At 47.1% G+C, this 57,671-nt stretch carries 48 protein-coding genes and 5 tRNA genes; 31 read left to right on the top strand and 22 right to left on the bottom strand.

Going from position 1 to position 57,671, the window contains the following annotated elements:
• Positions 1 to 121: 121 nt before the first annotated feature.
• Positions 122 to 1,012 carry an HTH-type transcriptional activator IlvY gene (gene ilvY, locus BIW15_RS00005; protein ID WP_005455228.1) on the bottom strand — a complete coding sequence of 297 codons (891 nt, stop codon included), beginning with the start codon at positions 1,010 to 1,012 and terminating at the stop codon, positions 122 to 124.
• A 143-nt stretch (positions 1,013 to 1,155) separates the two neighbouring features.
• Here ilvY and ilvC point away from each other — a divergent pair, with 143 nt between their 5' ends.
• Entirely contained in the window at positions 1,156 to 2,640 is a 1,485-nt protein-coding gene (ilvC, locus tag BIW15_RS00010) for a ketol-acid reductoisomerase (protein WP_020904410.1), read from the top strand.
• A gap of 183 nt (positions 2,641 to 2,823) precedes the next feature.
• Here the strand turns inward: ilvC and BIW15_RS00015 are convergent, their stop codons facing one another.
• The 4 genes from BIW15_RS00015 to BIW15_RS00035 all read right to left on the bottom strand — a co-directional run bounded on the left by BIW15_RS00015 (position 2,824) and on the right by BIW15_RS00035 (position 8,047).
• The gene (locus BIW15_RS00015; protein ID WP_005487540.1) at positions 2,824 to 3,075 is read right to left on the bottom strand and encodes an accessory factor UbiK family protein; all 252 of its coding nucleotides are present in this window, start codon (positions 3,073 to 3,075) and stop codon (positions 2,824 to 2,826) included.
• Positions 3,076 to 3,206: 131 nt separating this feature from the next.
• Positions 3,207 to 6,329 (bottom strand): multidrug efflux RND transporter permease subunit VmeD, encoded by a 3,123-nt coding sequence (gene vmeD / locus BIW15_RS00025; RefSeq protein ID WP_077280391.1) that lies wholly within the window; start codon positions 6,327 to 6,329, stop codon positions 3,207 to 3,209.
• 11 nt (positions 6,330 to 6,340) lie between these two features.
• Entirely contained in the window at positions 6,341 to 7,447 is a 1,107-nt protein-coding gene (gene vmeC / locus BIW15_RS00030; protein ID WP_005487557.1) for a multidrug efflux RND transporter periplasmic adaptor subunit VmeC, read from the bottom strand.
• An 18-nt stretch (positions 7,448 to 7,465) separates the two neighbouring features.
• The gene (locus tag BIW15_RS00035; protein ID WP_005487525.1) at positions 7,466 to 8,047 is read right to left on the bottom strand and encodes a TetR/AcrR family transcriptional regulator; all 582 of its coding nucleotides are present in this window, start codon (positions 8,045 to 8,047) and stop codon (positions 7,466 to 7,468) included.
• Positions 8,048 to 8,216: 169 nt separating this feature from the next.
• Here BIW15_RS00035 and rep point away from each other — a divergent pair, with 169 nt between their 5' ends.
• Positions 8,217 to 10,232 carry a DNA helicase Rep gene (rep, locus tag BIW15_RS00040; protein WP_025572050.1) on the top strand — a complete coding sequence of 672 codons (2,016 nt, stop codon included), beginning with the start codon at positions 8,217 to 8,219 and terminating at the stop codon, positions 10,230 to 10,232.
• 72 nt (positions 10,233 to 10,304) lie between these two features.
• Here rep and BIW15_RS00045 read toward each other — a convergent pair whose 3' ends face one another.
• The gene (locus tag BIW15_RS00045; protein ID WP_025572048.1) at positions 10,305 to 10,718 is read right to left on the bottom strand and encodes a cytochrome c5 family protein; all 414 of its coding nucleotides are present in this window, start codon (positions 10,716 to 10,718) and stop codon (positions 10,305 to 10,307) included.
• Between the two features lie 337 nt (positions 10,719 to 11,055).
• Between BIW15_RS00045 and BIW15_RS00050 the strand changes: the two genes are divergently transcribed.
• The 5 genes from BIW15_RS00050 (at position 11,056) to BIW15_RS00070 (ending at position 11,614) form a co-directional block, all read left to right on the top strand.
• Positions 11,056 to 11,132, top strand: a tRNA-Arg gene (locus BIW15_RS00050).
• A 31-nt stretch (positions 11,133 to 11,163) separates the two neighbouring features.
• Positions 11,164 to 11,239: transfer RNA gene (locus BIW15_RS00055), tRNA-His, on the top strand.
• A 72-nt stretch (positions 11,240 to 11,311) separates the two neighbouring features.
• Positions 11,312 to 11,388, top strand: a tRNA-Pro gene (locus BIW15_RS00060).
• A 49-nt stretch (positions 11,389 to 11,437) separates the two neighbouring features.
• Positions 11,438 to 11,513 (top strand) — tRNA-His (locus tag BIW15_RS00065).
• Positions 11,514 to 11,537: 24 nt separating this feature from the next.
• Positions 11,538 to 11,614 (top strand) — tRNA-Pro (locus BIW15_RS00070).
• A gap of 376 nt (positions 11,615 to 11,990) precedes the next feature.
• Here BIW15_RS00070 and BIW15_RS00080 read toward each other — a convergent pair.
• Positions 11,991 to 12,716, bottom strand: coding sequence for an HAD family hydrolase (locus BIW15_RS00080; RefSeq protein WP_023583857.1), 726 nt, complete (start codon positions 12,714 to 12,716; stop codon positions 11,991 to 11,993).
• Between the two features lie 669 nt (positions 12,717 to 13,385).
• Between BIW15_RS00080 and BIW15_RS00095 the strand changes: the two genes are divergently transcribed.
• From BIW15_RS00095 to BIW15_RS00115, 5 genes are all read left to right on the top strand, one after another.
• Positions 13,386 to 15,101, top strand: coding sequence for an ABC transporter ATP-binding protein (locus tag BIW15_RS00095; RefSeq protein ID WP_005455179.1), 1,716 nt, complete (start codon positions 13,386 to 13,388; stop codon positions 15,099 to 15,101).
• Between the two features lie 92 nt (positions 15,102 to 15,193).
• A complete protein-coding gene (locus BIW15_RS00100) occupies positions 15,194 to 16,747 on the top strand; it encodes an ABC transporter substrate-binding protein (protein WP_005478744.1) in 1,554 nt (517 codons plus the stop codon).
• A 175-nt stretch (positions 16,748 to 16,922) separates the two neighbouring features.
• On the top strand, positions 16,923 to 17,900 hold the full coding sequence (locus tag BIW15_RS00105; RefSeq protein WP_005455219.1) for an ABC transporter permease: 978 nt from the start codon (positions 16,923 to 16,925) through the stop codon (positions 17,898 to 17,900).
• Between the two features lie 2 nt (positions 17,901 to 17,902).
• Positions 17,903 to 18,859, top strand: a complete 957-nt coding sequence (locus BIW15_RS00110; RefSeq protein WP_005455202.1) for an ABC transporter permease — start codon at positions 17,903 to 17,905, stop codon at positions 18,857 to 18,859.
• A gap of 156 nt (positions 18,860 to 19,015) precedes the next feature.
• Entirely contained in the window at positions 19,016 to 20,020 is a 1,005-nt protein-coding gene (locus BIW15_RS00115; protein ID WP_077280392.1) for an SPOR domain-containing protein, read from the top strand.
• A 237-nt stretch (positions 20,021 to 20,257) separates the two neighbouring features.
• On the opposite strand, the gene BIW15_RS00120 is transcribed toward BIW15_RS00115, so the two are convergent.
• The 5 genes from BIW15_RS00120 to BIW15_RS00140 all read right to left on the bottom strand — a co-directional run bounded on the left by BIW15_RS00120 (position 20,258) and on the right by BIW15_RS00140 (position 27,834).
• The gene (locus BIW15_RS00120; protein WP_077280393.1) at positions 20,258 to 22,579 is read right to left on the bottom strand and encodes an acid phosphatase; all 2,322 of its coding nucleotides are present in this window, start codon (positions 22,577 to 22,579) and stop codon (positions 20,258 to 20,260) included.
• A 263-nt stretch (positions 22,580 to 22,842) separates the two neighbouring features.
• On the bottom strand, positions 22,843 to 24,417 hold the full coding sequence (locus BIW15_RS00125) for a hypothetical protein (protein ID WP_077280394.1): 1,575 nt from the start codon (positions 24,415 to 24,417) through the stop codon (positions 22,843 to 22,845).
• A gap of 3 nt (positions 24,418 to 24,420) precedes the next feature.
• Positions 24,421 to 24,993 (bottom strand): sigma-70 family RNA polymerase sigma factor, encoded by a 573-nt coding sequence (locus tag BIW15_RS00130; RefSeq protein WP_005455178.1) that lies wholly within the window; start codon positions 24,991 to 24,993, stop codon positions 24,421 to 24,423.
• A 2-nt stretch (positions 24,994 to 24,995) separates the two neighbouring features.
• Entirely contained in the window at positions 24,996 to 26,468 is a 1,473-nt protein-coding gene (locus BIW15_RS00135; RefSeq protein ID WP_005487539.1) for a hypothetical protein, read from the bottom strand.
• 13 nt (positions 26,469 to 26,481) lie between these two features.
• The gene (locus BIW15_RS00140) at positions 26,482 to 27,834 is read right to left on the bottom strand and encodes a serine/threonine-protein kinase (protein ID WP_025816790.1); all 1,353 of its coding nucleotides are present in this window, start codon (positions 27,832 to 27,834) and stop codon (positions 26,482 to 26,484) included.
• A 219-nt stretch (positions 27,835 to 28,053) separates the two neighbouring features.
• Between BIW15_RS00140 and BIW15_RS00145 the strand changes: the two genes are divergently transcribed.
• From BIW15_RS00145 to BIW15_RS00160, 4 genes are all read left to right on the top strand, one after another.
• Complete coding sequence (locus BIW15_RS00145) at positions 28,054 to 29,061, top strand: substrate-binding domain-containing protein (protein WP_005496635.1); 1,008 nt, start codon at positions 28,054 to 28,056, stop codon at positions 29,059 to 29,061.
• Positions 29,062 to 29,116: 55 nt separating this feature from the next.
• On the top strand, positions 29,117 to 30,052 hold the full coding sequence (locus BIW15_RS00150; protein WP_005455215.1) for a LysR family transcriptional regulator: 936 nt from the start codon (positions 29,117 to 29,119) through the stop codon (positions 30,050 to 30,052).
• Between the two features lie 269 nt (positions 30,053 to 30,321).
• The gene (locus BIW15_RS00155; protein WP_005455212.1) at positions 30,322 to 30,726 is read left to right on the top strand and encodes an SMR family transporter; all 405 of its coding nucleotides are present in this window, start codon (positions 30,322 to 30,324) and stop codon (positions 30,724 to 30,726) included.
• Positions 30,723 to 31,052: an SMR family transporter gene (locus BIW15_RS00160; protein WP_005478614.1), complete on the top strand. Its 330-nt coding sequence runs from the start codon at positions 30,723 to 30,725 to the stop codon at positions 31,050 to 31,052. Before BIW15_RS00155 ends, BIW15_RS00160 begins: the two co-directional genes overlap by 4 nt.
• Positions 31,053 to 31,123: 71 nt before the next feature.
• Here BIW15_RS00160 and edd read toward each other — a convergent pair whose 3' ends face one another.
• Both edd and BIW15_RS00170 read right to left on the bottom strand, forming a co-directional pair.
• On the bottom strand, positions 31,124 to 32,920 hold the full coding sequence (gene edd / locus BIW15_RS00165; protein WP_025501098.1) for a phosphogluconate dehydratase: 1,797 nt from the start codon (positions 32,918 to 32,920) through the stop codon (positions 31,124 to 31,126).
• The gene (locus tag BIW15_RS00170; RefSeq protein WP_005467756.1) at positions 32,920 to 33,444 is read right to left on the bottom strand and encodes a gluconokinase; all 525 of its coding nucleotides are present in this window, start codon (positions 33,442 to 33,444) and stop codon (positions 32,920 to 32,922) included. Before BIW15_RS00170 ends, edd begins: the two co-directional genes overlap by 1 nt.
• Before the next feature lie 153 nt (positions 33,445 to 33,597).
• On the opposite strand from BIW15_RS00170, the gene BIW15_RS00175 reads away from it, so the two are divergent.
• A complete protein-coding gene (locus BIW15_RS00175) occupies positions 33,598 to 34,974 on the top strand; it encodes a GntP family permease (RefSeq protein ID WP_005478622.1) in 1,377 nt (458 codons plus the stop codon).
• A gap of 9 nt (positions 34,975 to 34,983) precedes the next feature.
• Complete coding sequence (locus BIW15_RS00180; RefSeq protein ID WP_005394384.1) at positions 34,984 to 35,595, top strand: bifunctional 4-hydroxy-2-oxoglutarate aldolase/2-dehydro-3-deoxy-phosphogluconate aldolase; 612 nt, start codon at positions 34,984 to 34,986, stop codon at positions 35,593 to 35,595.
• A gap of 106 nt (positions 35,596 to 35,701) precedes the next feature.
• Here BIW15_RS00180 and xapA read toward each other — a convergent pair whose 3' ends face one another.
• A complete protein-coding gene (xapA, locus tag BIW15_RS00185) occupies positions 35,702 to 36,526 on the bottom strand; it encodes a xanthosine phosphorylase (RefSeq protein WP_015296049.1) in 825 nt (274 codons plus the stop codon).
• A 121-nt stretch (positions 36,527 to 36,647) separates the two neighbouring features.
• Between xapA and BIW15_RS00190 the strand changes: the two genes are divergently transcribed.
• Complete coding sequence (locus tag BIW15_RS00190; RefSeq protein ID WP_179115204.1) at positions 36,648 to 37,553, top strand: LysR family transcriptional regulator; 906 nt, start codon at positions 36,648 to 36,650, stop codon at positions 37,551 to 37,553.
• A gap of 80 nt (positions 37,554 to 37,633) precedes the next feature.
• Here BIW15_RS00190 and gorA read toward each other — a convergent pair whose 3' ends face one another.
• Both gorA and BIW15_RS00200 read right to left on the bottom strand, forming a co-directional pair.
• Positions 37,634 to 38,989, bottom strand: a complete 1,356-nt coding sequence (gene gorA / locus BIW15_RS00195) for a glutathione-disulfide reductase (RefSeq protein ID WP_005478739.1) — start codon at positions 38,987 to 38,989, stop codon at positions 37,634 to 37,636.
• A 259-nt stretch (positions 38,990 to 39,248) separates the two neighbouring features.
• Positions 39,249 to 40,088, bottom strand: a complete 840-nt coding sequence (locus tag BIW15_RS00200; RefSeq protein ID WP_020904400.1) for a 23S rRNA (adenine(2030)-N(6))-methyltransferase RlmJ — start codon at positions 40,086 to 40,088, stop codon at positions 39,249 to 39,251.
• Between the two features lie 399 nt (positions 40,089 to 40,487).
• On the opposite strand from BIW15_RS00200, the gene prlC reads away from it, so the two are divergent.
• The gene (gene prlC, locus BIW15_RS00205) at positions 40,488 to 42,530 is read left to right on the top strand and encodes an oligopeptidase A (protein ID WP_005478727.1); all 2,043 of its coding nucleotides are present in this window, start codon (positions 40,488 to 40,490) and stop codon (positions 42,528 to 42,530) included.
• A 66-nt stretch (positions 42,531 to 42,596) separates the two neighbouring features.
• On the opposite strand, the gene asnC is transcribed toward prlC, so the two are convergent.
• On the bottom strand, positions 42,597 to 43,061 hold the full coding sequence (gene asnC, locus BIW15_RS00210) for a transcriptional regulator AsnC (protein WP_005465258.1): 465 nt from the start codon (positions 43,059 to 43,061) through the stop codon (positions 42,597 to 42,599).
• Positions 43,062 to 43,174: 113 nt separating this feature from the next.
• Here asnC and BIW15_RS00215 point away from each other — a divergent pair, with 113 nt between their 5' ends.
• From BIW15_RS00215 to BIW15_RS00225, 3 genes are all read left to right on the top strand, one after another.
• Positions 43,175 to 46,315 carry an EAL domain-containing protein gene (locus BIW15_RS00215; RefSeq protein WP_005496646.1) on the top strand — a complete coding sequence of 1,047 codons (3,141 nt, stop codon included), beginning with the start codon at positions 43,175 to 43,177 and terminating at the stop codon, positions 46,313 to 46,315.
• Positions 46,316 to 46,404: 89 nt separating this feature from the next.
• On the top strand, positions 46,405 to 47,184 hold the full coding sequence (locus BIW15_RS00220; RefSeq protein ID WP_029816686.1) for a class I SAM-dependent methyltransferase: 780 nt from the start codon (positions 46,405 to 46,407) through the stop codon (positions 47,182 to 47,184).
• Positions 47,185 to 47,370: 186 nt separating this feature from the next.
• Positions 47,371 to 47,943, top strand: coding sequence for a hypothetical protein (locus BIW15_RS00225; RefSeq protein WP_077280396.1), 573 nt, complete (start codon positions 47,371 to 47,373; stop codon positions 47,941 to 47,943).
• Positions 47,944 to 48,013: 70 nt separating this feature from the next.
• On the opposite strand, the gene BIW15_RS00230 is transcribed toward BIW15_RS00225, so the two are convergent.
• The gene (locus tag BIW15_RS00230) at positions 48,014 to 48,892 is read right to left on the bottom strand and encodes a carboxylate/amino acid/amine transporter (protein ID WP_005467602.1); all 879 of its coding nucleotides are present in this window, start codon (positions 48,890 to 48,892) and stop codon (positions 48,014 to 48,016) included.
• Between the two features lie 64 nt (positions 48,893 to 48,956).
• Positions 48,957 to 49,382 (bottom strand): universal stress protein UspA, encoded by a 426-nt coding sequence (gene uspA / locus BIW15_RS00235; protein WP_005467601.1) that lies wholly within the window; start codon positions 49,380 to 49,382, stop codon positions 48,957 to 48,959.
• Positions 49,383 to 49,609: 227 nt separating this feature from the next.
• Between uspA and ftnA the strand changes: the two genes are divergently transcribed.
• The 3 genes from ftnA (at position 49,610) to BIW15_RS00250 (ending at position 51,902) form a co-directional block, all read left to right on the top strand.
• A complete protein-coding gene (ftnA, locus tag BIW15_RS00240) occupies positions 49,610 to 50,137 on the top strand; it encodes a non-heme ferritin (RefSeq protein WP_005467599.1) in 528 nt (175 codons plus the stop codon).
• A gap of 90 nt (positions 50,138 to 50,227) precedes the next feature.
• Entirely contained in the window at positions 50,228 to 50,551 is a 324-nt protein-coding gene (gene uspB / locus BIW15_RS00245; RefSeq protein WP_005394407.1) for a universal stress protein UspB, read from the top strand.
• Positions 50,552 to 50,708: 157 nt separating this feature from the next.
• A complete protein-coding gene (locus BIW15_RS00250) occupies positions 50,709 to 51,902 on the top strand; it encodes an NAD(P)/FAD-dependent oxidoreductase (RefSeq protein ID WP_029844798.1) in 1,194 nt (397 codons plus the stop codon).
• A gap of 85 nt (positions 51,903 to 51,987) precedes the next feature.
• On the opposite strand, the gene BIW15_RS00255 is transcribed toward BIW15_RS00250, so the two are convergent.
• Positions 51,988 to 53,331, bottom strand: a complete 1,344-nt coding sequence (locus BIW15_RS00255) for a sigma-54-dependent Fis family transcriptional regulator (RefSeq protein ID WP_031856615.1) — start codon at positions 53,329 to 53,331, stop codon at positions 51,988 to 51,990.
• A 433-nt stretch (positions 53,332 to 53,764) separates the two neighbouring features.
• On the opposite strand from BIW15_RS00255, the gene BIW15_RS00260 reads away from it, so the two are divergent.
• The 5 genes from BIW15_RS00260 (at position 53,765) to BIW15_RS00280 (ending at position 56,938) form a co-directional block, all read left to right on the top strand.
• Positions 53,765 to 54,316: a BON domain-containing protein gene (locus BIW15_RS00260; protein WP_024703517.1), complete on the top strand. Its 552-nt coding sequence runs from the start codon at positions 53,765 to 53,767 to the stop codon at positions 54,314 to 54,316.
• A 44-nt stretch (positions 54,317 to 54,360) separates the two neighbouring features.
• A complete protein-coding gene (locus BIW15_RS00265) occupies positions 54,361 to 54,537 on the top strand; it encodes a DUF1328 family protein (protein WP_005478615.1) in 177 nt (58 codons plus the stop codon).
• A gap of 8 nt (positions 54,538 to 54,545) precedes the next feature.
• The gene (locus BIW15_RS00270; RefSeq protein ID WP_005466987.1) at positions 54,546 to 54,743 is read left to right on the top strand and encodes a hypothetical protein; all 198 of its coding nucleotides are present in this window, start codon (positions 54,546 to 54,548) and stop codon (positions 54,741 to 54,743) included.
• Positions 54,744 to 54,834: 91 nt separating this feature from the next.
• On the top strand, positions 54,835 to 55,266 hold the full coding sequence (locus BIW15_RS00275; RefSeq protein ID WP_060658487.1) for a hemerythrin domain-containing protein: 432 nt from the start codon (positions 54,835 to 54,837) through the stop codon (positions 55,264 to 55,266).
• A gap of 34 nt (positions 55,267 to 55,300) precedes the next feature.
• On the top strand, positions 55,301 to 56,938 hold the full coding sequence (locus tag BIW15_RS00280) for a diacylglycerol kinase family protein (protein ID WP_077280397.1): 1,638 nt from the start codon (positions 55,301 to 55,303) through the stop codon (positions 56,936 to 56,938).
• A 226-nt stretch (positions 56,939 to 57,164) separates the two neighbouring features.
• On the opposite strand, the gene BIW15_RS00285 is transcribed toward BIW15_RS00280, so the two are convergent.
• Positions 57,165 to 57,563, bottom strand: a complete 399-nt coding sequence (locus BIW15_RS00285) for a hypothetical protein (RefSeq protein ID WP_025534085.1) — start codon at positions 57,561 to 57,563, stop codon at positions 57,165 to 57,167.
• Positions 57,564 to 57,671: the final 108 nt, after the last annotated feature.

The following is a 57,671-nucleotide window of genomic DNA, read 5'->3' on the forward strand; positions in this document are numbered from 1 at the left end:
CATCGCCAGGCTTTTAATTTGAAGAAGCCCACTCGAAAGAGTGGGCTTTTTTGCATTTCAGAGTTCTGAAAATTAGGGTTATAAAAAATAACCCAAGTAATTCGAATCCAAATGCCCATTATTAAGGTGCAATGTATTTACTCTCCGCTACCTTCCAAAAAGCTTTCACTAATGGGTTTTCTAACTGATTTTTGGTGCAACAGACGCCAAGTTCAAATGGCTTAATTGGTAATACTTTTAAGCGATTAATCTTTTCCCTTACTGGACTGTTGTTAATTACGACATCCGGTGCGATACCCACCCCACATCCCAATGCAACCATACTTACGATGGCCTCATGTCCTGACGTTTGCGCGTAGATATTCGGCTTTATTTTCATTTTTTTGAGCCAAGTATTAGCCCTGTCCCTTGCTGTGCCTGCTTCCGGAAGAATGAATGGAATGATTGACCAATCTGGCTGCTCCTTTTGCAATTCCTCAGCAAATGAACTGACACCGACAGGAGCGATGACAGACAGAGGGATTTCACTGATCGTTTCAAACGCGATTTTGTTTGGCATCTGCTCCGATTTGGCTGAGATGGCAATATCGGCTTCATCTGCTAGTATTTTGTCGATTGCTTGAGCTGGGTCACCGGTTGATAGCTTAAATTCAATAAAAGGATGCTGAAGACGAAAATCGGAAATTAACTCTGGTAAATGGCTGTAGCTGGCGGTCACCGAACAAAAGAGACGGATTTCCCCCTTTAGCTCGCCTTCGGTTCCTTTTATATGGTTTTGATACTGTTGCCATTCACTAAGAATTTTTAACGCGACAGGCATTAATTTTTTGCCTTGGGTTGTCAGCTCTACACTGCGGTTATCGCGAACAAACAGCTGTTGATTTGTTTCTTCTTCCAACTTTTGTATTTGCCGACTGAGGGCAGAAGGACTGATGTGCATGGCTGCAGCGGTTTTGGCAAAACTTTTACTCTCACAGAGATGAATGAAAAGTTGCAGGCTTTTGATATTCATTAAATCTTCATTTCCACGTTGCATAAATTGCAATAAGTAATTGTGAATATATCACTTTAAGCAACGTTATGTCTGTTTTAGTATGAAGTTATTCGGTAAGACGGTTACCGACCTTTATGGAAGAATGTTTAAGGAGCACCCAGATGGCTAACTATTTCAATACCCTAAACTTGCGCGAGCAATTGGATCAACTTGGTCGTTGTCGCTTTATGGACCGTGAAGAATTTGTATCTGAAGCGGATTACCTGAAAGGTAAAAAAGTGGTCATTGTGGGCTGTGGTGCTCAAGGTCTAAACCAAGGCCTAAACATGCGCGATTCTGGTCTTGATGTGTCTTACGCACTACGTCAAGCTGCGATCGATGAACAGCGTCAATCGTTTAAAAACGCCAAAGATAATGGCTTTGAAGTTGGTAGCTACGAAACGCTAATTCCTCAAGCAGATCTGGTTGTTAACTTAACGCCAGACAAACAGCACACTAACGTTGTTGAGACGGTGATGCCACTAATGAAAGAAGGCGCTGCACTAGGTTACTCTCATGGTTTCAACGTTGTGGAAGAAGGCATGCAGATTCGTAAAGATCTGACCGTTGTCATGGTTGCTCCTAAGTGTCCTGGTACAGAGGTTCGTGAAGAATACAAACGTGGTTTTGGTGTTCCTACCCTAATCGCGGTTCATCCAGAGAATGATCCGAAAGGTGACGGTTGGGATATCGCGAAAGCTTGGGCTGCAGCTACAGGTGGTCACCGTGCGGGTTGTCTTGAGTCTTCTTTTGTCGCTGAGGTGAAATCAGACCTAATGGGTGAGCAAACCATTCTATGTGGCATGCTACAAGCGGGGTCTATAGTATGTTACGAGAAGATGATTGCTGAAGGCATTGATCCGGGTTATGCAGGTAAGCTACTGCAGTACGGTTGGGAAACCATTACGGAAGCTCTGAAGTTCGGTGGCATCACTCACATGATGGACCGTCTATCTAATCCTGCGAAAATCAAGGCGTTCGAACTTTCTGAAGAATTAAAAGACCTAATGCGTCCACTGTATAACAAGCACATGGACGACATTATCTCTGGTCATTTCTCTAGCACCATGATGGCTGACTGGGCAAATGATGATAAAAATCTTCTAGGATGGCGTGCAGAAACTGGTGAAACTGCATTTGAAAATTACCCAGAAACGGACGTTGAGATCTCTGAGCAAGAGTATTTCGACAACGGCATTCTAATGATTGCAATGGTTCGTGCTGGGGTTGAACTGGCATTTGAAGCGATGACAGCTTCTGGAATCATCGATGAATCAGCGTACTACGAGTCTCTACATGAACTTCCGTTGATTGCTAATACTATCGCACGTAAGCGTCTATATGAGATGAACGTGGTTATCTCTGATACGGCTGAATACGGTAACTACCTATTTGCTAACGTAGCAACGCCTTTGTTACGTGAGAAATTCATGCCTTCTGTTGGTACAGATGTTATTGGTAAAGGCCTAGGTGAAACGTCTAACCAAGTGGATAACGCGACTCTTATCGCAGTGAACGAGACTATCCGTAACCACCCAGTGGAATACATTGGCGAAGAACTACGTGGCTACATGACGGATATGAAGCGCATCGCGGTTGGTGGCTAATTCTCTGCGCTGCACAGCATTGAAGATATTAAATGAACTCCAGACAGATTGGAGTCGATAAATACAAAAAACACGACATCTAATTAAAAGGCTTGGTCTCCGTTGACCAAGCCTTTTCGTTTTTAGTCGATTTGTCCATGTGCTGATAAGAAAAACGCTCCTGTCGAAGGAGCGTTTAGGGGCTTATTTATCAGCTAGCTTTTCTTCAAGCTCGGCTAATTTCTTTTCCATTTCCGTCAGCTTTTGACGCGTGCGTAGTAAAACTTGAGTTTGAACATCAAATTCTTCGCGGCTTACTACATCTAGCTTATTTAGTTGGCCTTGGATTACTTGGCGAACTTTTTGATCAACGTCTGCGCCTAGCTCTTTTACTGGTGCTGGCATTGAGTCATGAATTTGTTTAGCAATTTGCTCTAATTTCTTTGGGTCAAACATAGTGGCTAAAACTCCTTTTGATTTGCCGACATTCTAAGTAAATGATACGGGAAAGTCGCCATTTAGATGGTAAAAAAGAGAGCAGCAATAAAAAAGGCCACCGAAGTGACCTTTTTCTTAGCTTCTTGAGCTTATTTGTTTTCTGCTAGTTCGCGGTGCGCTGCTTTCGCTTCATCAACTCGAGCTAACTTTTCCAAGTCTTTATCTTCAACAAAAACTGGCAGTGGTTTGTGTTTTTCAGCTAAGTAGCTGTAAATCACAGGTAGTACGAATAGTGTGAACAACGTACCAATTGCCAAACCAGCCACGATTACGATACCGATACTAAAGCGCTGTGCTGCGCCTGCACCCGTTGCGTACATGAGTGGGATAAGACCCGCAATCATCGCCGCAGTGGTCATAAGAATTGGACGTAGACGAACTTTCGCCGCTTCCATTACCGCATCAATTCGAGACAGTTTGTTGTGCAATTGCTCTTCTTTTGCTACTTCACAGATCAAGATACCGTGTTTGGTGATCAGACCGACCAACGTGATCAGACCGACCTGCGAGTAGATGTTCATCGAGGCTGTGCCCCAAGCCAAGGCGATCAACGCACCACACACCGCTAGCGGTACCGATACCATGATAACGATAGGGTCACGAAGTGATTCAAATTGAATCGCAAGAACCAAGAAGATGATGGCTAACGCAAGACCAAATGTTGCGTATAGCGCGCTACCTTCCGTCACGAACTGACGTGCTTCACCCATGTAGTCGTGGTTGTAACCGGCAGGCAGTTTGTTCTGCGCTACGTCCTCGAACCAGTTAATTGCATCACCCATTGCGACGCCAGGCGATGGTACAGCACCAACGGTTGCTGAGTTCAGCTGGTTGAAGTGAGGCAGTGAGCGAGGCTCGGCGACAACATCAATAGTGATCAGGCTACCAAGTGGTACTGCTTTTCCATCCACAGAACGAACGTAGTAGTTCTTCATTGATTCTGGATTTAAACGCCATTTACGTTCAACTTGAGGAATTACCTCGTATGAACGGCCATTTAGGTCGATACGGTTTACGTAGCCATCAGCCATCATGGTGCTTAGCGTGATACCGATGTCTTGCATCGTCACACCGTATGCGCCCGCCTTGTCTTTATCGATCTTGATCTTCATGGTTGCAGAGTCGTAGTTCAGATCTAAGTCCGAGTAGACGAACATTGGACTGCTGGCTACGTCTGTCAGAACGTCACTTGCGATCGTAAACAAGCTTTCGAAGCTGTTTGGTGTCGTGATAACGAACTGAATTGGTAGACCTGAACCCGCACCAGGCAGTTCTGGCATCTGGAATGCCGTGATTGACATGCCTGGGACGCTTGCAACTAATCCACCAACACGTTTGGTGATCTCAGATTGGCTGGCTTCACGCTCACTCCAAGGTTTAAGTGTTGCTAGACCAAACGCTTGGTTCGAGTTAGGAACACCGTTAAATACCTGCGCGTATTCTACCTCTGGTTGATCCGACAGAATCTTGTTTACATCGTTCATGGTGTTTTGGATGTAATCCAAGTTCGCGTTCGAAGGCGCCGTACCCATTAGTACAACCACACCTTTATCTTCCGAAGGTGCAAGTTCACTAGGAATGAACTTGAACAAGACTGGTAAGCTTGCAAATACAATGATTGCAAACGCAATAACAACCGGACGATGAGCCATTACTGCTTTCAACATGCCTTCGTAGCGAGTGGTCATGACATCAAGGATATGGTGAACTTTTTGCTCAAACTTGCTTGGCTTCTCGTTCGCTTTCAGCATCTTTGAACACATCATTGGTGATAGTGTCAAAGCGATGATGCCGGATACGAATACTGAACCTGCCAGTGTCAAAGCGAACTCTTTGAACAATGAACCGGTGATACCACCCATCAATGCGATCGGTGCGTACACTGCACCTAGCGTCAATGTCATCGCGATAACTGGAACCGCAATTTCACGCGTACCAATAATTGCAGCTCGGAATGGCGACTCCCCTTCTTTGATGTGACGGTCAACGTTTTCTAGTACAACGATCGCGTCATCCACCACTAGACCGATGGCAAGAACCATTGCCAGTAGCGTCATCAAGTTCCAAGAGAAACCCATTGCCTGCATCACCATTGCCACACCAATCAATGAAAGTGGAATGGTTACGATAGGAATGATTACCGCACGGAATGAGCCCAGGAACAGTGTGATAACCACAAGTACGATGACCGCTGCTTCCAGGATGGTTTTCACCACTTCGTGAATCGATTCGTTGATCGCAATCGTAGAGTCGTACATCACGTTCATTTTGATGTTGCTTGGTAGGTTGCGCTCAAGTTGAGGCAACAGATCAAGCACGTCTGCCGCGATGTTGATCGGGTTAGCACTTGGCGCTGCGTTGATCGCCGCAACCACGGCTTCTTGACCGTTTGCACTTGCGCGGTAAACGTCGTGACTCTTCTCTAGCGTTACTTTAGCGATATCACCTAGGCGAATCACATCCCCTTCACCAGTTTTCACAACTAAAGCTTCAAGTTCAGCAACGTTTGATACCTGAGTATCTGCGCTACCGTTGTAAAGCACGAACTCACCCGTTGCTTGACCCGTTGCAGATTGGTAGTTGTTGGCGTTAAGAACGCTCATCACATCCGTTGCAGTCAGCTTCAAAGCGCCCATTTTGGCAGGATCTAGCCATACGCGTAGTGCGTATTTCATACCACCATAGAGATCAACTTTGGACACACCGTTTACGGTGAACAACTGCGGGTTGATTACACGCTCAAGGTAGTCAGTGATCTGGCTTGAAGATAACTCGTCACTCGTAAAGCCGATGTACAGTACTGCCGTTGTCGAACCAGTCGACATGGTTACGGTTGGGTCTTCGGCTTCTTTTGGAAGCTGTGAACGTACCGAGTTGGTTTTCGCCAGAATGTCAGACAACGCCGCATTCGGGTCAGTATTCAACTTCATGTTTACAGTAATGGTCGATTTACCCAGTACCGATTGAGAAGTCATGTAATCAATGTTGTCGGCTTGTGCTACTGCTTGCTCCAAAGGCTGAGTAATAAAGCCTTGGATTAAGTTGGCACTTGCACCGTAGTAACTAGTGGTTACGGTAACCACCGTATTTGTCATTTCAGGGTATTCACGAACCTGCATTTTGAACACTGCTTGCAAACCAAGTAGTGCAATCAAAAAGCTGATCGATACCGCTAAAACTGGACGTTTTATAAAAACATCAGTAAAGCGCATGATGCCTCCAATTAAAGCATTGGTGTTTCAGCAGGTGGAGTAATGGCATTGCTTTCAACAATGCTAACTTTCGCGTGGTTACTTAAACGGACTTGGCCCGACGTCACCACAACATCACCTGGCTTCACGCCTTCCAAGATGTGTGCGATGTCTTTAGTACGTTCGCCCACTTTAACAACGTGTTGCTTCACGCGCTTTTCACCATCTTCTTCTGTCACGATGTAGACGTTATCGCCGTACAAAGTGAAGGTGATTGCTGTTTGAGGTAGCGTCACTTGGTTTGCCAATTTCGGCATGATGATGTTTGCACGTGCGAACATACCGCTGCGAAGTTTGCCATCGCTGTTTGGAATGTCAGCTTGTACTTGGATCAGACCACTTTGTACATTTACCGCAGGTTCAATGGCAGAAATTGAGCCTTTGAATGGCTGATCTGGGTAGGCATCTACAAAAATATCCACTTCTTGGTCAAGTTTGATACGCGAGATGTCTGTTTGAGGCACGGTAAAGCGCAGACGCATTACGCTGCTATCTTCTAGGCGAACAATATCGCTACCAGCTTGGATGTATTGACCAAGATAAACGTTACGGATACCAACTACACCTGCAAATGGCGCTTTGATTTCTCGACGATCGATGGTTGCTTTTAAACTCTCGATATCTGCTTTAAGCGAGTAGTAGTTTGCTTCAGCTTCATCGTAAGCTTCTTTAGAAATAGAACCTTTCTTAAACAGACCTTGGTAACGTTTGTATTTCGCTTCTGCTGCAGGAAGTTTCGCTTGTGAACTCTTCAAGTTCGCTTTTTCTACTTCAGAATCAAGCAAAACGAGGGGTTGGCCAGCTTCAACTTGAGTACCTGATTCAAAAGCGATCTTGTCGATAACACCGCTCGTTTCGTTCGCTACCGTCACACCTTGGTTTGGCTCGATAAAACCGATAGCCTCGATTACTGGTACCCAATCCACCGCTTTTACTTCCGTAACGGTTACTGGGAACTCAGGTTCAGGACGGTTTGCCATGTATTCAGCGATCTTTTGTTGCTTAAATAAATTGAAACCTATCACGCTGCCGAACAAGAGAACGGCGATAAGTAACATAAAGAAAGTCCACTTTTTCATTCTATTAAGAACTCCAAGTTAGTGTTTGATAATTGCATCCCAACTGGCTTCAATGGCTGCTTCCAGCGCATCGTCGTCCAATTGATAAAATCCCAAAGCATGTTTTCTCGCAAGCGCGACGCTTGCTTCAAAGCTTAATCCAGAGAGCACTTCGTTATCGAGAGGCTTAAAAACCCCTTCTTCTTTGCCCTGGTTGAAAAGGCGATCTACTTGGGCAAACATTTTTCGCTCAAGTTCCCACGTCTTGTTTCTTGTTGTGCAAGGTAACGAATCATATTGAACTCGATTACTGATGGCGTTTAAGTTGGAACCCGCCAAATTCCAGATGTTGAGCCACATGGTTCGATAGCGTTCCTTCAATGGCATGTCGTCATTAACACCCGCTTGCACTGCAGAGGCAATGCGTTTGGCTACGTTAAGACGCACTTCTTCCAATAGATGTTCTTTGTCTGAGAAATAGCGATAAATCGTCCCGGCGGCGACACCAGCTTCGTTGGCCAGCTTTTGCATAGAAAGCCCTTGAAAGCCAGACTCTGCAATTAACTGCTCCGCAGCGGCAAGTATTTGATCGCGTTTATCTACAGCAGGGTTGTCCGTCATAATCCTACTACCAGTGAATGAACGTTCATTCATTATAGCTTAAAGTCTGGTCTACTATGCAACAGAATGTTGCACCAATCGGGGTAAAATTTACGAGAAAATCACCGTAGCATTCAAAGAGCCACCCCTTTATCATAGGCGCCACATTTGTCACCCGCAGAGAATTTGTATGAAGCTGAACCCTAGACAAGATGAAGCCGTAAAATACGTGTCTGGTCCATGCCTAGTGCTTGCCGGCGCAGGCTCAGGTAAAACGCGCGTAATTACTAATAAAATTGCTTACTTGGTTCAGCAATGTGGCTACAAAGCAAGAAACATCGCGGCCGTGACCTTTACCAACAAAGCCGCGCGCGAAATGAAAGAGCGTGTTGGTCAAACCTTAGGTAAAGCCGAGTCGAAAGGTTTGATGGTTTCTACTTTCCATACCTTGGGTTTGAATATCATCAAACGTGAGTACAAGCAGCTTGGATTAAAAGCGGGCTTTTCGTTGTTTGATGATCAAGACCAGATGGCGCTGTTGAAAGAGTTGACGGAAAAGCAACTCGACGGTGATAAAGACCTACTCAAACAACTATTGAGTACGATCTCAAACTGGAAAAACGACATGTTAACGCCAGAGCAAGCCAAAGCGATGGCGAAAGGCGAGCAACAACAGCTGTTCGCTTTTTGTTTTGAGATGTACCAGAAACAGATGAAGGCGTACAACGCGCTCGATTTTGATGACCTGATCCTGCTGCCAGTATTGCTGCTGCGTAATAATGAAGACGTGCGTCAGCGTTGGCAAAATCGCATCCGCTATCTATTGGTTGATGAATACCAAGATACCAACACCAGTCAGTATGAACTGGTCAAATTGATTGTGGGCGAGCGCGGTCGCTTAACCGTCGTTGGTGATGATGACCAATCGATTTACTCGTGGCGTGGTGCCAAACCGCAAAACTTGGTGCTGCTCGGGCAAGATTACCCGAACCTGCGCCTGATCAAGCTGGAACAGAACTATCGCTCGACCAGTCGAATTCTCCGTGCTGCAAACATTTTGATTGCCAACAACCCGCACGTGTATGAAAAATCACTGTTCTCAGAGATTCCTGACGGCGAAAAACTGAAAGTGTTGCTAGCCAAGAACGAAGAGCACGAAGCAGAACGGGTCACGGGTGAGTTGATTGCGCACAAGTTCTTAAATCGCACGGAATATCGAGATTATGCGATTTTGTATCGTGGTAACCATCAATCGCGTTTGATTGAAAAATCACTGATGCAAAACCGCGTACCCTACAAACTGTCTGGCGGTACGTCGTTTTTCGCGCGTGCCGAAATCAAAGACATCATGGCGTATCTTCGAGTGTTGGTGAACCCTGACGATGACAACGCATTTCTGCGCATTGTGAACACGCCGCGACGCGAAATTGGCCCGGTAACGTTAGAAAAATTGGGCAGTTACGCCAATATGCGCGGCAAAAGCCTATTTGAAGCAAGCTTTGAAATGGGATTAGAACAACACCTATCGGGGCGTGGTCTCGAAAATCTGCGTCGCTTTACACAATGGTTGGTGGCGATAGCCGATCAAGCTGAGCGAGGTAACACAGTAGAAGCTGTTCGCTCCTTGGTTCGTGACATTCATTACGAAGATTGGCTGTACGAAACCTCAGCCAGCCCGAAAGCCGCTGAAATGCGCATGAAGAACGTTTCGGATCTCTACTCTTGGATTGTGGCTGACTTAGAAGGTGACAATTACGACCAAGAAGAGAAAACGCTGAAAGAAGTGGTTCAACGTTTGACCTTGCGTGACATGATGGAACGCGGTGAAGAAGACGAAGACAGTGATGCGGTGCAATTGATGACACTACATGCGTCGAAAGGCCTCGAGTTCCCATTTGTTTACTTGATTGGTTCGGAAGAGGGTATTTTGCCACACCAAACCAGTATTGATGAAGACAACGTCGAAGAAGAACGTCGATTGATGTACGTAGGTATTACGCGTGCACAGCGCGAGCTGACTTTTACCATGTGTAAAGAGCGCCGACAGTTTGGTGAATTGATCAAGCCGACTCAAAGTCGTTTTCTCGATGAGCTGCCATTTGATGACGTTGAATGGGAAGCAAACAAAAAGCCAGTATCAGCAGAAGAGCGTATGGCGAAAGGTCAGGCACATATTGCCAATATCCGTGCAATGTTTAAAAAGTAGTCACGGACGGTTCTAATTTGTCAAAAATAAAAAGGCTTGCCACGCGGCAAGCCTTTTTCATTGATGTCTTTATTATAGACCTTCAATCATGTGGTCGATGGCTGCGATGATTTCGTCATCAGAACAGTCCATACACGTACCTTTTGCTGGCATCGCGTTGAAGCCTTCAAGCGCGTGCTTCACTAGCACGTCTTTGCCTTGCGCGATACGCGGAGCCCAATCGTCAGCATTGCCCGATTTTGGCGCACCGTTTACACCAGATGCGTGACAAGCAATACAAAAAGTACCGTAAACTTTGGCGCCATCACGTGGACCGGTTGGTTCTTCCTTCACAGGCTCTGAACCTGCTAGATAAACATCACCGACAGGTTTGATGCGTTCTGCGATCGCATCGTATTCAGTTTGGCTGATGTCAGAAGCTAAAGCTGCCGTAGAGAAAGTTAAGGCAGCGAACAAAACGCTAATCATTTGTCGAGACATATCCATTAAACCCACTTCACATTCCCGAGGTAAGTGACTTACCTATTTATATAGTTAGAGTATTGATACCGCGTCGAGAAAATCATTCGAAATCTCTCCGATGGCATAAAATGATTAAACAACTTGGTTGCAGCTGTTAAATCAATGTAAATAATGGGTGATTATATCCCGATAACTTGTTGCAATAAACAACAAGTTATCCATGACAGGGCGTGAATCACATCAAAAATACACTTTAAAGGCAGATAACTGTCGAAAAAGAGACCAAACGATAAAAAAAGTAAAAAAAGTACTAGACGGCATAGTGTGATATCCGTATTATTCCACTCCGCCGATAGGGCATGCGCCCGTAGCTCAGTTGGATAGAGCGTTGGCCTCCGGAGCCAAAGGTCGAAGGTTCGAATCCTTTCGGGCGTACCATACCCCGGAGGAAAGTCGGTAAAACTCAATGGTGGCTATAGCTCAGTTGGTAGAGCCCCGGATTGTGATTCCGGTTGTCGCGAGTTCAAGTCTCGTTAGCCACCCCATTCTTTCCTTTTTGGATAGAATACGGTAGCATTGCTTCCCATCTTGATGTTGAATCAGGATAAAACATAAGTCGGTGAATAGCGCAGCTTGGTAGCGCATCTGGTTTGGGACCAGAGGGTCGGGGGTTCGAATCCCTCTTCACCGACCACTATCTAGTTTATGGCTACATAAGTAGCGGTGAACATAAAAATTTGATGGTGGCTATAGCTCAGTTGGTAGAGCCCCGGATTGTGATTCCGGTTGTCGCGAGTTCAAGTCTCGTTAGCCACCCCATTCTTTCTATAAAGAATACATGCTCGGTGAATAGCGCAGCTTGGTAGCGCATCTGGTTTGGGACCAGAGGGTCGGGGGTTCGAATCCCTCTTCACCGACCACCATTAGAAAGCCTGCTTTTTAGCAGGCTTTCGTCGTTTTAGAGTTTATTACATAGCTTGGTCGACAATACTTCAAAGGATTTGGACCCAAGTGGGGGGCGCCTGAAGTTGGAATATAGCTCTTCACCAACCGCGATTTAAAGCCTCAGTCGAAAGACTGGGGCTTTTTTGCATTTTAGCCACTCTATTTTCCTCCATATTAGCTGAGAATGGCTAGCCAGAAGATTTCTATCAGCAGAATCTCGCTTTGCGTATGAATTGTAAGGTTGGAGCAGATTTTGGTGCTTTAGACCACCCATGATCCCAATGCTTTTCGCGCAGATAAAATAAACCCCAGCTCAATGTCTGGGGTTGTGGTTTTCTTAATTCGCTGTTGTTATTGGGCGAGTGTTTTCAGGATTTCCTTTAGCTCGACGGTTTCTCGGATTTCAAAGTTCGGCGTTATCTCTGTTGGATTACTTGCGCCAGTCGCATTCACCCACACACTCAAAATACCCATGTTGTTTGCGCCTGCGATGTCTGCTGCTAGAGAGTCACCGATGTGTAAGGCTTCTTCTGGTTTGATGTCGACAAGATTCAAGGCTTTTTGGAATATGCTGGCCGCTGGTTTTTCTTCTGGCTCTTCGCCACCCACAATAATATGGTCCACCCATTCATCCATTTGTGTTGCTTTCAATTTGGGGTGCTGCGAGAAAATTGGACCGTTAGTGATCACGACGAGTTTGTAGTGCTTACGTAGATCCATCAGCATTTCTTTTACGCCAGGGAAGAAAGTGAACGCGCCCATACGTGCTGAATCAAAATAGTGTTGTGCTTGCTGAGCTTGCTCTGCATCGATGTGGATGCCGTTCTCCGCCAAAATCGTTTGGATCAGACCACAGCGAAAAGCATTTTCGTCTGGAAGAAGAGCAACCAGCTGAGGAAACTCTGCGTTGAGCTTTTTATATACCCCTTGCAAGTAGCGTTGTAAGAATGCTTGAGGATCAGAGACTTGTGGATACGTTTGTTGAATCCAGGCAGCAAATTTTTGCCCTGCAGCTTTGTCTGCTTGGGATGTGCCACATAACGTCTCGTCCATATCAAAAAAAATCGCTTTAAGCACTGGGGCTCCTTTCATTCACTACTTGGTCACTGGCGTCGAAAGCCTATTATCCCACTCTAAATCGCATCGTAAAGAGGCAATCCGTCAGCAAATTGTGCAGTTTCGTTTACGCTTAAGTGATGCTGTTCTTTTGGCTTAATCATTAAACCGCATAACGGGCGCATAATCGCAACTTTGAGGAGGTTTCCTCTGTTTTGTTGTGGTGCTCACGTTTTAGCCTTAGGTGAAGCCGGTTAACTTTGGTTTTTTATGTTTGCCGACTATTTTGTTAGTAACATTTTATGCCGAAAAATCGCTTTTGGTACGATATATTGTTTGGTAAATGTTAATAATTACGCATGAATAGTGTGGTTATAGTGTGAGGTGATGTTGTGCCTATATTTAGAGCATTTTTCTAGTTTTAATGGTGCATGGCGCACAAAAATGGGGTGATATGAAAGTGGTTAAATACTTGTTAATGCATTTTTATTCGCTCATTGTGCGTGTATTCAATGTTTTTACGGCGGAATATACTTTAATTGTTGCTTTTTTGTGTGATTTTTGCCAAATTGTTTCCGCATTAAGATTTCAGAGTATTATTCTGAATTTGAACGGATTCATTCAGGTGATGAATGGCACGGGCTTTCCCAGTGCGATTCGATACCACAGACAAGGCAGTAGAGGTCTGAAATGTCACTATTAGAGGTGAAAAACCTTCGTATTGAGTATCCATCCCGACACGGCGTTCACGCGGCCGTGAAATCACTTTCGTTTAATATTGAACGAGGGGAAATCGTGGGTGTTGTTGGCGAATCCGGTGCGGGTAAGTCCACCGTTGGTAACGCCGTTATCGATTTGCTGAGCCCTCCGGGACGCGTTGCCAGTGGCGATGTCTTTTTGGATGGTGAAAAAATCTCTGGCTTAACACCAGAAGCGATGCGTAAGGTGCGTGGCTCGAAGATTGGTTTTATCTTCCAAGACCCTATGACCTCTCTTAACCCTTTGTTTACGGTTGAGCAGCAGTTAAAAGAAACCATTCATGCCAACATGAAAGTGTCTGACGACGAGGCGTATCAACGCGCGTTGTCTCTGATGCAGCAAGTCGGCATCCCTCAGCCTGAAAATCGTCTTAAACAGTATCCTCACCAGTTTTCTGGTGGTATGCGTCAGCGTGTGGTTATCGCGATCGCTTTGGCTGGTGAGCCAGATCTGATCATCGCCGATGAGCCAACCACGGCACTGGACGTATCAATCCAAGACCAAATCCTGAATCTTATCCGTGAGTTGTGTATCCAGAACAATGTTGGTTGTATGTTGGTTACGCACGACATGGGTGTGGTTTCAAACGTTACAGACCGCGTGGCGGTGATGTACCGTGGCGATCTTGTTGAGTTTGGGCCAACGGCAAAAGTGTTGGGTAACCCAGATCATCCATACACGCGCAGCTTGATTTCGGCGGTTCCTCGCTCAGACAGAAAGCTCGACCGTTTCCCTCTGGTGAGTTACATCGAAGAAGCGACAGAAATGAAGTCGCTAGACATTAAGAATCACTGGCTGGGTCAAAGCCAAGATCAGCGCGAGTACACTGGTCCGTTGTTGGATGTGAAAAACGTCAACCTAAGGTTTGTGACTAAGGACTCTTTGTTTGAAAGCCGCCGTGAGTACGTGCAGGCATCGAACAATGTGAGTTTTGAGGTGCACGAAGGTGAGACGTTTGGTCTGGTGGGTGAGTCAGGTTCGGGTAAGTCGACCATCGCGCGCGTGATTGCTGGTTTGTATGAACCAAACTCTGGCCAAGTGAAATTTGAAGGCATCGATCTCACGGCGATGAAGTCGGAAAAAGAGCGTCGTCCGATGCGACGTCAAATGCAGATGGTGTTCCAAAACCCATACACGTCTATGAACCCTCGTATGAAGGTGGCAGACATTATTGCCGAGCCAATTCGTTTCCATAAACTCACCAAGAATGAAGCAGAAACACGTCAAATCGTGAATGATTTGCTTGATCATGTTGGTTTGGGTCGCATGGCTGGCGTGAAATATCCTCATGAATTCTCTGGTGGTCAGCGTCAGCGTATTTCGATTGCGCGTGCCCTGGCAACTCGTCCTCGACTTTTGATTTGTGATGAACCGACATCAGCGTTGGATGTGTCGGTACAGGCACAAATTCTGAACTTGCTAAAAGATCTGCAAAGTGAACTGAACCTAACGATGTTGTTTATCAGTCACGATTTACCGGTGATTCGTCAGATGTGTGACCGAGTAGGTGTAATGCAGATGGGCACGTTATTGGAAGTCGCGCCTACCGAGCAGCTCTTTACTGCTCCACAGCACGAATACAGCAAAAAATTGATCTCTCTGATGCCTGAATTTACGGGCTTGCGAGAAGAAATCAAAACGGCATAAACCAAGTATTTCGCTTGGCTGATCTTTAGTCATTATAAAGACGCAAACACAATAACAAGGGATCCGGATCCCCGCATGAAGGAGTTATGCAAATGAAAACCATGAAAAGCAAATTAGCAGTGGCGCTAATGGCTGCGGGCCTTAGTTTTAATGCGCTAGCAGCAGATATTAAAGTTGGCTACGCTGCTGACCCAGTATCGCTTGACCCGCATGAGCAATTGTCTGGCGGTACACTGCAAATGTCACACATGGTATTTGACCCTCTAGTTCGTTTCACTCAAACAATGGACTTCGAACCTCGTCTAGCAGAAAGCTGGGAACGTGTTAACGACACAACGGTACGCTTCAAACTGCGTGAAGGCGTGAAGTTCCACTCTGGTAACTCGCTAACAGCGGATGATGTGGTGTGGACATTTGAGCGTCTACAAAGTTCTCCAGACTTTAAAGCGATCTTCGACCCGTACGAGAAAATCGTAAAAGTGGATGACTACACGTTCGATTTGGTTACTAAAGGCCCATACCCACTTGTTCTGCAAACGGCGACGTACATCTTCCCTATGGACAGCAAGTTCTACTCAGGTAAGACAGAAGACGGCAAAGACAAGTCTGAACTAGTGAAGCACGGTAACTCATTTGCATCGACTCACGTTTCCGGTACTGGCCCATTCATCGTGACATCACGTGAACAAGGCGTAAAAGTGGAATTTGAACGCTTCAAAGATTACTGGGATAAAGCGTCGAAAGGTAACGTTGATAAGCTAACGCTAGTACCAATCAAAGAAGACGCGACTCGTGTGGCTGCGCTTCTTTCTGGTGGCGTCGATATGATTCACCCAGTAGCGCCAAACGATCACCAACGTGTGAAAGATGCGAAAGGCATCGATCTCGTGACACTACCTGGTACGCGAATCATCACGTTCCAAATGAACCAAAACAGCAATGAAGCGTTGAAAGACGTGCGCGTTCGTCAAGCTATCGTGCATGCGATCAACAACGAAGGCATCGTGAAGAAAATCATGAAAGGCTTCGCGACAGCTGCTGGTCAGCAAAGCCCTGCGGGTTACGTTGGTCACAACGAAAAACTGGTTCCTCGCTACGATCTGAAGAAAGCTAAAGAGCTGATGAAAGAAGCGGGCTACGAGAATGGCTTTGCCCTAACTATGATTGCGCCAAACAACCGTTACGTGAACGATGCAAAAGTTGCACAGGCTGCGGCGGCAATGTTGTCTAAGATTGGTATTAAGGTTGATCTGAAAACCATGCCAAAAGCGCAATACTGGCCAGAGTTTGATAAATGTGCGGGTGACATGCTGATGATCGGTTGGCACTCAGACACTGAAGACTCTGCGAACTTCAACGAGTTCCTAACAATGACTCGTAACGAAGAGACAGGTCGTGGTCAGTACAACTGTGGTTACTACTCAAACCCAGAAATGGACAAAATTGTAGAAGCAGCGAACGTGGAAACGGATCCAGCGAAACGTGCAGAAATGCTAAAAGGTGTTGAAGCGACGCTTTACAACGACGCAGCATTTGTACCGCTACACTGGCAAAGTGAAGCGTGGGGCGCGAAGTCTAACGTGAAAGCAGCAGACATTGTGAACCCAATGGTTATGCCTTACTTCGGTGACCTAGTGGTTGAATAATCACATGATGTAGTTAGAAGGAGGGGACGTATTCCCTCCTTCATGAGCTTCTCTCAAGGAATGCTTGATGAGGCTCATCACTCAGCTCAGTTTTGTTTCAGTCGGATTGAGCGAGTTTTACAGACTGAATTTTCTCTCTAAATTTAGAGATCTATGGATAGTTAAGGGGCAAGGAATGTTTTCGTTTCTGGTCAAGCGCCTGTTTCAGGCACTGATAGTGATGTTTGTGATCAGTTTGGTGGCGTTTGCCATTCAGGACAACCTGGGTGACCCGCTGCGTGAGCTTGTAGGTCAGTCGGTTTCAGAGTCGGAGCGTCAAGCGCTGCGTGATGAACTGGGCCTGAACGATCCCTTTATCACAAAGTACACTCGCTTTGTCGGTAATGCACTGCAAGGTGATTTAGGTACGTCTTACTTTTTCAAGCGCCCAGCGGTTGAGGTTATTCTTGATAAGCTGGTGGCGACACTAGAGCTCGTGTTTGGCGCGACGCTCATCATTATTGTTTTATCGATACCACTTGGGGTGTACTCCGCGATTCACCCGAAAAGTATCTTCACCAAATTTGTCATGGCGATGAGTAGCGTCGGCATCTCGATTCCGGTCTTCCTGACGGCGATCATGCTGATGTACGTCTTCTCCATAGAGCTTGGTTGGCTGCCTTCCTACGGGCGGGGCGAGACCGTCAACGTGCTCGGTTGGGAATCTGGCTTCTTTACCATTGATGGTATCAAGCACCTGATCTTGCCGTGTATTGCGCTGGCATCGATCATGTTGCCGCTGTTTATCCGTCTGGTTCGTTCAGAAATGCTGGAAGTACTGAGTTCGGAATACATCAAGTTCGCCAAGGCTAAAGGCCTAAACTTACAAAAAATTTATTACCAACATGCACTTAAGAACACCATGCTACCGGTACTGACGGTAGGTGGCGTGCAAATTGGTACCATGGTGGCCTACACCATCCTCACAGAAACCGTATTCCAATGGCCAGGCACTGGCTTCCTTTTCCTAGAGGCGATTAACCGTGTTGATACACCGCTAATCACAGCCTACGTAATCTTTGTTGGTCTGATCTTCGTGGTAACCAATACCATCGTTGACTTGCTGTACGGCATCATCAACCCAACTGTGAACCTAACTGGAAAAGGAGCTTAATCATGAGCCAAACCAATACTCCTGCTGCTCCTTCAGCCGTTCCATCTGCGTGGGAGCGCTTTAAAAACTCGGATTTCTTGTACTACTTCAAGCGCGACAAAGTGGCTATGGCGAGTTTTACGGTGTTTTTGATGTTCTTGGTGCTAGCACTGGCGGCGCCAATTCTGGCACCAACTGACCCGTACGATCTGACATCTATCGATATCATGGATTCAGAATTACCACCATCTTGGATGGACGGCGGTGAAGAACGCTTTGTGCTCGGTACGGATGAGCAAGGCCGTGATATTTTATCGACCATTCTTTACGGCTCTCGTTTGTCGCTGACGATCGGTTTCCTCGCGGTCGGTCTACAGCTTGTACTGGGCATCATCATTGGTTTGTCGGCAGGCTACTTCGGCGGTCGTATCGATAGCTTCTTGATGCGTTTTGCAGATGTGCAGTTGTCGTTTTCAACCATGATGGTAGCGATCATCGTCTCGGCCATTTTCAAAGCCAGCTTTGGCAGCGATTTTTACAGCCAATACGCGGTCGTGATGCTGGTGGTGATCATCGGTGTGGCTGAATGGCCACAGTACGCGCGTACGATTCGTGCATCGGTACTGGCAGAGAAGAAGAAAGAATACGTAGAAGCGGCACGCGTGATGGGCTTTAAAGCTCCACGCATCATGTTCCGCCATATTTTGCCGAACTGTTTGTCACCAATCTTGGTTATCTCAACCGTTCAGGTGGCCAACGCCATCATGTCGGAAGCGGCGCTGTCGTTCCTAGGTTTGGGTCTGCCAGTTGACCAACCATCTTTGGGCGCGTTGATCAGCATCGGCTTTAACTACATCTTCTCTGGTGCTTGGTGGATTACAGCCTTCCCAGGTATTGTGCTAGTTACTTTGGTACTGGTTATTAACCTTCTGGGTGACTGGTTACGTGATGTATTTAACCCGAAACTGTACAAAGGTTAAGAATTTAGACATAGAGCATTGTTAAATCGCTCATTTCCTTCCTAAACTGAGAGCCGGATGCAATTCCGGCTCTTTTTTTGCTTGTTATTCTTTATTCACATTTTTTTGGCGCTTTGCCGCCATAATGACCTTACCCACTAGTTCAGAGTGAAGCGTATGGAAATGAAGAAGGCACACCTCTCATCACGCATTGTCCAATCAGGCCTCAGCTTAGGAGGGCTATTGCTGTGCGCCCAATTTTCAGCCCCGGTATTGGCCGATGACTTTCTTTGTCAGGCGACTCAAGCGAGCGACAAAGAACTGCCGATGCTAGAGAAAAGTTGCCCAATCGGTCAGGGTGTTTGGGGAAAGAAAGTGCCGCAAAGAGGCAATGATTTCTATTGGATTCAATGTGGCTTGCTGCCTAAACCAATGCCACTTGCCAAAGCCAAACCCATTTACAGCAAAATCACCACCGATGTTTGGATGAAGCCCGAAGCAAAGGGCTATCGTTGTCTTATTGGGCCTTATACAGAATTTTCTAAAGCGTCTGCTGATTTGCGAGGAGTCAAAACCTTGTCGAACTATCGCGAGGCATTTATTCGTGTGGTTGGCAAAGGTAGTGACAACACCGTGAAGCAAATGCAGCCGTCATCAAAGTCGACTCCTGTCGCCAAACCCAACGTCGCACCGAAGCCTGTTGCGCCAGTCGTGGCCAGTCGTCCAGATACCGAGGCGTTTAAAGGTTCTGCGACAAAAACGACAGCGCAGCCAGTTACGGCAAAAGAGCCGAAACCGAGCACGACAACAAAACCGGTAGCGAAAGCAAAACCAGCACCGAGCGTAAAAAGCAATGGAGAGGTGGAAGTGCGCTTGCGAGCGTCTCTACATGGCAAAACGTATGTCGTGCCTTACCTGTTAGATAATCAGTTTTATATGGAATATGGTAAGCCGTGGAATCGACTCAACTACGAAAGCTCGCAACAGACTTGTCAGCAGTTGGGCATGTCGCTCGCCACGGTGACTGAATTCAAAGCGTTGCGAGATTCTGGTGTGATGGAGAAGAACAAATGGCCGCTGCAATTGCCGTATTGGGGTAAAGATAAGAAAGGCTTGTTTGCCGATCGAGAACCAAATCAGTTAACCGGCACGTCGTTGTTGAATGTGATGTGTGTGAAGTAGCGGTTGTTCATCCTTAATGTATCCACATTTTAGGACGAAACGCGCTTTTCAAAACGAAGAAAGCCCCGCGATGCGGGGCTTTTTTGCGGTCTCAAATATTGTTGCTACTTGAGAGGTGTTTCTTTGTGACAGTTTGAGCAAATGTACACTTCTTTGATACCGACAAATCGTTCCCAGAAGGTTCGACGTCTTCTACGTAAATGCACACTGTCGCAACAAGGGTTGACGATGGTTGCTTTAGTCATCGTCACCTGGCTCCAAAATTGGTAGTGAAGCCGCGATGCTTGTCATTACTTCTTTGTTGTGAGAGTACAGGCCATATTCCGGCGCTGATTCATGACCGTTTTGCTCTTTACTCCAATGGATACCGATGTAGAAATCACCAAAATCACGGTTGATGTAACGATGACGAGTTTTGTAATCTGATTGTGAGCCCGTTTCTTCTAGAATCAGCAGTTCACGACCTTCATCATCCTTGATTTCCCAGTTTCCTGGCGTTTGGAAGCCGGTCGGCATGAACGACGAGTAATTGTAAGTGTCAGCGTCGTATTCGTATGTACCTGAAGAGTATTTCAGGATTTTGTCGTCGTCTTTGCCTTTACTTTCTACCATCAAGTCATGCTCTACCGTGCCATGCTTGATGTGTTCTGCAACCGAAAGTGATTCCGCAAACGGTGTGTTGCTTGAATCCATCCAGAACAGTTCATCATCTGAGATTTTAACGATAATCTGAGTGCCGTTATTCCCGGTTTTGTGCTGGTACAGCATTTCATACTCTTCGCCGTAGCTGTTGTATAGCTTGCCGTCTTTTAGCTCGACGTCTTCACAGTCTTTGTTGTTGTATTCCGCGTAACCGGTTTGTTGGTCAAGATCTGCAAGAATGGCGTAGGCATCGTGTTCCCATGTGTTTTCTAGGACGTCGCTGATGTTCGCTTTGTACTCTTGGTTCATCTCATCGTGGTTTGAACCCCAGCAGAATAGTAGGCCCTCAGAGTCTTGCATCAACATGGCATAGCCAATTTCACCATCTTTTTGCGCAAAGCTACCCATTTTCCATTCTTGACCGTTGAAGTGCGCTTGCGTGAAGCCCAAAGTCGGTACTACTGGTGGTGGCGTAACGCCTTCTTTTACTTCTGGCATGCTGAGTGCAATCTGCACCGCGGTATGACCATCTGTTGCGCTAATGGTAAGTGCTGCACCAGATTCACCAGCTTTTGTCGGTGTGCCTTTGATGGTGACAATCGCATTGCCATCTTCAATTGCTGATAGGCCTTCAATGTCTACGTAGTCCGCTGAGTAGTCGGTGATCTGACCGTCTTTATCTTGGAACAAACCAGAAATATCGAGCGTTTGTTCAAACAGTTCGCCCTGTTGTAGGTACCAGCCATCAACAATCGATTGCAGGCGAGCTTGCTCTGCTTCAACAACCATTGGCGGTAAGTTTGCAGATTCGATTTCGATTTCGAATACTGTACTCACAGTTGATAGCACATCCCCGTTAGAGTTTTTGTCCTGCGCCGTTAGAACAATCTCAAAATCACCGGATTTTTCTACGATAGCGGCTGGGTGTAGAACAATTAGGTTACCAACTTGCTCAACTTCAATGCCTGTGCCCGCTAAATTATGCGTCAGTTTTGTGCTCACAAGGCTTTGGTCTTTGTCTTTGAAAAGACCTTCGATGTTTAGCTCAACGCCATCAAATGCGGCACCTTTTACGATTTTTGGTAGCTTATCCAATTTATCTTCAGCTGCGTCTTCTACGGTTTCGTTGACGGTTAGCTTGTTGTTGACTACCGTTTCAGGCGCTAAGTTGTCGCTATTTGGCGTGCTATCAGTGATGACTGGACGTAGGCTTGGGTCATTGATGTTTTCGCCAGACGCGACAAGACGATCCACTTCTTGGTTTGCCGCTTGAGCAAACTCAGTCGCTTTCTTCTCGTAATTTGTTGGGTTTTGCGCTTTAGATTCTGTCAGAATCTGAGCGGTTTTATGTAGTTCGGCGTTTTTTGTCGCACCTTCAACAAAGTCACTGTACAGATCAATCGGAGCTTCCTCTGAGCCTCCCAATGCTTTGTTTACGTTTGCTTTCGCGTCTTCTTCAGTAATTGAAGGGTCTTTTGCCATTTCAATCGCCACAAGGTCCGTGATAGGTGAGATCACGTTAGACGATGATGGTGCGCGGAATACGATTTCGTGCGCCATAGCTTGGCTTGGGTGGTCCATATCTACGGTGTAGGTGCCAGCGTATTTCTTGGCATCCAAGGCGATAAGTTGTTTCTGTTTCGCACCGTTTGGAACGAGAGTTTGCAGTGCTAAGGTTTTTTCTGGTTTAGCGGCCAGTGTAAGCTGACCTTTCTCATCGGTCAGACCAAGAATAGATTCTTGAGTGTCCCATTGACCGTTGTTGTTCGTGTCTTCAAAAACAACTGCATTTTTGAAGTAGCCGTCAAAACCTGTGATCACAACACCGTTGCTTGCACTGCTTGAACCGCTATCTGAACCGCCACAGCCTGTAAGAGCGATAGCCACTGACGCTGCTAATAAACTCACCTTATTCATTATTCATTTGTCCTTGTTCGTTTCCGAATGAGAAAGTCGCTTTTTTTATTGTTGTTTTTCTTAAATCTCACTAGTGAGATTTAAGAAAGTTGTGTCTTTTTAATCACTATTGAGTAAGTGTTCAAGACACGAAAAACCACATAAAACCCGTAAAATTTATTTGAGTTTTTTGTCGATGAGGAAGGAAATGAGACTTTGATCACGGTTCCACTTTTTGTTTTTAGTGATTTAATAGTCAAAATAACATTATGTATTTTAAGTGGTTATTTTTTGTTGCTTGAGCGTAACGGCTTTGGGCTGTGATAAATCATATTGATTTTAAATTCTTCAACGCGATCAGCCAGTTCAGGCTTTGGACGCAAAATGTAGCTGTACACCTCGCCATCAAGTAGTTCGTCGTAAGGCGAGTAGCTCAGATCAAATGCTAACGATTGTTGTCTGGTCGTGGGGTTACTAATGTATTCGTAGCAGTCTATTAGGTAAGTCGGATCGTAGGGGTTAGGATCGGAGATGATGTCGACCTGATAGTCTCCTTGACCAGCAATGACATGGCTGCCGTACCAGATGGCGACATCAGCACAATACAAGTTTGGATTGTAAGTGCGTAAGTTGAGATCGGAATCGATGCTTTCACCATGAGGACCAATGACTTGAGTTCCATGGTGATAAATATAATTGCCAATTTCAGCCACGAGATAATCGCCGTTTGGGCGAGGTAGCAAATAGTCAAAAAAGGATATCTGGTATAAATATCGTCCTGTCGGTGCGTTGATGCGTTTTTCCATCGATTGCTTGTTCTTTTGCATGGTATAGCTTTCGAATTGTTTGCCATCAAACACGGTGGTGAAATAGTTCTGAGTCTCTTTATGAACCTGAGATGGGTACACCTTTTTGGTGGTCCAGATTTGACGAGCACCATTTGCGCTAACAATCAACGAGTCATCACTGATTTTATAATGGCCCACTTTTTTTAGTGCTCCCTTTTCTGGGCATAAGCGCTTGTTGTTGGAGGCGGCAAAATACACTTCTTCGTTTTCAAACTGAAATGCTTCGCAATACACCACTTCATACGCGTACGCGATACCGCCAAGGTTTTGTGTGGTTTCGAGGCGATACACAATGTCACCGACCAAAGGATGGTCGGTGTTGTTTTGCTCTTCTTTAACGACTGGCAATTCAAAACGGGTCGTGACCCAGGCGTAATCTTCTTCACCATGATGATTGTCACGAGCTGCCACGGCTAAGTAAGTGGTTTGGTCGATTTCTTCTGGCGCACCTTGTACCACGATTTGGCCTTGGTTGAGCACCTGAAGACCATTGGCGTTTTCTAACCAGATCCGAGTGGTGAGCAAGTCACCATCTGGGTCTTCAAACAATTGGTTCAGACTTAACGAATTGCTGATCGGCTTGTTCTGCGTTAGCTCCCAACCATAAATGATGGTTTGCAGTCGCTGTTCGACCGATAGATTGATGATGGGTTTGCTGTTGTTCGCCGCATCAACTTTGGGTTGTGGTGTCACCGCCGTCAGATCGTAAGGGTAGTAACCGTCAAACGTATCGAAAGGGTTCTCGGCGACGTTTTGTTGATCGAATGGGGTGGCATTAAGCACTGCATCTAAATCGAGAGAGCTCGAGCCATCCAACGCCGATGTTGTGAGCGCCTGCTTCACCTCAATTAACGACGTACGTTCACCATAGTGATGTTGGCTTTTTCTTTTATCGACAGGAGCGCTGTTTAAAGAGCTGGCCGCAGACGCCATGCTGCTCTCGTCACTTAACAAGTAAACACCCAATAAACCGGCGCCGATCGCGCCGATAATCCACAGTTTCTTGGTCATGATTTATGCGTGTGCCATTCTTGATTGCAGCCAGCTGCGTGAGAACTTGAGGTCTTTTTCGATTAGGCTTGCGCTGCACTCTAGCAGTTCGCTGATCTCCTGGTTCTTCATGCCCATCAGGTATTTGAGTTTTAAGGCGCTCGATTGACGTGGGTAACGTGTGCTAAAGCTATCTAAGGCTTTGTCCATGATGATCAACTGCTCAAAGCGGTCTTCTTCGTCCTTCATCAGCGTGATGTGCTGGCGTTTTTGCGCTTGGTGTGAGCGAGCGTTGTCGATCAATATTTGGCGCATGACTTTAGCTGCCATTAAGAAAAAATCACGCTTGGTGGCGATTTCACTCATGTCGCAGTTTGACATTTTTAGGTAAGCATCATGAATCAATGCGGTGGTACTGTTGACGCTGTCTGCCAATACCATATTGTCGGTGCCGTATTTTTCGGCGTTGCGCTCACGTTCTTGTTGGGCGATTTTACGCAGTTGCAAATAGGCGAATTGGTACAGCTCGCTTTCGGCTTGTTTATTACCAGACTGCCACTGCTGAATAATGTGGGTTAGGGCTGAAGTCGTTGCCATGGTTATACCTCCTCGCTCACTTTGACAAATTCAGAAATCGTATGCGTTTCAATATGATCAGAACCATCTCGGTTACGACTAACGTTCTGTTGGTAGCGATACAAAATGCCTTGCTCCCAGTTGGCTCCCGCCGGTAAGTATTCCCATGTGGTGTAGTTGATTTCTGCCGGAGTGGTTGACCAGCGCACCATGATGTTCATTTGCGCCAAATTGGCTTTCGGTTCGTCATTGTTTACCCACCACATATCGGCAAACTCGCGGGTGACATCTTGGGTGTATAGGCTTGCATCGGTTGGGCAGGTCTCGGCGCTGCGTGGCAATCGCATCACTTGTTGGTGGCGCATTAACAGACACGATTGTGTCATGGATTGCTGATGGTATTGGGTTTGCTGCCACACGCCGAGGTAGTCGATATCGTGCTCGCTGGTGTTAGGGTAGGAAAACCACAGCATTTCAGTGCGGTTGCTGTGTTGGATGTGTTTGTTGCGCCCGAGACCTTGTACTTTCTCCATAAAGAGCTCAGTGCTTGGGTCAAAATTCATCGCGACTGAGCGATATTTCCAGTCGCCTTCATCGTCAAAGTCTTCGAGAGAGAAGCCGTTCAAGTCGTTGCGGGTGCATCCTGTGATAGAGCAACCAACAAGGTTAAACCAATCCGCAAATTTGCTAATCGGCTCGACAATATCTTCCGTAATTTGGTGATTCGGCGATATGAAGCAACCTTGAAAATGGTCGCCAACACTCGGGTGTTCAATTAACGAATCTTTGGTGATGGTGAATCGGGTCTCACCAAAAGGGGGGCGATATTTGGGGTGATGTTTATAGCGCAGATCGTAGGCACAAGCGCGGCCCTGCCAATCTTTCTTTTTGATCACGATGTTTTTGAACGTGATGCCGCGAGGTTCAAAGATGATCTCATCAGAGGCAAAGTTTTCCTCAATGTACTGCTGGCTTTCGTTCAAGTGATCAATCGCCTCATCGACAGAAACCCAGTCGAGGTTGAGATGTCGTTTAGCGTCATCCAGATAATTGAGATCGAGACTCTTGAGCTGGCTTTGAAAGCGAGGGTCAGACAACACACGGTTGGCTAAGACAATTTCCTCACGATTCTCAGGCGTGCTGTCGAGAGAAAGCAGCAGACGCGTCATATTGATGCTGCGGCTGGGTTTGGTCGTCGCCATCGTTGGCGTAAGCACTTCTTGGCTCGATAAGGTTGTTAGCAGATAACCTTTGTCATCGTTACCAAGGAAGAAACTGATCACATCACCTGGTTGGTAATGAAATGCGCCTTGCTGAGTGACTCCCGTGATATTGGAACTGGTTTTGTAATACAGGCCAGTCACTGGAGAGTCGATAAAGTAGCCTTGCTTCAAGGTTGAAGCTGGCGGGTGTGAAGTGGCTGCAGAAGCATCTGCCGCCAAAGTGGACGTAGCCGTCAATGCAGACAGCCAAAATACCACTGAACGTGTATACATCTTGTTTTAAGCCTTATTGGTTGGTGCTGTCCTTAGACGCACAATTTGGCTGACAACTCATTGGTGTAGTTAGGTGCTTCTCTGGCACCGGTGTCATCATCGCCAACAACATTTTTTGTTTTATATGTTTGGGGATATCTGGGTTAGAGAGTATCCGCCTTCGTGTTAGCTCCATCATGGAGTTCACCGAAAGATGTTCGACGTTCTGCCCCTTCGCATGGAAGATGAGGCGAGTCAGTTCGTACATCATATCTTCTGCAATCTTCTTCTCTTGTTGCAGTTGGATATTCTTTTGAATCAATGCATTACCAAATAGCACGCCGGATAAAACCAGAATGGCAGATAATGCTGCAGCCAGCGGACGGCGCTGCACTAAACGCAATGCGCTGTACAACGGCCAATGTTTTTTTTGTTCGATTGGGCGCCGCTCAAGCATGCGCTCAATATCAATTCTTAGTGCTCGAACGTCTGAATAGCGCAGTTTTGCGGCAGAGCGTGTCGCGCGTCTAATGACCCAGTAAACATCAGACCAAACGCGCGGTGACGGAAACATCATCGCGAGAATTTTACCCAGAGAGTACACATCGCTTTGTGCCGTCAGAAACTGACCAGTCTGTTGTTCTGGACTGGCAAAGTTTTGGCTAAACGCAATTAATGCCGGTGGGGATTCGCCACCGCTGTTTTGCACTTTCTGCGTCAGGTTGAAATCGAGCAATTTCGGTCGTTTATTTGGGTCAATCAGGATATTTTCAGGCTTGAGATCGGCGTGTAACACGTGGTGGTGATGCGCGTGTTCCATTGCCTGACAAATCTGCTTAAACAGCGTGAGCTTCTCACGGTCTGTCAGTGTGACTTCGGCAAGATAATCATCCAATGTTTGGCCAAACACGCGCTCCATGACGATGTAAACCGAGTCGTCATGCAGGCCGCCGTCAAAGACTTTCGCAATATAAGGGTGATTTAAACGTGCTAGTAGCTGCGCTTCATCGAAAAGTGCCCGTTGTCCGAGTACATTACTTAAATTGCTTTGGATGAATTTGATCGCAAGATCTTGCTCGAAGGTCTCATCTGCGCGTTGCGCGGCATAAACGACGCCCATACCACCACGTCCCAACTCATGAGTTAGGCGATACTTACTGATCACTTCGCCACTAAGGTCGATCTCGCTGTTGGTCGCTTGATGAGCGCCAAAGTAAAGCAATTGCGTTAATCGCTCTTCTGGGGCTTCATGGGCTAAAAGGGACGCGAGTTGAATGTATAGCTCAGGTTGACTCTGTTGCAATTCTTGGAGGTATTGCTGCTTTTGAGAGTCGTCCAGATCAAGAAGATGATAATAAACTTGGGTTTCGCTGGAGCCTAACTGCACAGTGCCTGATATCTTATTGTTTTACGTGCGCTATTTTATAAGAAACTCAATATTAATGTCATTTATTTATTCGTTTTGCGAGTGTTTCTTTAAAAACAACTCTGTAACAATAAGTGCATGATTTTATTGTGGATATTATGTTTGGCTTTTGGTGGCTTGTCGGCATCCTGTGTATTCGTCATAATGTTACATGTAACATTATTGATAAATCACATATTTATGGCTCAACAGAATAAAAAAACACGAACGACATTGCAGGATGTCGCAGACCAAGTTGGCGTAACAAAGATGACGGTTTCGCGCTATATGCGCAATCCAGAATCGGTGGCTGAGAAGACCCGCGTGAAAATTGCCGCGGCAATCGAGGAGATGGGGTACATCGAAAATCGCGCCCCCGCGATGTTGTCTAAGTCTTCCAGCAAAGCCATCGGCATCTTACTTCCTTCTCTGTCCAACCAAATTTTTGCTTCCTTTGTTCAGGGCATAGAGACGGTCACTAAGGCTAACGGCTACGAAACACTACTGGCACACTTTAGCTACGATGAGTTGGAGGAAGAGCGCAAAATCGCCTCTTTGCTTTCCTACCAAGTGGATGGGTTGATTTTGACTGAAAGTCACCACACTCCACGCACGTTGCAGATGATCAAAAACGCTGGCGTTCCGGTGGTCGAAACCATGGAATTGCCGCCACAACCGATTGATATGGCTGTGGGCTTGGATCATGAAGACGCTTCGTACAACGCGGTGAAACGTATGTTGGACGCTGGTAAACGCACCATTGTTTATTTCGGTGCGCGTTTGGACACGCGTACCAAACTGCGTATGCAAGGTTATGATCGCGCGATGAATGAAGCCGGACTCGAACCCAAACATGTGTTAACTGGCGTGCACTCCAGTTTCTCCCTTGCGCATGATTTGCTTGAACGCGCACTGGAAACGTACCCAACGCTCGACGGGGTGTTCTGTACCAACGATGACATCGCAATTGGTACTATGCTGAGTGCGCAGCAGCGTGGCATTCAAGTCCCGCAGCAATTAGCGGTGGTGGGTTATAACGCCTTGGATATCGGTCAGACCATCAGTCCGAAGCTGACCAGCGTTGATACGCCGCGTTTCCAAATTGGTGTAAAGAGTGCAGAGCTTTTAATTGCGCGTCTGAAAGGTGAAGCGCAAGAAGAAAAAGTGTTTGATATGGGTTATCAGATCACTTCAGGAGAGAGTGTTTAACTCGCAGTTAACCGCTCTTCGTATTCGCTCATTAATGGTATTGGCAGGTTAGGGTATGGCACATCAGCTGGATGCATTGGATCTCAACTTAATGCGTTTATTAAAAGCCGTGGTGGAAAACCGCAGCATCAAGCTGGCCGCAATGCAGCTTGGCATTTCTCAACCGAGCGCCAGCCGCGGCGTAATGAAGCTTAAGCAAGTGTTTGATGACCCGCTATTTGTGCGTAAAGCGCATGGGGTAGAGCCATCTCCCATGGCGATTCGCCTTGCCGCCGAATTCGATAACATGATTGCACCACTGGAAAAAGTGGTGCAAGAGTTTGAAGTATTCGACCCTCAGCAATATCAAGGGCAGATCGCGATTGTAACCGACCCTTATTTGATGGATGAACAAGGGCAGCGATTGCTAACTGGCTGCCATCGAGCGTTCCCTAAAGCGCACTTTGCCTTTTCCAGTTGGAACAGTTACTCGCACGATGAAATGCTCGAAGGTGAGCACGATTACTGCATTCTTGACCAAGAGACCGAACTGTCGAAAGACATTTACATGCGCCCGTTATTCGTTGAAAAACGAGTGATTTTGGCGCGTAAAAACCATCCGACCTTGTCGAAAGTCAGCAATGATTGGGACACGGTCTCTAAACTGCCCCTTGTTTCTTTACCTGCGCCCGCGTCATATAAACCGCTTTGTACCGTGGAGTCCGAGTATCGCCGCATGGGCTATGAGCCCGTGGTGTTATTGAAATCCTATAATTTGCGCGTGGCTTGCCAAATGCTGCAAGAAACCGACGCAATTATGTATGCCAGTCAAAGCTCGGCATTGTTGATGCCGGAACTGGCGTCTTACGCAATGCCACTCGTTAACCGTGAGTTCAGTCAGTTTGTGGTCTCTGGCGGTTTCCTTCAAACCAACCGCAACCATCCTTTGCACAGACACCTGCATAAAGTGGTGCGACAAACCCTCAATACGCCGCTGATTTTTACGCAATGACGTCACTTTATGGTATCGGCTGAATGAGAGAGCAGATGCTTTAACCTTGCCAATATTGTGTGATTACATAGACAACTTACTTCTTAAGATATTCAAAAATGAATATCTCAATTACCTGTCTCTTTTTCCTACCCAGCGCTAACCTTATCTCAAATAGTCAGGAGAAGTGGCTCATTTTTATCTTTTTAACTTTTTGAATGTCGATACAGGTACGCGACATTCACCATTCTCCGTTATGCATTTTTTTAATTTCTGATGGAGGATTAATCATGCTAGTTGCACGTCTATTTTTATTGCTCGCCATCGTTGCCGAAGTGGCTGGCACCAGCACAATGTCTCTTATCGGACAAGGGCACGGGTGGTGGGGCTACATCGTAATGTATGTGCTGATCGCAATCTCTTACTACTTTCTCGCGTTTGCCGCGAAGAAAATATCGATCGGTGTGGCATACGCTGTCTGGGAAGGGTTGGGTATCTCGTTGATCACCGTGGTGTCGATCATCGCCTTTGACGCCAACTTAAACCATCAAGAGCTGTTTGGTTTGATGTTAGCCGTTGTCGGCATTGTGTGTGTGACTTTAGGGGAATCACACGATCAACCTAACGCCGAGAAAAACGCCGATAAACCGGCAAAAGAACGTTCATTTTCTGCTAGTACAAGGTGCGAATCATGAGTCAATTTTTTACGATGTCATTTGGATTTGTCGTGATGGCTGCCTTGGTCGATATCATGGCCAATATGGCGCTGACACGCTCAAAAGGTTTTAAATACAAAGGCTGGGGCATTGCGGCGATTGTGTTGGTACTGACAGCATTCACGCTGTTGGCACAAGCGGTTAAAGAGATCGATTTAGCCATTGCTTACGCCTCTTGGGGCGCGATCGGTATCTTGGGTACCGCAGTGGGTGGAGCCTTGCTGTTTAAGCAGAAACTCAAGCCAATCGGCTGGTTTGGTATCTTTGTGGTGATTGCTGCGGTTGTGGTGATGAAAACCGCTTAATCAAGCCAAACAAAAACAACGAAGACAAATACAAAGAGCGGAGTATCAAACTCCGCTATTTTTTTTCTGGCTTACACAATGAAGCTTGCGCCTTCTTCTGCGCTAGAGACGTTTTGGCGAATCACGCTAAACAAGCCTCGTCCCCAGGTTTGTTGGGTAGATTCGGTGTCGAAATGAATCAACTCGCGACCAGTGGTATCGCTTAAGTTGTTCAGTTCGCCCGTTTGGCAATCCAGACGAATCAAATCGCCGTTGCGCACCAAACCAATCGCGCCACCACGAATGGCTTCTGGAGAAACATGAATCGCAGACGGAATTTTACCTGACGCGCCAGATAAACGACCGTCAGTAACCAACGCCACTTTAAAGCCCGCTTTTTGCACGTTACCTAAAATTGGCATCAGCTTGTGCAGTTCAGGCATGCCGTTTGCTGCTGGGCCGTTGTGTGTGACTACAACGATGCAATCTTTGTTCAGCTCACCACGTTTGTACGCAGCTTCCACTTCATGTTGGCATTGGAATACGATCGCAGGTGCAACAATCACGCGTTGCTCTTCTTTCACCGCAGACACTTTCACCACGGCTTTACCCAAGTTGCCAGTCAGTACGCGAGTGCCGCCAGTGTTTTGGAAAGTGGCGTCCGGTTTGGCGATCACGTCACCGTCTTGGCTGCCTTGGCACGGTGTCCAAGTCAGTTGGCCATCGATAAGGCTCGGTAGCGTCATTTGGTCTTCAAATTCACCAAACACGGGTTTCACATCGCGATGCAAAAGCTCGGATTGGTTCAAGCGGTGCAATAACGCAGGCACGCCCCCCGCGTCTTGGAACGCGTTCATATCGGCTGGGCCGTTCGGGTAAACGCGAGCTAACAAAGGAACCACATCCGACAGATCGCTGATGTCTTGCCACGTGAGCAAGATGCCAGCAGCACGCGCCACGGCGATCATATGAATGGTGTGATTGGTGCTGCCGCCAGATGCAAGTAGAGCGATGATGCCGTTGACCAAGCTCTTTTCTGTGACCACCTCGGCCAGCGGACGGAAGTGTGCAGAACCCGCCGTCATTGAGGCGATTTTCAGAGCCGCGTGATCGGTTAACGCTTTACGCAGTTGGGTATGGGGATGAATGAATGCCGAACCTGGCAGCATCAAGCCCATGGCTTCGAACACCAACTGGTTGGTGTTGGCGGTGCCGTAAAACGTACACGTACCCGCAGAGTGGTAAGCGCGACACTCCATATCCAGCAGAGCGTCTTTGCCGACTTCACCCGCTGCGTATTTTTGGCGTACGTCGACTTTCTCTTCGTTGCTGATGCCTGTTGCCATCAGACCCGCTGGTACAAACGCAGTCGGTAGGTGCGCGTAAGACAGCGCGCCCATCAGTTGTCCCGGGGCAATTTTGTCACAGATACCAAGCAGTAATGTGGCATCAAAGACATTGTGGCTCAAAGACAACGCCGTTGATTGCGCAATTAAGTCTCGCGAAAACAGCGACATATCCATGCCTGCTTGACCTTGAGTCACTCCATCGCACATCGCAGGCACACAACCTGCGACTTGCGCTGTATGGCCGTAGTCCGCCAGCACTTGTTTGATTTGCGCTGGGTAGTCTTGGTACGGCTGGTGGGCGCTCAACATGTCGTTGTAGGCGCTGATCAGCGCGACATTGGCATGAGTAAAATCGAGAATATTTTTCTTTTCAGAAGAGCAAGAAGCGGCGACTGCATGGGCTAAGTTACCACAAGATAAACCAACACGGCCTTTGCCAGCTTCGGCTTGCACTTCGGTGCGAGCAAGAAACGCAGCGCGCGCTTCACGGCTGCGCTCGGTCAAACGTTGTGTGACCTCAAGAACAACAGAGTGAGTCATTACGCCACCTCGATCGCTTGCATTTTGATTAGCTCAGCGGCAGAGCGTTCCACGACGTCGCTGATGTCTCCATCGATACTGACGATCAGAGTTTGAGGCTCGTTGTCTGGGCGCTCTAGCGTCTCGAATTGGCTCTTCACCATGTTTTCTTTCATGAAGTGGCCTTTGCGCATACGCATGCGATTAAGGATCAACTCCATATCGCCATCAAGGAACAGGAAGGTCACGTTGTCGTTGCCTTCGCGGATCTGATCGCGGTAAATCTTTTTCAGTGCTGAACAGACAATAATGCCGTGTTCGTTTTTGCTTTCTAGGCTGTACGCCGCATCACGAATGCGTTCTAGCCATGGCTTGCGATCATCATCGTTCAGAGGCTGGCCCGATGCCATTTTCTGAATGTTCGCTCGTGGATGAAGATCATCACCATCAATGAATTTACGCCCTAGCTTTTTCGCTAGATGCTCACCAATTGTGCTTTTACCACTAGCACAAACGCCCATAACGATGACACTACTACCAGCCATAACTTATCCTCATAACCAAATTTGCGCGTGATCTCAATTTTTGAATTCACTTTAAAATATGGGTTTATCTTATTCATGTTATCGGTAACATGTTACCGGTAACTGAAATAAATGTGAACCATAACACAAACAATAATTCTTAAAGGTGAACCTATGGAGCAATTAACCCAAGCCCCAGATCCTACGTTCCTACTGACGATTGCAGGCCTTGCCATTGCAGCGTTACTCGTTCTGATCATTAAACTGAAAGTCCATGCTTTTGCTTCCCTGACTATGGTGAGTTTAGGTACGGCAATCGCCACTGGCGTTCCTTCTGAGAAAGTCGTATCGACCATGATGGGCGGCTTCGGCGGCACACTGGCTTCCGTGGCATTACTGGTTGGTCTTGGTGCGATGATCGGTAAAATTCTTGAAGTGACTGGCGGTGCGAAAGTGCTGGCAGACACTTTGATTGGTCGCTTTGGTAAAGAGCGCGCACCATTTGCTTTGGGCGTCGCTTCATTACTGTTTGGCTTCCCAATCTTCTTCGATGCTGGCCTTGTAGTGATGATGCCAATCATCCTAAGTGTGGCGGCTCGTTTTGGTGGCTCACCAATTAAATACGCGTTGCCTGCAGCTGGTGCTTTTGCGGTTATGCACGCGTTTGTTCCACCACACCCAGGTCCGGTTGCAGCGGCAGAATTCCTTGGCGCAAACATCGGTCTGCTATTGGTGGTGGGTATTCTGGTTGCTATTCCAACTTGGTACCTTGGCGCTTACCTATTTGGTTTGTACGCGGGCAAAAAATTCGATATCCCACTATCTAAAGCCTTCTTTAATGGTGAAGCGATGGTGGATGAGCGCAACGCACCAAAATTTGGCACGGTTATGACCATCCTTGTGCTGCCAGTCCTGCTAATCTGTTTGGATACGGTATTGAACACACTGGCGGTTGCAGGTTTGATTGATGGCAAAACGGCACTGGTTGAGTTCCTACGTATGCTAGGTAAAACCCCAGTCGCGTTGCTGATTACGTTGATTGTCTGTCTGGCTGTGTTTGCCAAAGACTACGGCATGGCAAAACTAGAAAAATTGTGTGGTGAGTCATTGGCTCCAATCTGTGGCGTTATCCTAGTAACGGGTGCTGGTGGCATGTTTGGCGGCGTACTGCGCTCAAGCGGCATCGGTGATGCACTGGCTGACGTTCTTACAGACACAGGTATGCCTGTGATTGTGGCGGCGTTTGTGATTTCAACTTGTCTGCGTGTTGCTCAAGGCTCGGCAACTGTAGCGCTAACCACTACGGCGGCTCTTATCGCGCCAGTTGTGGCTGCATCAACAGGTTTGAGTGAACTAGACCTTTGCTTTATCGTAATCGCGATTGCGGGTGGTGCAACGGTACTGTCTCACTTCAATGACTCTGGTTTCTGGTTGGTCTCTCGTCTGCTTGAGATGGATGAGAAAACCACATTAAAAACTTGGACGGTAATGGAAACGTTACTTGGCGGTATCGCGTTTATTATCGTCGCAACATTAAGCTTTATTCTTTAGAGGTTCCCCATGACAACACTTGAACAACGATTAAGAGAAATCAAAATCGTCCCAGTTATCGCAATCAACGACGTAGCACACGCTCTGCCACTGGCAAAAGTGTTGGTAGAAAACGGTTTACCATGTGCGGAAGTGACATTCCGCACCGAAGCGGCGGCGGAGTCGATTCGCATCATGCGTGAAGCGTACCCAGAACTGTTGATTGGCGCGGGCACCGTTCTGACCACAGAACAAGTGGATATCGCAATCGAAGCGGGCGTGGACTTTATCGTTAGCCCAGGCTTCAACCCAACCACAGTGAAATACTGTCAGCAACGTGGTGTGACTATCGTACCGGGTGTAAACAACCCAAGCTTGGTTGAGCAAGCGATGGAAATGGGTCTGCGTACGTTGAAGTTCTTCCCTGCTGAGCCATCAGGCGGCGTAAACATGCTGAAAGCACTCACGGCGGTTTACCCAGTGGAATTCATGCCAACAGGTGGCGTAAGCCCATCCAACGTGGAAGATTACCTAGCGCTGAAATCGGTTGTAGCTTGTGGCGGTACGTGGATGGTGCCAACTGCAATGATGGACAACGGCGATTGGGAAGGTATTGCTGAATTGGTTCGTGCAGTTAAGTAAAACGCACAAACGGCTCCGAAATACCCCCCGAACGTTAGAAAAAGTGATACGAAAAAGGGTCATCAAGTTATTTGATGACCCTTTTGCTTTTTGGAATGAAGCGGCTTTAGAAGTGATGCTTCATAAAGCGCTTAATAAAGCGAATGAAATCTGCTTCGGCTAGCTTCGCGCACTTCAATGTTTGGGCGTGAGACAATTCTACATCTCCCAAGCCTTCTGCCATGTTGGTGATCGCACACACTGCCAATACGGGTAAGCCGCAATGCGCCGCAGAAATCACTTCTGGCACGACCGACATGCCCACCACATCACCACCGATGATTTGCATCATGCGGATTTCGGCTGCGGTCTCAAAGTTGGGGCCTGTGTAAGAGACAAACACACCTTCATTCAGGTGAATGCCATTGGCTTTGCCGACTTCAAACGCTTCTGCGCGCAGGTCTTTGTCGTACGCATTGGCGAGGCTGAAGAACCTCGGGCCGTACTCTTCATCATTCGGACCGATCATTGGAGATTCAGGCATGGTATTGATGTGGTCATGAAATACCACCAGAGAACCGACGTCGATGCGTTCAGGGCGAAGTGAGCCTGCCGCGTTGGTGACGAGCAGAAACTCACAGCCCAGCTTTTTAAAGGTGCGCACGGGCGTTGTCATGACCTTCATTGAGCCGTGTTCGTAGTAGTGACCGCGACCTTTCATGCACACTACGTCTACGCCGCCCATGGTACCAAGCACCAACTCACCAGAGTGGCCTTGCACGGTGCTAACCGGAAACCCTTCGAGCTCTTCGTATGGAATGACCACTTTGTCTTGTAGTTCGTCTGCCAATACGCCTAAGCCAGAGCCTAAAATAAACGCTGCTTTAGGTTGGAAGTTTGGTTTGCGTTCGCGAATGGTTTGTAGCGCGCCGATTACTGGATCCTGATTCATGTTAGTCACCTTCTGGTTGTGTGTTGATTCCATTGTGTGACTTTCTGCGCTGGTTATCTTTGCTTTATTCGCTACTATCATTCTTAAAAAGAGGATGATGAAATTCGCTAGGACTCAATGTATGAAGTCAGAACCATTTGAGCGCGTGACGCTGAAGATGCTGCGTTACTTTTACGAGGTCGCACAAACCAAGCATTTCACTAAGGCCGCCGAGAACCTCAATATCACCAATTCGCCGTTGAGCAATCGCATCAAAGAGTTGGAAGAGGTGCTTAACGTCAAACTGTTTGAGCGTGATTCAAGAAACGTCATGCTGACGGAGGCCGGGCGATTGTTGGAGTCCAAATGCCAACTGATTTTTCAGACCTTGGATGTCTCGCTCAATCAAGTGCAGCAAGTGGGTTTGAACCAGAGAAATATCTTGCGAGTTGGGGTGGTAAGTAGTGCATTTTGGGGCGGATTTGATCGTTTGTTACAGCGCTTCCATGCTGAGCATGGCAGTTATCACGCCGACATTTTTGACCTTAACCCAGAGACGCAAAAGAAGCATCTGAGTGAGAAGAAAATCGACGTGGGCATTGTACGTTTTGCCGATGCACTCAACATTTATCCGTATCAGTCGGTATCTTTGGGCAAAGATGTGTTTGTGGTGGCGGTGTCGGAGCAACATGAGTTAGCCAGCAAATCTTTGCTGCGGCTCCAAGATTTAAAGACGAGTGAGTTTGCGTTTATGAGCTTGGCGAATTCTGCCTCGGCAAACTTCATCATCAATGCCTGTCTGCAAGAAGGCTTTTCACCCCATATTGGCAAACAAGTGGTGGAGCCAAGCACCTTGATGGCGTATGTAGCAAACAGCAATACCGTGACGTTGGTGCCGTCGACGTTTTCTCAGCATCATTGGCGTGGGATTCGTTTTATCAAGCTGAAAGAGTCACTGCGTGCAGACTTATGTCTGATTCATGACGGTAAGCAGGAGAGTGCTATCAAAGCCGAGTTTATTCGCACGTTATTGGAGAATGCGAGTTAAGCATGGTCTAACAAAAAAGGTCACCCTAAGGTGACCTTTTCAAATGATTTGCTGAAATCAGCAATGCGATTAGCGCGCAATTAACGCATCGTTACGAACTCTTCAGAGCCCGTTGGGTGGATAGCCACAACAGAGTCGAAGTCTGCTTTGGTTGCGCCCATCTTCATTGCTACGCCGAAGCCTTGGATCATTTCATCTACCGTGAAACCGATGCCATGTAGACCAACAACCGTTTCTTCTTCGCCCGCACATACAAGCTTCATCTTACATGGTTGACGGTGCTTAGTAACGGCGGTGTACATCGCAGTAAAGCCAGACGTGTAGACTTTGATATTGTCTTTGCCGTACTTCTCTTCCGCTTCTTGCGTTGTAAGACCGATAGTGCCGATTGGTGGGTGGCTAAATACCACAGTTGGTACCAAATCGTAGTCCATCTTCGCGTTTGGTTTATTGTTGAACAAACGCTCAGAAAGTTGACGACCCGCTTTCACGGCTACTGGCGTTAGCTCGATACCGCCTTCCATGATGTCACCCACACAGTAGATGCCTTTCACGTTGGTTTCTTGGTATTCGTCTACCTTAATGTAGCCTTTTTCGTTCGTTGCAACGCCAGTTGACGCTAGGTTGATTGCGTCTGTTGCTGGGTGACGACCGATTGCCCAAATCAGTTGGTCAACGTTTTGGCTCTCACCGTTTTCTAGGTGCAGAGTTAGGCTGCCATCGGCTTCTTTTACCACTTCTTTTGGTACAGAATGGGTGTGCAGTGTTGGGCCTTCTGCTTCCATCACTTCAACCAACGTATCGATGATCATTGGGTCGAAGCTACGCAGTGGTGACTCTTTACGTACGAACAGGTGCGTTTCTGTACCTAGTGCGTGCAGTACGCCAGCAATTTCAACTGCGATGTAGCCAGCGCCGACAACCGCAACGCGTTTTGGTTGCTCTGCTAGGTCGAAGAAGCCGTTTGAATCGATGCCGTATTCAGCGCCTGGAATGTTTGGAATAGTAGGACGACCACCCACCGCGATCAGGATGTGATCCGCAGTATAATGTTCACCGTTTACTTCTACGGTTTTCTCGTCAACAAACTTAGCAAAGCCTTTAATCACGTTTACTTTGTTGTTGCCAAGAACGCGATCGTAAGATTGGTGAATACGACCAATGTACGCCTGACGGCTCTCAACCAGTTTGCTCCAGTCGAAACCTTTCACGTCGACATCAAAACCGTAATCTTCTGCGTACAGGTTCATTGCTTCTGCGATTTGTGCGCCGTGCCACATCACTTTCTTCGGTACACAACCTACGTTTACACAGGTACCACCGAGATCTTGAGCTTCGATTAGCGCAACTTTCGCGCCGTACATCGCCGCACGGTTTGCAGATGCGATGCCGCCACTGCCGCCACCGATACAGATATAGTCAAAATGAGTCGCCATTACTTTCTCCAAGAGCTTATAAATTTTATCTGGTACATAGATAGATTGGGATGACCTTGCCTGAACTCAATGCCACCGTTATCCCACTATCATAAATCGAATGTAACGAATTCCTAAATGGGAAAAAGTGACATTGCTTATGACAAATAGCGATGAGAGGTACAAAAAGAAGAATAAGCGCGATCAGACGGCGGAGTTGAGAGCATAAAAAAGCGCAACGAAAATGTCGTTGCGCTGAGAGGTTTCGGTGCAGAAGTGTTTACTCTGGCACAATCCAGTCCACTTTCCAGTGGCCGGTGGCTGGTGCGATCGCGTCTTGCAGGAATGGCAGAATCTCTTTCATCTGGCTTTCCAGTTTCCACGGTGGGTTAATCACAATCATGCCGGATGCCGTCATGCCGCGCTCGTTGGTATCGGGTGCGACACCCAATTCGATTTGCAGAATTTTACGAATGCCAAGACCTTCTAGACCTTCAATCATGTCTTCGATGTCGTGACGGTTTACCACAGGGTACCAAATCGCGTAGATGCCCGTAGCCCAACGTTTGTGGCTTTGGTAAATCGCTTGCACCACATCGCGGTACTCTTTAGCTAGCTCGTATGGCGGGTCAATCAGTACCAAGCCACGACGTTCTTGCGGTGGTAGGCTGCCTTTTAGACGCTTAAAGCCATCTTCTTTGTAGATGCTGACTTGGCGGTCGCGATGGAATTCTTGCTCCAGCAATGGGTGATCGGCTGGGTGCAGTTCTGTCAGTACCATGCGGTCTTGTGGGCGGATTTGCGCACGCGCCACACGCGGTGAGCCTGGGTAGTAGCGCAGCTTATCGCCGTTGTTGAGTGCTTTGATTGCATCGATGTAGCTTTTGATGTCTTCAGGAATATTTGGGTTATCCCAAATACGCGCGATGCCTTGTTTGTATTCGCCCGTTTTCTCAGACCATTCGTGAGTCAGATCGTAACGGCCCACACCCGAGTGGGTATCGTGATAAACGAATGGCTTATCTTTTTGTTTCAGCGCATCAAGAATGAGGCTTTGAACGATGTGTTTGACCACGTCGGCATGGTTGCCAGCGTGGAAGCTGTGGCGGTAACTTAACAAATTAAACTCTCGAAACACTCTTTGGCTGAGTGTGGTCTGTGATTTCAGATACAATAAATTTTCGGTGTGTTGAGGGTATTATACCCAACATCCTTGCAGATGCAGAATCTCCGTTTGATTTTGCGCGACTTAAAATGCACTCACTATTGAAATCTCTTTAAGTCACCCATACTTACTAAACATATTGAACCTAAGTGGGATCGCGGTGCTCCAATAGAGTGCTCTGCCACTTAGGCAGAATAAGACTCAAGGACAGAGCAAGCTCTCGTTGATCATCCGGTCATCGCAGCATAGAGAAAGGGAACGGAGCTCCCCCAATCCATGTTGTCGGCTTACTTGTGCATTGGGTCCGCCTATTTTATGGGCAGTCATAGAGCCAAAACACAAAAGGAATTATTCATGTCTAATCCACTTCTAACGTTTACGGACCTACCTCCGTTTTCGCAAATCAAACCAGAACACATTAAACCTGCTGTCGAGCAGGCGATTGCAGATTGTCGCGCCAAAGTTGAAGAGGTGCTAAAAGACAACACCAACCCAACTTGGGAAAATGTGATTGCTCCTCTAGAAGAAATTGATGACCGCCTGAGCCGCATTTGGTCGCCAGTTGGTCACATGAACTCTGTGGTGAACAGCGAAGCTCTGCGTGAAGCGTACGAAAGCTGCCTACCAATTTTGTCGGAATACGGCACTTGGGTTGGTCAGCACAAAGGCCTGTACGAAGCGTACAAGACCATCAAAGCGAGCGAAGAATTTGCAACGCTAACGCGTGCCCAACAGAAAACCATCACCGATGCGCTACGTGACTTCGAATTGTCGGGCATCGGCTTGCCATCAGACGAGCAGCACCGTTACGGCGAGATCAGCAAACGCATGTCTGAGCTGAGCTCTAAATTCTCCAACAATGTGCTGGATGCCACCATGGGTTGGACCAAGCACATCACGGATGAGAAAGACCTCGCGGGTATGCCAGAATCGGCGTTGGCAGCAGCAAAAGCCGCTGCAGAAGCAAAAGAGCTCGATGGCTACCTGATCACGCTGGATATCCCATCTTACCTACCTGTCATGACGTACTGCGACAACCAAGAGTTGCGTAAAGAAGTGTACGAAGCGTACGTGACGCGCGCTTCTGATCGTGGTCCAAACGCAGGCAAATGGGACAACTCAGAAATCATTACTGAGCAGCTAAAACTGCGTCATGAAATCGCACGTATGCTGGGCTTCAACACCTTCAGTGAGAAGTCGTTGGCGACCAAAATGGCAGAAACTCCGGCTCAAGTGCTTGGTTTCCTAAATGACTTAGCGACACGTGCGAAACCGCAGGGTGAGCGCGAAATTGAAGAGTTGCGTCAGTTTACTAAGAGCGAATTTGGCGTTGAAGAGCTGAACGTGTGGGATATCGCTTACTACAGCGAGAAGCAAAAACAGCACTTGTTCCAAATCTCGGACGAAGAGCTGCGCCCATACTTCCCAGAGTCAAAAGTCGTGAGCGGTCTGTTTGAAGTGTTAAACCGCGTGTTTGGCATGACCGTTACTGAGCGTGAAGGCGTAGACACTTGGCACGAATCTGTGCGCTTTTTCGATATCTTTGACGCTGAAGGCACACTACGTGGCAGCTTCTACCTAGATCTCTACGCTCGTGAACACAAACGTGGCGGCGCGTGGATGGATGACTGTCGTGGTCGTCGTATTACGCTATCTGGCGAACTGCAAACGCCGGTTGCGTACCTAACCTGTAACTTCAACCGTCCAGTAGGCGACAAGCCAGCACTGTTTACGCACGATGAAGTTGTGACACTTTTCCATGAATTTGGTCACGGCATCCACCACATGCTGACGCAGGTAGAAACTGGCGCGGTATCAGGCATTAATGGCGTACCTTGGGATGCGGTTGAGCTACCAAGTCAGTTCCTAGAAAACTGGTGTTGGGAAGAAGACGCGCTGGCGTTCATTTCTGGTCACTACGAAACGGGCGAGCCGCTACCAAAAGTGATGCTAGACAAAATGCTCGCGGCGAAAAACTTCCAATCTGCGATGGGTATTTTGCGTCAGCTAGAATTCGGCTTGTTCGACTTCACGCTTCACACCGAATATGACCCAGAAGTGGGTGCACGTGTGCTGGAAACCTTGGCAGAAGTGAAAGAGAAAGTGGCGGTTGTTCCAGCGGTTGAGTGGGCGCGTTTCTCACACAGCTTCGGTCACATCTTCGCTGGTGGTTACAGCGCGGGTTACTACAGCTACCTATGGGCAGAAGTGTTGTCGTCAGACGCATTCTCTCGTTTTGAAGAAGAAGGTATCTTCAACAAAGAGACGGGGCAAAGCTTCCTGAACAACATTCTAGAAATGGGTGGCAGTGAAGAGCCAATGGAGCTGTTTAAGCGCTTCCGTGGTCGTGAACCACAAATCGATGCACTGCTGCGCCATTCGGGTATTGCGGCGTAAATTGAGCAAAAAACACCAAGGCCAACCGTTCGGTTGGCCTTTTTTGTACATTTTTTATAAAAAATTTTACGGATTCACGTTGCGGTTGATCGGGTTTTGCAACGATATCAATGTCTCCGTGGACTGAACCTCATCAATGGCTTGCAGCTTATCAATCAGCACAAATTGCAGCTCTTCAATCGATTTGCACATCAATTTGACGAATATGTTATACGCGCCTGTGGTGTAGTAAGCTTCCACTACCTCATCGAGAGCATTGAGTTTTTCTAACGCGGAATGGTAGTCACGCGCCGCGTTAAGGTTAATACCAATAAAGCAACACACATCGTAGCCGAGCTTCTTGGTATTTACGATCACCTCCGTACCCTCGATTATGTCAGCCGATTTCATTTTCTCGATACGCACATGAATGGTGGCAGGGCTGACATCGAACTGCTTAGCCATTTCGGCGTAAGGCGTTCTGGCGTCTGCCATAAGTGTTTTTAAGATTGCGCGGTCAAGGTCGTCGAGTTTCGGCAGGCTCGCATTCATACTATTATTTCCGTTGGGTATGAGAGTTACGTCTCTTTTATACTCACAGCGGACACGATTCACAAGGTTTGGCAGGGGTAACTGCGGGTTAACTCCGATGCTATGGAGAGAATGTGCAGCGTTTTCTGATTTTGGTCGCCTTATTCTGGAGTGCATGTGCCTGGAGTGAACTGACACTTGCTCAAGAGCCGAAGGTGCTTGTCGTCCATTCTTATCACCAAGGATTCTTTTGGACGGATTCTATTCAGCGCGGGATCGATCAACAACTCGATGACCGTGAGATGGACATGCGCGTCTTATACTTGGATTCCAAGCGCAACCAGAGCGAGCAGTTTTTTACCCAGCTCGAATCACTCTATCGCACCAAGTTGAGCGATGAGCGTTTTGATGCCATTTTGGTGACGGACAACAATGCATTGGAATTGATGCAGCACTTGGCGCCGTTGATCAAAGACACGCCAGTGATTTTCTGTGGCATCAACAATTACCGTCCTTCCTTTCATCAATCACTTAACGCAACCGGCGTGATTGAGAACGTCGATTTAGAAGCGAACTTAGCGCTGATCGAGCGTTTGCATCCAGACAATAAGCAGATTTACATCATTAGTGATCATTCGGTGACTGGTGCGATACTTCGCGACGAGATTGACGATTTTATCCAACAACATGACCGTTATCGCAACAAGATCACTCAACTTGTCCCTGACAATGTTGAAGCATTGAAGAAAAAAATCGCTCAACTCAATAAAGAAAATGTGGTGCTGTTTTGGACTTACTACCGCGACAAAGATGGTGTGGTCGGCAGCGAACGTGACTGGATTCAGATCAACAAGGCCTCCAACGCGCCATTGTTTATGGTACACGACGTAGGTTTGGGTCATGGTGCGGTGGGCGGCGTGATTCAAAGTGGTTATCGGCAAGGTGTTGAAGCGGCTAGATTACTTGAACAAGTGCTCGACCACCCACAAGAACCATTACCTCCGGTGGTGAATGGCGATTCTGAAATCAAGCTCGATTACCAAGCGGTTGTGCGCTGGGGGTTGGGCGCAGAGCAAGAATCCTCGGCGGTCTTTTTTAATAAGCCGATGGAATTTTCGGAGCGTTTCGCCAAAGAAATTCGCTTGTTTGGCAGTTTGTTCGTGCTGATGCTGGTGGCCATTTTGCTACTGAGCTACTACTTGCAACGCATTCGCCGCAGCGAGACGGCTGCTCGTGAAAGCCAGGCGATTTTAGAGTCCATTTTTGACCAAAGTATGCAGTACATGGGGATTTTGGATAAACATGGTTTGCTTAAATCTGGCAACGATCGTCTGCAATCTTTACTCTATCATCAGGAATTACGCTTAGATAAGCCACTTTGGTTACATCAAAACTGGAGTGAGCAAGCACGCCACGCGATCGCCGATTATTTTGACGCACCGCAGCAACAAGTTTCGACATTTGAAGCCGAAATCTGGAGCAAAGAGCATGGCTCTATGGTGCTCGAAATTTCCTTAAAGCCGTTCTCCCAGCAGGTAGGCAAACAAAAGCAGTATCTGTTTGAGGCGCGTGATATCACCAGCCGTAAGTTGATGGAAGATAAGCTCTATCAGCGTGAGTCGAGCTTGCGTAATTACTACGAGCAGCAGCCTGTGATGATGGTGACGCTCGACAGCCACAACCGCATCCAAGAAGTGAACCGATTCGCGCAACTGTTATTGGGCTACGAGCCGATTGAGATGCTCGGCCATCGCCTGCGAGAATTCTATCTTGATGACAAAGCGCTGTTCCCACGTCAGGTGTTGTTACAACCGAGTCATCAAGTTCATGATGTGTGGCGACGTGAAATCGAGTATCGCCATGCTGACGGGCACAGTGTTTGGGTACGCGAAAACATTCGACCGCTCAACGATTCCGATCAGTTGCTGATTGTGGGTGAAGACATTTCAGAGACCAAACTTTTGGCTGAGAAGTTAGAGTATCAGGCGCGTTATGACTTATTGACGGGGACATACAACCGCAACCACTTTGAGTTGGAGTTGAAAACCGCGCTGCGTGAAGTGGATAGCCACCGCCGAGTGCATGCGATGTTGTACCTCGATCTCGACCAGTTGAAAGTGCTTAATGATACCGTTGGGCACGATGCGGGCGATGCCGCGATTCAATTTTGCGCCAGCATGTTGGAAGAGGTGCTGCCATACAACTCCGTGCTTGCGCGAATGGGTGGCGATGAATTTGCGGTGCTACTGAAAGATTGCGACGAGTATGGCGCGATCAATATTGCGAAGGTGATTATCTCCACATTGGGTGAGCACCTGTTTATCTGGGAAGACACACGCTTATTCATCAGTTGTTCGGTCGGCATTCGTATCATCGATCACACGGCAGAAACGCCGCAAATGGTGCACGCGCAAGCGGATTCGGCGTGCCATGCGGCGAAAGAGCAAGGGCGTAACCGTTACAATCTGTTCAGCTTAGATAATGAAGAGTTGCAGCGTCGTCAGATGGAAATGCAGAGCGTCAACTTGGTGCACGAGGCGTTATCCAATCAGCGCTTGGAGCTGTTTGCTCAACGAGTGATGAATTTGCAGTCGCCAGAGTCGCTGATGTATTTCGAGATTTTGGTGCGTATTCGTGACGCGCAGGGTAACTACGTCTCTCCGGCGATTTTCATTCCCGCTTCCGAGCGTTATAACATTGCGCATTGGATTGATAAGCAGGTGATCAACCAAGCGCTTGAATGGTTTGAACAGCGACCAGACGTAGTGGAAAAGTTGGGGCGTTGCTCGATTAACCTTTCTGGTCAATCCATGGGGAATCAGGAATTTATCGATTTTCTCTTCGAACGATTGAAAAACTCGACCATGCCGTGCGAAAAAATCTGTTTAGAAATCACAGAGACGGCGGCCATGGGCAATTTAGATCAAGCCATCGACTTTTTCACCAGAGCCAAATCGCTCGGCTGTATGATTGCGCTGGACGATTTTGGTTCGGGCTTGTCGTCTTTTGGTTACTTGAAGAAACTTCCTGTAGATATAGTGAAAATTGATGGCCTTTTCGTGCGAGATATCGACGTGAATGAAATGGACCGAGTGATGGTTCGCTCCATTAACGATTTGGCAAAGCAGCTTGGCAAAGTTACGGTGGCGGAATTTGTCGAAAACGAACAAGTCATGCAGCACTTGATCGACCTTGGTGTGGATTACGGGCAAGGTTATGGCATTGGTCACCCGAAACCGTTGGCAGAATTGGTCGAGAATCTCTCTTCGCTTTAACCTTGGCATCTCGCCGCCAATCTAGCTTTTAGAGGTAACTTGGGTATACACTCAGCGCCAGTTACCTCGATTTTTATTGGAGCCTCCTTTTGCAACTGCAATTGATCTGTGAAGACCCGTCTCAACAATTTCATCTCGACGAACTGGCTGCGCGTTGGCAGCTTTCTCACTCTGACGAGAGCGACTTTGCTTTGGTGCTGACTGCGGAGCGTTTAGAGCTGCGTAAAGTCGATGAGCCTAAGCTCGGTGCGATTTTTGTAGATTTGATTGGTGGCGCGGTGGGTCATCGCCGTAAATTCGGTGGCGGCAAAGGGCAAGCGATCGCAAAAGCCGCAGGCTTGAACAAAGGTGCGACCCCAACCGTGTTAGACGGCACGGCAGGCCTTGGTCGTGATGCGTTCGTGCTCGCATCGCTAGGTTGTAAAGTGCAGATGGTCGAGCGTCACCCAGTCGTGGCGGCCTTGTTGGATGACGGCTTGGCTCGCGCGAAACAAGACCCAGAAATCGGCTCGTGGGTATCTGAGCGTATGTCGTTGATCCATGCCTCCAGCCATGACGCGCTGGATCAACTGGCGCAAAACCGCGAGTTTGTGAAACCGGATGTGGTGTATCTCGACCCGATGTACCCACACCCAGAAAACAAAAAGAAATCCGCGTTGGTGAAAAAAGAGATGCGCGTCTTCCAATCTTTGGTGGGAGCGGATTTGGATGCCGATGGATTGCTCGAACCTGCTCTGGCATTGGCAACGAAACGCGTGGTGGTTAAGCGCCCGGACTACGCGAACTGGCTGAACGAGCAAAAGCCAAGCATGGCGATTGAAACCAAAAAGAACCGTTTCGACGTCTACGTTAAAGCCTCGATGGCATAACCTCCTGACTCGCAAAAACTTCTCGTCACAGCATTGAACCAAGTGCTGTGACGCTGCCATTCTTTCCTGAACACTATTGATAGTTTTCACTTGCTAATTCGACACTCTGACTGTATATCTAACTAAGAATTATTATTATTTCACTTGTTGTGATGCTGTCGATAATTGGGAAGCTGGAGTAGTCGAATGTCTAAACGCTTATGTAAGATGAACCGCAAACAAATTGCGGCCAACTTGGGTGACATTCACCGTTTGGTCGTCGCACCTAAGTTCGTTTGTCGCTCTTGTGCACGCTCTTCCGCTTCTAAAGACTCATTGTGTAAGCCTGCCGCAATTCCTCCACAAAAATGCCAAGACAAGCCGTTAAACGAGCAACAAGCATGCGGTCTGTTAGCTGAAGCGCTGCCTGCGCAATCCATTTCCGTCACGCCAAAACACAGCGCAGAAAAGGCGGCGATCGTGAAACGTGTGGTCGAGCGAGTGAAAGAGAAGAAACAAGCCGCGAAAGTGGTGACACCAGTGTCGATGGCGGCTCCTGCACTGTTTGATTTGGCCGATAAAAAAGCGCTTAAGAAAGCGAAAAAGGCACTGAAAAAACACTACAAACAGCAGAAAAAGCTGCTAAAAGTGGCAAAAAAGCAGCAGAAGTTGCTCAAGCGTCAACGCAAACTGGAAGCCCGCAATGCGAAGTTGGAAGTGTTGTTATCAACGCCGCCTAATGCGTTGATGGGCGCAAGCTCGCAAGCCAAAGTGCATTAATTGAATTAAAAAAACGCTCTCCAGTTGGAGAGCGTTTTTTATTGCTGGAATATGTGTCGAGAAAGGCACGTTACTTATTGGCGTAGCTCATTTCAACGCGTTTTTTCACCCACGTTTCATTAATCCACAGCGATAGCATGATGATCGCGCCGCCAATCGCGAGGCGTACGATGTCGACGTCTCGGTTCCAAATTACGATATTCACAATTAAGCCTGCTGGCACTAACGCGTTGTTCATTACCGCTAACGCGCCGGCATTCACTAAGGTTGCCCCTTTGTTCCACGCAAAGTAACCAAAGCCTGATGCAATCAAACCAAGGTAGGTCAAAATGCCCCATTGGGTTGCGGTGGTTGGCAGTTTGTCGAGGTTGCCCATGAGCGCGAAAGCCACGGTTGCTACACAAAGCGCACCCAAGTAGAAGTAACCAAACACGGTGTGCTGTGGTAAATCGACGGGCTCACTTTCCATGATGTATTTGTAGCCCACCTGACCGATGGCAAAACAGAGGTTCGCCCCTTGCACGACCAAAAAGCCCATTAGGAAGTTTTCATTAATGCCAGCGAATTTGATCCATGCGGCCCCCGCGACTGCGATCAGCGCGGTGACTAAATACCAAGGCGAAAAACGACCTTTCAGGAAGTCGTAAATCAGCGTCACATAAATCGGTGTGAATACAGTGAACAGCAACACTTCTGGAACAGAAAGGAGTAAGAAAGACTGGTAGTAGAAGCAGTACATTAAACCGAGCTGAAAGCCGCCGACGATCATTAGTTTCGCGATCAGAGATTTGCTTACGCCGCGAAATTTAAGGAAAGGAATGAATACAACGCTGGCCAGTGCCACACGCATGAACACGGAGAACCAAGAATCAACCTGACCAGCAAGGTAAACGCCAATCAGGCTGAATGAAAATGCCCAAAGCAGGGTAACTGCGGATAGATAAGCCATAGATGAGAATCTTTATCAACAACAAATATGCCCGCAGTCTAACCAAGTTTTAACGTCGCGCCAATCAGTCTTTTAGCGGTACGACCAGCATATCGACTGGTGAACAGTTAATCAGTTGACGAGTTGAAGAGAGAATCTTGCTCCAGAAATCTTGGTGATGACCACAAACCACTAAATCGATACTGTAATCTTTGATCGTGTCGCACAACTCGTTACTTAAATCACCACTGCCGACTAAAGTATGAGTGATTGGGTATTGAGCGTACTCCGCAAAGTTTGCCAATTGGGTACGAGACGCTTCCATTGCTTGATGCTGCGCTTCTGCCATGTTGATATCGATAAGCCCGGTGTAGAGCTCTGCGTAATTCACGTCGATGTGAATAAAAGAGACTTTCGCATCCAGAGGTTTAGCCAGTGATACGGCTTTCTTAATCAACACTTTACTGTCGTCTGAAAGGTCGACTGCCACAAGTATGTGTTTGTAACTCATATTGCTATCTCCTTGTAAGGTCGTATACCTAAGCAACCTCGAACTGACCTCAGTGCCAAGGCCCTGACTTCGACATTTATGAAGTCACTTGGGTATAGTTTCAGATTAGCACTAACCCTTGAGAAATTTTGCCGAAGTGATCTCATATCATTATTGTAGGTACAAAGTCTTGTCTCAGTAATCATGTTATAGTGGTGTAAAACGCATGCACATAAATAGGAGTTAACATGCTGTCTCAAACTATGGTCGAACAATTGAATGAGCAAATTAACCTAGAATTTTTCTCATCCAATCTATACTTACAAATGAGTGCTTGGTGTGAAGACAAAGGTTTTGAAGGTGCGGCTGAATTTTTACGTGCACACGCCGTAGAAGAGATGGAGCACATGCAACGCCTGTTCACGTATGTGAGTGAAACTGGCTCAATGCCTATCCTAGGCGCGATTGAAGCACCAAAACATGATTTCGCAAGCCTAGGTGATGTTTTCCGTGAAACCTACGAACATGAGCAAATGATCACGGAAAAAATCAATAAATTGGCGCATGTTGCATTTACAAGCCAAGACTACTCAACGTTTAACTTCCTACAGTGGTACGTGTCAGAACAGCACGAAGAAGAGAAGTTGTTTAAAGGGATTTTAGATAAGATCGAATTGGTTGGTGAGGACGGCAAAGCATTGTTCTTCATCGACAAAGATCTAGCTCAAATGGCGAAAGAAGGTTCATCTTCAATCATGGGTGCTCCAGCTGCGTAAAGCGTTCTCAACGCGATAAGTAGCGGTTAAAAGACGAAGCATTGATCGTCTTTTTCTCTTGAGCATTGTTGAAGATGTAGGGAGGAAAAGATGATCAGTGGAGACACAATCTTATTTGCGCTAATGGTAGTAACGGGGGTCAATATGATCCGTTATCTCACCGCTCTTCGTTCTCTTATTTACATCATGCGTGAAGCGCACCCATTGTTGTATCAACAAGTGGATGGCAATGGTTTCTTCACCACTCACGGTAACGTCACCAAACAGGTGCGTTTGTTCCACTACATTAAAAGCAAAGAGTATCACCATCACCATGATGAGATATTCACAGGTAAGTGTGAACGGGTGCGTGAGTTGTTTGTGCTATCAACCGCGTTGCTTGGTGTTACCCTACTGGCGGCCTTCATCTTGTAGGTCTTTCCAGCTAAGCCGTACTAGGCGATGCTTGGAATTTAAGCGCTTTTCCCTTTCGACATTTGTCGGTAGAATGGCGCTCTTAGAAAGCAAGGATGTGCAATAAGCACATCCTTTTTTATTGTTTTGGATTTTGGATAGAGCCTAAGAGCGACCGATGAGTAAGAAATTTGATGTTGTTGTAATTGGCGCGGGAGCCGCGGGTTTGATGTGTGCTGCAGAAGCAGGCAAGCGCGGACGCAGTGTGCTTGTGCTGGATCATGCCAAAAAGCCAGGACGTAAAATCCTTATCTCTGGTGGTGGCCGCTGCAACTTCACCAACTACGACGTGTCGGCGAATAACTACTTATGCCAGAACCCTCATTTCGTTAAATCGGCGCTGTCGCAGTATACCAACTGGGACTTCATCTCCTTGGTCAGCAAACACGGTATTGAATTTGAAGAGCGCGATCACGGCCAATTGTTTTGTGTCGATGCCTTTACCGCCAAAGACATCGTGAAGATGCTGCTGGCCGAGTGTGACATGCCAAACATTCAACAGCGTTACCAATGCGATGTGCACACCATTGAGAAAACCGAAGAAGGCTTTCGTCTGCACGCGGGTACTGAGCTCATTGAGTGCGAATCTTTGGTGATTGCGACCGGTGGCCTTTCCATGCCAAAACTGGGCGCGACGCCATTTGGTTACAAAGTGGCTGAGCAGTTTGGTCTGCCGGTAATCCCAACCACGGCGGGACTTGTGCCATTTACGCTGCACAAAGAAGACAAAGAAGATTTTGCTGAACTGTCTGGTATTGCTGTGCCTGCGGAAATTACCGCCGAAGATGGCACCATGTTCAAAGAAGCGCTGTTGTTTACTCACCGCGGCTTATCGGGCCCTTCGATTTTGCAAATTTCCTCTTTCTGGAAAGCGGGTCAGAAAGTTTCTATCAACTTAGTTCCTAACGAAGACATCGCTCTGCTGCTCGAGCGCAGCCTTGAGAAACATCCAAATCAATCGCTAAAGAATACCTTAGCAAAAGTACTGCCAAAGCGTTTAGTGGAAGTGCTGATTGAACGTAAAGAGCTGATGGACAAACCTCTCAAGCAGTTCAACCCGAAAGAGCTTGCTAGCGTGGTAGAGCGTTTAGAAAACTGGTCAATCGCACCTAATGGCACTGAAGGCTACCGCACGGCGGAAGTAACTTTGGGTGGTGTAGATACCGATCACCTGTCTTCTAAAACCATGGAATGTAAAAACATCAAAGGCCTGTACTTCATCGGCGAAGTGATGGATGTGACCGGTTGGTTAGGTGGCTATAACTTCCAATGGTGCTGGTCGAGTGGCTTTGTGGCAGGTCAGTGGGTGTAATCCAGCGCTGCACGCAAAGATAGAAAGAGACGACGAAAAAGAGCACTGAATTGAATTCAGTGCTCTTTTGCTATTTGCGGTGTGTTTACTCATCTTGATACTTTTCGAGCTTGTTGTACAGCGTTTTAACGCTGATACCCAGCTCCTGAGCCGATTCCGTTTTGTTGCCTTGATTCTCTTCAAGCGTATTGAGAATAGCGGCTTTTTCCAGCTCTTCTAACGATACGCCAGCAGGCACCATATCTTCTAATCGGGTGCCAGTTTCTAGTGGCGGCGTATCGAAAATCAGATGTTCATCTTTAATGGTATCGTCGGCGAGAATGAACGCTCGCTCGATGGTGTGTTTGAGTTCTCGAACGTTGCCAGGCCAATCGTGCATGGCGATTTTTTGGATTGCCGAGTCGAGAATCGTCTTGGTTTTGGATTCGTTAGCGTTGCGGTGCGCAATAAAGTGTTTGGCTAATCCGACGATGTCTCCGCCACGTTCGCGCAATGGTGGAACGGTTAACGGGAAGTGCGATAGCCTGAAAAATAGGTCTTCACGCAGAAATTGTTCTTCGATCGCGACTTTAGGATCGCGGTTGGTCGCCGCGACGATGCGGGTATTGGCGATGTGGACGATATTACTGCCCACTGGGCGGTATTCGCCAGTTTCTAGCACACGCAGCAGTTTCACTTGATGCTCGATCGGCATCTCCGTAATTTCATCCAAAAACAGCGTGCCGCCTTCCGCTTGCTTAAATACCCCTTGGTGAGTTTTGTTCGCGCCAGTGAAAGCGCCTTTTTCGTGGCCAAACAGTTCGCTATCGACCAGTTCTGGGCTAATGGCACCACAGTTGATGGCAATAAAAGGTTGCTGCTTACGCTCGCTGGCGAGATGGATGGTTTGTGCCACAAGCTCTTTACCTGAGCCACTTTCACCGACAATCAATACGTTGGCTTCGGTTTTTGCGACACGGCGGATCATGCGGTACAGCTGGTGCATCGGAGAAGATGAGCCAACTAGCAAACCAAACTGATCCAAATCGCTGGTGGCGACTTTACGTCCTTGCTCCTGCTTGTGCTGATAATACTGGCTCACTTCGGTCAGCGTATCAGACAGGATGGTGAGATCGACGGGTTTTCTGTAGTGAAAAATGGCACCTAGGTTCATCAGTTTATCGAGGTTCTCGTTAGGCGCGCCTGAACTGATGATGATTAAGTCCATGTCGTAAATGGCTTCGATATCGGAAAGTCGCTGGTAATCAGCGTGAGTGAAATGCGCCACTTCGACAATCGCGACATCCGGTTGAACGTCGACGAAGTGATCAATCCAATCATCGTCCGTTTCTGTGTCATACAAACGGAACTTATGTAATTCCTGACAAGAAGCGATAGCCTCTTTGAGGGCGGGGTCTTGTATTCTTAGAAACAGGCTTGGCAGTGACATAGAAATGTCCTCTTCACTATAACAGAAACAATGTACGTGTATTATTTAAGCTGTACAAGACAAAATATTGTCAAAGTCTGTTTAGAATCTGGTTGGTTATTAATATAGTGAGATCAACAGCAAACTATATATCTACATCGTTTTTCTTTCCTTATTTGTTGTGTGGAATTGTAATCCTTAGAAATTAATCTCTCTTGATGGTTTTTGCGTACAAAAATAAACGAAAGGATGAGATGTTATTTCTTCTCTATTTATCTTTTCTTCTTCAATGATTAAAAATTACATTTCTTCTGTGTAAATTATTCACGAATGGTTTCTCTCTCATCTTAAATATAACGGCTTTTTTTAAATAAACGCTTTAAAAATAGCGGCTTATAAAGTTGGCACATGCTTTGCTCTATTAGAACTGCAACGTCAATATAGGAGAATTACCATGAATAACATCGCAGCTAAAATTGTACTTACTTCAGTTCTTGCAACGTCATCTACCGCAGTATTAGCCAGTGATAAATGGGAAAAAGAATCCATGGACGCTTGGCTAGATGGTAAAGCAGAAACCACCTTACTGCTTAACAGCAACCTGAACTCTTTTGATATCAACACTGATGTTGAAAATCAGGTGGTTACGCTGACAGGTTCAGTCAATAACGATTTGGAAAAGTCGCTGGCAGAAGAGTTGGTTTCAGGCCTTGATGGTGTGAAAAAAGTAAATAACGAGCTAACGGTAGTGAGTGAAAATAAACAAGATGCCGATTCTGATACATTTGCTGCATTAACGGATTCAAAAATTACTACTATTGTGAAAACTCGTTTACTGATGGATACCAGCGTTAGTGGTACAGACATTGATGTCACCACAGAAAATAAAACCGTAACCTTAACCGGTAAAGTGAACTCAGATGCCGAGCACGATCTGGCATTATCGATTGCAAATAATACCAACGATGTAAATAAGGTTGTCGATAAGATTGAAGTTGTTCAGTAATAACTAATATTGAGCTTTCACTTTAAAAATAAGGAGACAACACCATGGTTCGTTGGATGTTTATTTTCCTTGCTTTGGCTCTCGTTTCAGCGGTGCTCGGATTTAGTGGTATTGCCGGTGCCGCCGCAGCTGTCGCGCAAGTGATATTTTATCTGTTCCTGTTGTCATTAATTGTATCAATAGTATTTGTGATACTTGGAAAGAAAAACGTAAATAGATAGGAGTTAGCATGCGAGTTACGTCATTTATTTATCGTATCGCCGCAGTATTTGGTTTGGTATTTGCTTTAGCGGCGTGTAGTGATGAAGGGCCAATGGAAAAAGCGGGCAAAAAATTGGATGAGACTGCGGAAGAAGCGCAAAACGCCATTGAAGATGGTTGTGAAAACCTTAAAGAGAATCTGAACGCGGAAGACAAAGATTGTTAAGCGTTCACCTCATCCATCAACAGCAAAAAAGGGCGGCGTGATAACCGCCCTTTGTTTTACCAACTATTCTTAATCCGATAAGGAGTCAGAGATGAAGAACATATTCGATGTGCTAAAAGAAAGTCATGAAAAACAGCGCCTTTTGCTGGATGCACTGATGGAAACATCCGGAGATTCCCCAACTCGTCGAGAGTTTTATCGTGACCTAAAGCACGAGCTTGAGCAACATGCCGCCGCTGAAGAGCGTTACTTTTACGCTCCGCTGATTGAGAGCGATAAGACGATCGATATGACACGTCACGGTATTGCTGAGCACCACGCCATCGACAAAGTAATCGCTCAGTTGGATGACACCGCGTGGAGCTCACCCGCTTGGCTTACGCACATGAAAACACTGCGCCACAAGGTACTGCACCATCTGGAAGAGGAAGAGCAACGCTTTTTCCAAATGGCAGGCAAGGTGATGTCCGATAAACAAAAACAACAGTTGGCCAATGACTATCTCGAAGAGATGGCCAGCTAAGCGTTATCCCATCGCTAAGGATTAAGGAGGTCGAATGTTCATCGTCAAATATTATCTACTTGGCGCGCTGGTTGCGTTGCTCGCTGCTATCTACATACCTCAAATCGTAGTGAGTTTACTGCTGCTTTGGGTTTCGCTTTCCTTAGCGTTAGTCAGTGCGGCTTACTTGTTTGATTTCCCGTCCATTTTTAGAAAAAGCCAAGATGGAAAAATTGTCTGGTGGATTCGATGGGCATTCATTCCTTTCTTACTCGGGGCGAAAGCCTACAACGCCTGGGAGAGACGGCGCGATACTGTCCCTCCCATTCAACAAGTCAGCGAAAATCTTTACCTTTCCCGGCGCTTATTCCCGAGCGATTTGGCGTTTCTCGACTCTCACGACATTTCCTGCATTGTTGATGTTACGGCGGAGTTCGCAGGTTTAGAAAGCGCCATGACTGACAAGCAATTCAACTACCTTTCTATTCCCGTTCTGGATCATAAAGCGCCGACCTTGGAGCGTTTACGTCATGCGATGAATTGGATTGATACCCAAATCGCCTGCGGGCGCTCTGTGGTTGTGCATTGCGCACTTGGGCGTGGCCGTTCGGTGTTTGTGGTGGCGGCTTATTTGCTGAGTAAAGACCCATCGCTCTCGGTGGAATCGGTGATGCAGAAAATCAACAGTGTGCGCAGTACTGCAAGGCTCAATAATCTGCAGATCAAAACCCTGCGCGCGATCAGTGAGAAAGGCGTGCTAACACTCGATGAGCCGACCTGGATGGTGGTGAACCCTGTCGCGGGCGGTGGAAAATGGCTGCAATACGAACAACATGTGATTCGTGAGTTGACCAAAAAATATCGTCTCAGCATTCGCCAAACGGACGAAACCACCAGTGCAGAAAGCCTCGCACTGCAAGCTAAACAAAGTGGTGTGAATCAGGTGATTGTCTCTGGTGGCGATGGCACGGTGACCGAAGTGGCGAGCCAATTGGTCGGCACTGACATCAAGCTCGGCATCATACCGTTGGGCACGGCGAATGCGCTTTGCCATGTGCTGTATGGCATCGGCGTGAAGTTAGCACCGGTGGAAAAAGCGTGTGAAGCCATTCTCGCAGGTCATTGCCAACGCATAGATACCGCAGAATGTAATCAGCGTTTGATTCTGTTGGTGCTGGGTATTGGCTTGGAACAGAAGATGATTGAACACGCGCATCGTGAAGAGAAAAATGCTTTTGGGCAACTGGCGTATTTAACGGGCTTTTTTAACGCTGTTATTTCCGAAGAGGTGCAAACTCTGCAAGTAACCCTCGAAGGGCAGGCGGCGAGTGAACAAGGATGGGAGAGTCAGGAGATGGAGGTGCACAGCTTCGTCGTTGCCAACATCGCGCCATTTAGTACCGTGTTAGCGCAAGGTGGCGGCGCGCCGCAGCCAGATGATGGGAAACTGCACATTACCTACCTTGATAACACTCAGTCGCTGGGTGGACGCCTAGTGGCGTTGTCGGATCTAACATTAACCAGCGTCGGTGCGCAGGATGAGTCGAATCTGTTTCAGTACGCGAGCGCGACAGGGGTAACGATTACTGCGGATAAGCCGATTGACTACGTCATCGACGGTGAGCTCTATTCTGACTGTCGTTTAGAGATCAAGATTCGTCCTCAGTCGCTTAATGTGTTTGTTCCCAGTTAACGCAGATGAAGACGAATGCGAATAGAGTCGAATACAAACTACAAACAACGACGCAAAAAACGTATCACTTGTGATGCGTTTTTTTATGTCGAACGTCGACTAATGGTGGATGCGAATAGATGCAGAAAGTAAGCAAAGTCCCTGTGGGTCGATGCGTAGAATAGACAAAACAACAGATAGAAGGGCAAAAATAGAGAAGACAAACGAAGGAAAAAGGTGAGCAGAGCTACTCACCTTGGGGTAAATGTTTTTCCAGCTCGTCGTTTTCGACTTGTAACGCCGCCACCCAGTACGAGATCAGCGCTGTTAAGTTGGCATCATCTAACTCTCGGAGGAGCTGTTTTAACTCACTCAGTAATTGCGCATTCATAAAATGCATCTCTTTATAATTACCGAGAGTAGCAATTCCCGTTTTGTTGGCGTGTTCTGCGATAAAGTCGTCGCCATTTTGATCAAAAAATAGATCGACCATTTTTTTGATCATCACTTTTTCTATTTTAACGAACCGATAGGCTGATCGAGCAATATTCATATGTGAATGAGGATCGACAAGCGGTAAACACGTTTGGCGATGGTGCGCCATTTTAATGAGTAATTCCCTTGCTCGCGTATTATTCAATGTCATACTGACCTCTTTTTCAGTATTTCAGCATTATGCTTTGGTATGTGTGAATATTCATCAATGGTTCTGAATAAGAATGGCCAATAATGTTGACCATTCCTTTTAGGGTTA

The organism is Vibrio sp. SALL6 (genome assembly GCF_002002385.1).
In the GTDB taxonomy this organism is placed as follows: domain Bacteria; phylum Pseudomonadota; class Gammaproteobacteria; order Enterobacterales; family Vibrionaceae; genus Vibrio; species Vibrio parahaemolyticus.

What these genes read in the sequence shown, in the direction of transcription:
- ilvY (WP_005455228.1), bottom strand. Translation starts at nt 1,012, where the DNA reads ATGAATATCAAAAGCCTGCAACTTTTCATTCATCTCTGTGAGAGTAAA.
- ilvC (WP_020904410.1), top strand. Translation starts at nt 1,156, where the DNA reads ATGGCTAACTATTTCAATACCCTAAACTTGCGCGAGCAATTGGATCAA.
- BIW15_RS00015 (WP_005487540.1), bottom strand. Translation starts at nt 3,075, where the DNA reads ATGTTTGACCCAAAGAAATTAGAGCAAATTGCTAAACAAATTCATGAC.
- vmeD (WP_077280391.1), bottom strand. Translation starts at nt 6,329, where the DNA reads ATGCGCTTTACTGATGTTTTTATAAAACGTCCAGTTTTAGCGGTATCG.
- vmeC (WP_005487557.1), bottom strand. Translation starts at nt 7,447, where the DNA reads ATGAAAAAGTGGACTTTCTTTATGTTACTTATCGCCGTTCTCTTGTTC.
- BIW15_RS00035 (WP_005487525.1), bottom strand. Translation starts at nt 8,047, where the DNA reads ATGACGGACAACCCTGCTGTAGATAAACGCGATCAAATACTTGCCGCT.
- rep (WP_025572050.1), top strand. Translation starts at nt 8,217, where the DNA reads ATGAAGCTGAACCCTAGACAAGATGAAGCCGTAAAATACGTGTCTGGT.
- BIW15_RS00045 (WP_025572048.1), bottom strand. Translation starts at nt 10,718, where the DNA reads ATGGATATGTCTCGACAAATGATTAGCGTTTTGTTCGCTGCCTTAACT.
- BIW15_RS00095 (WP_005455179.1), top strand. Translation starts at nt 13,386, where the DNA reads ATGTCACTATTAGAGGTGAAAAACCTTCGTATTGAGTATCCATCCCGA.
- BIW15_RS00100 (WP_005478744.1), top strand. Translation starts at nt 15,194, where the DNA reads ATGAAAACCATGAAAAGCAAATTAGCAGTGGCGCTAATGGCTGCGGGC.
- BIW15_RS00105 (WP_005455219.1), top strand. Translation starts at nt 16,923, where the DNA reads ATGTTTTCGTTTCTGGTCAAGCGCCTGTTTCAGGCACTGATAGTGATG.
- BIW15_RS00110 (WP_005455202.1), top strand. Translation starts at nt 17,903, where the DNA reads ATGAGCCAAACCAATACTCCTGCTGCTCCTTCAGCCGTTCCATCTGCG.
- BIW15_RS00115 (WP_077280392.1), top strand. Translation starts at nt 19,016, where the DNA reads ATGGAAATGAAGAAGGCACACCTCTCATCACGCATTGTCCAATCAGGC.
- BIW15_RS00120 (WP_077280393.1), bottom strand. Translation starts at nt 22,579, where the DNA reads ATGAATAAGGTGAGTTTATTAGCAGCGTCAGTGGCTATCGCTCTTACA.
- BIW15_RS00125 (WP_077280394.1), bottom strand. Translation starts at nt 24,417, where the DNA reads ATGACCAAGAAACTGTGGATTATCGGCGCGATCGGCGCCGGTTTATTG.
- BIW15_RS00130 (WP_005455178.1), bottom strand. Translation starts at nt 24,993, where the DNA reads ATGGCAACGACTTCAGCCCTAACCCACATTATTCAGCAGTGGCAGTCT.
- BIW15_RS00135 (WP_005487539.1), bottom strand. Translation starts at nt 26,468, where the DNA reads ATGTATACACGTTCAGTGGTATTTTGGCTGTCTGCATTGACGGCTACG.
- BIW15_RS00145 (WP_005496635.1), top strand. Translation starts at nt 28,054, where the DNA reads ATGGCTCAACAGAATAAAAAAACACGAACGACATTGCAGGATGTCGCA.
- BIW15_RS00150 (WP_005455215.1), top strand. Translation starts at nt 29,117, where the DNA reads ATGGCACATCAGCTGGATGCATTGGATCTCAACTTAATGCGTTTATTA.
- BIW15_RS00155 (WP_005455212.1), top strand. Translation starts at nt 30,322, where the DNA reads ATGCTAGTTGCACGTCTATTTTTATTGCTCGCCATCGTTGCCGAAGTG.
- BIW15_RS00160 (WP_005478614.1), top strand. Translation starts at nt 30,723, where the DNA reads ATGAGTCAATTTTTTACGATGTCATTTGGATTTGTCGTGATGGCTGCC.
- edd (WP_025501098.1), bottom strand. Translation starts at nt 32,920, where the DNA reads ATGACTCACTCTGTTGTTCTTGAGGTCACACAACGTTTGACCGAGCGC.
- BIW15_RS00170 (WP_005467756.1), bottom strand. Translation starts at nt 33,444, where the DNA reads ATGGCTGGTAGTAGTGTCATCGTTATGGGCGTTTGTGCTAGTGGTAAA.
- BIW15_RS00175 (WP_005478622.1), top strand. Translation starts at nt 33,598, where the DNA reads ATGGAGCAATTAACCCAAGCCCCAGATCCTACGTTCCTACTGACGATT.
- BIW15_RS00180 (WP_005394384.1), top strand. Translation starts at nt 34,984, where the DNA reads ATGACAACACTTGAACAACGATTAAGAGAAATCAAAATCGTCCCAGTT.
- xapA (WP_015296049.1), bottom strand. Translation starts at nt 36,526, where the DNA reads ATGAATCAGGATCCAGTAATCGGCGCGCTACAAACCATTCGCGAACGC.
- BIW15_RS00190 (WP_179115204.1), top strand. Translation starts at nt 36,648, where the DNA reads ATGAAGTCAGAACCATTTGAGCGCGTGACGCTGAAGATGCTGCGTTAC.
- gorA (WP_005478739.1), bottom strand. Translation starts at nt 38,989, where the DNA reads ATGGCGACTCATTTTGACTATATCTGTATCGGTGGCGGCAGTGGCGGC.
- prlC (WP_005478727.1), top strand. Translation starts at nt 40,488, where the DNA reads ATGTCTAATCCACTTCTAACGTTTACGGACCTACCTCCGTTTTCGCAA.
- asnC (WP_005465258.1), bottom strand. Translation starts at nt 43,061, where the DNA reads ATGAATGCGAGCCTGCCGAAACTCGACGACCTTGACCGCGCAATCTTA.
- BIW15_RS00225 (WP_077280396.1), top strand. Translation starts at nt 47,371, where the DNA reads ATGTCTAAACGCTTATGTAAGATGAACCGCAAACAAATTGCGGCCAAC.
- BIW15_RS00230 (WP_005467602.1), bottom strand. Translation starts at nt 48,892, where the DNA reads ATGGCTTATCTATCCGCAGTTACCCTGCTTTGGGCATTTTCATTCAGC.
- uspA (WP_005467601.1), bottom strand. Translation starts at nt 49,382, where the DNA reads ATGAGTTACAAACACATACTTGTGGCAGTCGACCTTTCAGACGACAGT.
- ftnA (WP_005467599.1), top strand. Translation starts at nt 49,610, where the DNA reads ATGCTGTCTCAAACTATGGTCGAACAATTGAATGAGCAAATTAACCTA.
- uspB (WP_005394407.1), top strand. Translation starts at nt 50,228, where the DNA reads ATGATCAGTGGAGACACAATCTTATTTGCGCTAATGGTAGTAACGGGG.
- BIW15_RS00250 (WP_029844798.1), top strand. Translation starts at nt 50,709, where the DNA reads ATGAGTAAGAAATTTGATGTTGTTGTAATTGGCGCGGGAGCCGCGGGT.
- BIW15_RS00255 (WP_031856615.1), bottom strand. Translation starts at nt 53,331, where the DNA reads ATGTCACTGCCAAGCCTGTTTCTAAGAATACAAGACCCCGCCCTCAAA.
- BIW15_RS00260 (WP_024703517.1), top strand. Translation starts at nt 53,765, where the DNA reads ATGAATAACATCGCAGCTAAAATTGTACTTACTTCAGTTCTTGCAACG.
- BIW15_RS00265 (WP_005478615.1), top strand. Translation starts at nt 54,361, where the DNA reads ATGGTTCGTTGGATGTTTATTTTCCTTGCTTTGGCTCTCGTTTCAGCG.
- BIW15_RS00270 (WP_005466987.1), top strand. Translation starts at nt 54,546, where the DNA reads ATGCGAGTTACGTCATTTATTTATCGTATCGCCGCAGTATTTGGTTTG.
- BIW15_RS00275 (WP_060658487.1), top strand. Translation starts at nt 54,835, where the DNA reads ATGAAGAACATATTCGATGTGCTAAAAGAAAGTCATGAAAAACAGCGC.
- BIW15_RS00280 (WP_077280397.1), top strand. Translation starts at nt 55,301, where the DNA reads ATGTTCATCGTCAAATATTATCTACTTGGCGCGCTGGTTGCGTTGCTC.
- BIW15_RS00285 (WP_025534085.1), bottom strand. Translation starts at nt 57,563, where the DNA reads ATGACATTGAATAATACGCGAGCAAGGGAATTACTCATTAAAATGGCG.